Source organism: Nonomuraea sp. NPDC049309 (assembly GCF_043196965.1).
In the GTDB taxonomy this organism is placed as follows: domain Bacteria; phylum Actinomycetota; class Actinomycetes; order Streptosporangiales; family Streptosporangiaceae; genus Nonomuraea; species Nonomuraea fastidiosa.
Genome location: NZ_JBICSH010000002.1, coordinates 516,614 through 572,784 on the forward strand (window position 1 = coordinate 516,614; position 56,171 = coordinate 572,784).

At 67.7% G+C, this 56,171-nt stretch carries 57 protein-coding genes and 1 riboswitch (2 of these 58 running past the window's edge); of the genes, 29 read left to right on the plus strand and 28 right to left on the minus strand.

Annotation, left to right across the window (positions count from 1 at the left end; all coding sequences use genetic code 11):
• The 3 genes from ACGFIM_RS16335 to ACGFIM_RS16345 all read right to left on the minus strand — a co-directional run.
• Positions 1–1,202: the 5' portion of a S1C family serine protease gene (locus ACGFIM_RS16335; protein ID WP_393200755.1), read on the minus strand. It extends 19 nt beyond the left edge of the window; the window shows 1,202 of its 1,221 coding nt (coding positions 1–1,202); it begins with the start codon at positions 1,200–1,202; the stop codon falls past the left edge of the window.
• 157 nt (positions 1,203–1,359) lie between these two features.
• A complete protein-coding gene (locus ACGFIM_RS16340; RefSeq protein ID WP_393200757.1) occupies positions 1,360–1,794 on the minus strand; it encodes an ArsR/SmtB family transcription factor in 435 nt (144 codons plus the stop codon).
• A 5-nt stretch (positions 1,795–1,799) separates the two neighbouring features.
• Positions 1,800–2,798 carry a cation diffusion facilitator family transporter gene (locus tag ACGFIM_RS16345; RefSeq protein ID WP_393200759.1) on the minus strand — a complete coding sequence of 333 codons (999 nt, stop codon included), beginning with the start codon at positions 2,796–2,798 and terminating at the stop codon, positions 1,800–1,802.
• 641 nt (positions 2,799–3,439) lie between these two features.
• Between ACGFIM_RS16345 and ACGFIM_RS16350 the strand changes: the two genes are divergently transcribed.
• The 7 genes from ACGFIM_RS16350 to ACGFIM_RS16380 all read left to right on the plus strand — a co-directional run bounded on the left by ACGFIM_RS16350 (position 3,440) and on the right by ACGFIM_RS16380 (position 9,217).
• Positions 3,440–4,123 (plus strand): DivIVA domain-containing protein, encoded by a 684-nt coding sequence (locus ACGFIM_RS16350; protein WP_393200761.1) that lies wholly within the window; start codon positions 3,440–3,442, stop codon positions 4,121–4,123.
• Between the two features lie 68 nt (positions 4,124–4,191).
• Complete coding sequence (locus tag ACGFIM_RS16355; RefSeq protein ID WP_393200763.1) at positions 4,192–5,421, plus strand: hypothetical protein; 1,230 nt, start codon at positions 4,192–4,194, stop codon at positions 5,419–5,421.
• Positions 5,422–5,525: 104 nt separating this feature from the next.
• Complete coding sequence (locus tag ACGFIM_RS16360; protein ID WP_393200765.1) at positions 5,526–5,861, plus strand: ArsR/SmtB family transcription factor; 336 nt, start codon at positions 5,526–5,528, stop codon at positions 5,859–5,861.
• Positions 5,861–6,571 (plus strand): cation transporter, encoded by a 711-nt coding sequence (locus ACGFIM_RS16365; protein ID WP_393200767.1) that lies wholly within the window; start codon positions 5,861–5,863, stop codon positions 6,569–6,571. Before ACGFIM_RS16360 ends, ACGFIM_RS16365 begins: the two co-directional genes overlap by 1 nt.
• Positions 6,572–6,610: 39 nt before the next feature.
• A complete protein-coding gene (locus tag ACGFIM_RS16370) occupies positions 6,611–7,321 on the plus strand; it encodes a helix-turn-helix transcriptional regulator (RefSeq protein WP_393200769.1) in 711 nt (236 codons plus the stop codon).
• Positions 7,322–7,369: 48 nt separating this feature from the next.
• Positions 7,370–8,398 (plus strand): flavin-containing monooxygenase, encoded by a 1,029-nt coding sequence (locus tag ACGFIM_RS16375; protein ID WP_393200771.1) that lies wholly within the window; start codon positions 7,370–7,372, stop codon positions 8,396–8,398.
• Between the two features lie 264 nt (positions 8,399–8,662).
• Positions 8,663–9,217: a superoxide dismutase family protein gene (locus ACGFIM_RS16380; protein ID WP_393202570.1), complete on the plus strand. Its 555-nt coding sequence runs from the start codon at positions 8,663–8,665 to the stop codon at positions 9,215–9,217.
• A 246-nt stretch (positions 9,218–9,463) separates the two neighbouring features.
• Here ACGFIM_RS16380 and ACGFIM_RS16385 read toward each other — a convergent pair whose 3' ends face one another.
• The 3 genes from ACGFIM_RS16385 to ACGFIM_RS16395 all read right to left on the minus strand — a co-directional run bounded on the left by ACGFIM_RS16385 (position 9,464) and on the right by ACGFIM_RS16395 (position 11,369).
• Positions 9,464–10,060 carry a cation transporter gene (locus ACGFIM_RS16385; protein WP_393200773.1) on the minus strand — a complete coding sequence of 199 codons (597 nt, stop codon included), beginning with the start codon at positions 10,058–10,060 and terminating at the stop codon, positions 9,464–9,466.
• Positions 10,061–10,107: 47 nt separating this feature from the next.
• Positions 10,108–10,509, minus strand: coding sequence for an ArsR/SmtB family transcription factor (locus tag ACGFIM_RS16390; protein WP_393200775.1), 402 nt, complete (start codon positions 10,507–10,509; stop codon positions 10,108–10,110).
• A 404-nt stretch (positions 10,510–10,913) separates the two neighbouring features.
• Positions 10,914–11,369, minus strand: a complete 456-nt coding sequence (locus ACGFIM_RS16395; protein ID WP_393200777.1) for a hypothetical protein — start codon at positions 11,367–11,369, stop codon at positions 10,914–10,916.
• A 447-nt stretch (positions 11,370–11,816) separates the two neighbouring features.
• Here ACGFIM_RS16395 and ACGFIM_RS16400 point away from each other — a divergent pair, with 447 nt between their 5' ends.
• Together ACGFIM_RS16400 and ACGFIM_RS16405 are read left to right on the plus strand one after the other, a co-directional pair.
• Positions 11,817–13,244 carry a helix-turn-helix domain-containing protein gene (locus ACGFIM_RS16400; protein WP_393200779.1) on the plus strand — a complete coding sequence of 476 codons (1,428 nt, stop codon included), beginning with the start codon at positions 11,817–11,819 and terminating at the stop codon, positions 13,242–13,244.
• An 823-nt stretch (positions 13,245–14,067) separates the two neighbouring features.
• Positions 14,068–14,460, plus strand: coding sequence for a hypothetical protein (locus ACGFIM_RS16405; RefSeq protein WP_393200781.1), 393 nt, complete (start codon positions 14,068–14,070; stop codon positions 14,458–14,460).
• Here ACGFIM_RS16405 and ACGFIM_RS16410 read toward each other — a convergent pair.
• The gene (locus ACGFIM_RS16410) at positions 14,449–14,745 is read right to left on the minus strand and encodes a hypothetical protein (protein ID WP_393200783.1); all 297 of its coding nucleotides are present in this window, start codon (positions 14,743–14,745) and stop codon (positions 14,449–14,451) included. The two genes, ACGFIM_RS16405 and ACGFIM_RS16410, sit on opposite strands and share 12 nt — an antisense overlap.
• Before the next feature lie 635 nt (positions 14,746–15,380).
• Here ACGFIM_RS16410 and ACGFIM_RS16415 point away from each other — a divergent pair.
• From ACGFIM_RS16415 to ACGFIM_RS16425, 3 genes are all read left to right on the plus strand, one after another.
• Complete coding sequence (locus tag ACGFIM_RS16415) at positions 15,381–16,805, plus strand: MFS transporter (protein ID WP_393200785.1); 1,425 nt, start codon at positions 15,381–15,383, stop codon at positions 16,803–16,805.
• A gap of 549 nt (positions 16,806–17,354) precedes the next feature.
• Complete coding sequence (locus tag ACGFIM_RS16420) at positions 17,355–17,726, plus strand: BlaI/MecI/CopY family transcriptional regulator (protein WP_393202572.1); 372 nt, start codon at positions 17,355–17,357, stop codon at positions 17,724–17,726.
• Positions 17,723–18,673 carry a M56 family metallopeptidase gene (locus ACGFIM_RS16425; protein WP_393200787.1) on the plus strand — a complete coding sequence of 317 codons (951 nt, stop codon included), beginning with the start codon at positions 17,723–17,725 and terminating at the stop codon, positions 18,671–18,673. The genes ACGFIM_RS16420 and ACGFIM_RS16425 overlap by 4 nt, the downstream gene beginning before the upstream one ends.
• 119 nt (positions 18,674–18,792) lie before the next feature.
• Here the strand turns inward: ACGFIM_RS16425 and ACGFIM_RS16430 are convergent, their stop codons facing one another.
• Positions 18,793–19,554 (minus strand): methyltransferase domain-containing protein, encoded by a 762-nt coding sequence (locus tag ACGFIM_RS16430; protein WP_393200789.1) that lies wholly within the window; start codon positions 19,552–19,554, stop codon positions 18,793–18,795.
• 46 nt (positions 19,555–19,600) lie between these two features.
• On the opposite strand from ACGFIM_RS16430, the gene ACGFIM_RS16435 reads away from it, so the two are divergent.
• Positions 19,601–20,005: a MerR family transcriptional regulator gene (locus ACGFIM_RS16435; protein ID WP_393200791.1), complete on the plus strand. Its 405-nt coding sequence runs from the start codon at positions 19,601–19,603 to the stop codon at positions 20,003–20,005.
• An 87-nt stretch (positions 20,006–20,092) separates the two neighbouring features.
• Positions 20,093–22,486 (plus strand): heavy metal translocating P-type ATPase, encoded by a 2,394-nt coding sequence (locus tag ACGFIM_RS16440; protein WP_393200793.1) that lies wholly within the window; start codon positions 20,093–20,095, stop codon positions 22,484–22,486.
• 21 nt (positions 22,487–22,507) lie between these two features.
• Here ACGFIM_RS16440 and ACGFIM_RS16445 read toward each other — a convergent pair whose 3' ends face one another.
• Positions 22,508–23,554 carry a C40 family peptidase gene (locus ACGFIM_RS16445; protein ID WP_393200795.1) on the minus strand — a complete coding sequence of 349 codons (1,047 nt, stop codon included), beginning with the start codon at positions 23,552–23,554 and terminating at the stop codon, positions 22,508–22,510.
• A 309-nt stretch (positions 23,555–23,863) separates the two neighbouring features.
• On the opposite strand from ACGFIM_RS16445, the gene ACGFIM_RS16450 reads away from it, so the two are divergent.
• Positions 23,864–24,292 carry a DUF4396 domain-containing protein gene (locus tag ACGFIM_RS16450; protein ID WP_393200797.1) on the plus strand — a complete coding sequence of 143 codons (429 nt, stop codon included), beginning with the start codon at positions 23,864–23,866 and terminating at the stop codon, positions 24,290–24,292.
• Between the two features lie 9 nt (positions 24,293–24,301).
• Here the strand turns inward: ACGFIM_RS16450 and ACGFIM_RS16455 are convergent, their stop codons facing one another.
• Positions 24,302–24,835, minus strand: coding sequence for a hypothetical protein (locus ACGFIM_RS16455; protein ID WP_393200799.1), 534 nt, complete (start codon positions 24,833–24,835; stop codon positions 24,302–24,304).
• Positions 24,832–25,056 (minus strand): hypothetical protein, encoded by a 225-nt coding sequence (locus ACGFIM_RS16460; protein ID WP_393200801.1) that lies wholly within the window; start codon positions 25,054–25,056, stop codon positions 24,832–24,834. Before ACGFIM_RS16460 ends, ACGFIM_RS16455 begins: the two co-directional genes overlap by 4 nt.
• Positions 25,057–25,236: 180 nt before the next feature.
• Here ACGFIM_RS16460 and ACGFIM_RS16465 point away from each other — a divergent pair, with 180 nt between their 5' ends.
• Complete coding sequence (locus tag ACGFIM_RS16465) at positions 25,237–26,439, plus strand: sensor histidine kinase (protein WP_393200803.1); 1,203 nt, start codon at positions 25,237–25,239, stop codon at positions 26,437–26,439.
• Entirely contained in the window at positions 26,436–27,086 is a 651-nt protein-coding gene (locus tag ACGFIM_RS16470) for a response regulator (RefSeq protein WP_393200805.1), read from the plus strand. Before ACGFIM_RS16465 ends, ACGFIM_RS16470 begins: the two co-directional genes overlap by 4 nt.
• Before the next feature lie 13 nt (positions 27,087–27,099).
• Here the strand turns inward: ACGFIM_RS16470 and ACGFIM_RS16475 are convergent, their stop codons facing one another.
• From ACGFIM_RS16475 to ACGFIM_RS16515, 9 genes are all read right to left on the minus strand, one after another.
• Entirely contained in the window at positions 27,100–27,507 is a 408-nt protein-coding gene (locus ACGFIM_RS16475) for a four-helix bundle copper-binding protein (protein ID WP_393200807.1), read from the minus strand.
• Between the two features lie 262 nt (positions 27,508–27,769).
• Positions 27,770–28,294 carry a carboxymuconolactone decarboxylase family protein gene (locus ACGFIM_RS16480; protein WP_393200809.1) on the minus strand — a complete coding sequence of 175 codons (525 nt, stop codon included), beginning with the start codon at positions 28,292–28,294 and terminating at the stop codon, positions 27,770–27,772.
• A gap of 117 nt (positions 28,295–28,411) precedes the next feature.
• Entirely contained in the window at positions 28,412–29,413 is a 1,002-nt protein-coding gene (locus tag ACGFIM_RS16485; RefSeq protein WP_393200811.1) for a saccharopine dehydrogenase NADP-binding domain-containing protein, read from the minus strand.
• A 105-nt stretch (positions 29,414–29,518) separates the two neighbouring features.
• On the minus strand, positions 29,519–30,949 hold the full coding sequence (locus tag ACGFIM_RS16490; protein WP_393200813.1) for an MFS transporter: 1,431 nt from the start codon (positions 30,947–30,949) through the stop codon (positions 29,519–29,521).
• Between the two features lie 115 nt (positions 30,950–31,064).
• Entirely contained in the window at positions 31,065–31,676 is a 612-nt protein-coding gene (locus ACGFIM_RS16495; protein ID WP_393200815.1) for a TetR/AcrR family transcriptional regulator, read from the minus strand.
• Positions 31,677–31,875: 199 nt separating this feature from the next.
• The gene (locus ACGFIM_RS16500) at positions 31,876–34,092 is read right to left on the minus strand and encodes a heavy metal translocating P-type ATPase (protein WP_393200817.1); all 2,217 of its coding nucleotides are present in this window, start codon (positions 34,090–34,092) and stop codon (positions 31,876–31,878) included.
• 29 nt (positions 34,093–34,121) lie between these two features.
• Complete coding sequence (locus ACGFIM_RS16505) at positions 34,122–35,096, minus strand: hypothetical protein (RefSeq protein ID WP_393200819.1); 975 nt, start codon at positions 35,094–35,096, stop codon at positions 34,122–34,124.
• Complete coding sequence (locus ACGFIM_RS16510; protein WP_393200821.1) at positions 35,093–35,305, minus strand: heavy-metal-associated domain-containing protein; 213 nt, start codon at positions 35,303–35,305, stop codon at positions 35,093–35,095. Before ACGFIM_RS16510 ends, ACGFIM_RS16505 begins: the two co-directional genes overlap by 4 nt.
• Positions 35,306–35,333: 28 nt before the next feature.
• The gene (locus ACGFIM_RS16515) at positions 35,334–35,615 is read right to left on the minus strand and encodes a metal-sensitive transcriptional regulator (RefSeq protein ID WP_393200823.1); all 282 of its coding nucleotides are present in this window, start codon (positions 35,613–35,615) and stop codon (positions 35,334–35,336) included.
• 461 nt (positions 35,616–36,076) lie between these two features.
• Here ACGFIM_RS16515 and ACGFIM_RS16520 point away from each other — a divergent pair, with 461 nt between their 5' ends.
• From ACGFIM_RS16520 to ACGFIM_RS16560, 9 genes are all read left to right on the plus strand, one after another.
• The gene (locus tag ACGFIM_RS16520; protein WP_393200825.1) at positions 36,077–37,687 is read left to right on the plus strand and encodes an ABC transporter substrate-binding protein; all 1,611 of its coding nucleotides are present in this window, start codon (positions 36,077–36,079) and stop codon (positions 37,685–37,687) included.
• Positions 37,684–38,694, plus strand: coding sequence for an ABC transporter permease (locus ACGFIM_RS16525; protein ID WP_393200827.1), 1,011 nt, complete (start codon positions 37,684–37,686; stop codon positions 38,692–38,694). Before ACGFIM_RS16520 ends, ACGFIM_RS16525 begins: the two co-directional genes overlap by 4 nt.
• Positions 38,691–39,542, plus strand: a complete 852-nt coding sequence (locus ACGFIM_RS16530) for an ABC transporter permease (protein ID WP_393200829.1) — start codon at positions 38,691–38,693, stop codon at positions 39,540–39,542. The genes ACGFIM_RS16525 and ACGFIM_RS16530 overlap by 4 nt, the downstream gene beginning before the upstream one ends.
• On the plus strand, positions 39,539–41,248 hold the full coding sequence (locus ACGFIM_RS16535) for an ABC transporter ATP-binding protein (protein ID WP_393200831.1): 1,710 nt from the start codon (positions 39,539–39,541) through the stop codon (positions 41,246–41,248). The genes ACGFIM_RS16530 and ACGFIM_RS16535 overlap by 4 nt, the downstream gene beginning before the upstream one ends.
• A 90-nt stretch (positions 41,249–41,338) precedes the next feature.
• Positions 41,339–41,632, plus strand: a complete 294-nt coding sequence (locus tag ACGFIM_RS16540; protein ID WP_393200833.1) for a metal-sensitive transcriptional regulator — start codon at positions 41,339–41,341, stop codon at positions 41,630–41,632.
• A gap of 114 nt (positions 41,633–41,746) precedes the next feature.
• On the plus strand, positions 41,747–43,195 hold the full coding sequence (locus ACGFIM_RS16545; RefSeq protein ID WP_393200835.1) for a rhodanese-like domain-containing protein: 1,449 nt from the start codon (positions 41,747–41,749) through the stop codon (positions 43,193–43,195).
• A gap of 93 nt (positions 43,196–43,288) precedes the next feature.
• A complete protein-coding gene (locus tag ACGFIM_RS16550) occupies positions 43,289–43,873 on the plus strand; it encodes a rhodanese-like domain-containing protein (protein WP_393200837.1) in 585 nt (194 codons plus the stop codon).
• Positions 43,874–43,958: 85 nt separating this feature from the next.
• The gene (locus ACGFIM_RS16555; RefSeq protein WP_393200839.1) at positions 43,959–44,732 is read left to right on the plus strand and encodes a sulfite exporter TauE/SafE family protein; all 774 of its coding nucleotides are present in this window, start codon (positions 43,959–43,961) and stop codon (positions 44,730–44,732) included.
• Positions 44,733–44,821: 89 nt separating this feature from the next.
• A complete protein-coding gene (locus tag ACGFIM_RS16560) occupies positions 44,822–45,574 on the plus strand; it encodes a (2Fe-2S)-binding protein (RefSeq protein WP_393202574.1) in 753 nt (250 codons plus the stop codon).
• 19 nt (positions 45,575–45,593) lie between these two features.
• Here ACGFIM_RS16560 and ACGFIM_RS16565 read toward each other — a convergent pair whose 3' ends face one another.
• From ACGFIM_RS16565 to ACGFIM_RS16585, 5 genes are all read right to left on the minus strand, one after another.
• On the minus strand, positions 45,594–46,097 hold the full coding sequence (locus tag ACGFIM_RS16565; protein ID WP_393200841.1) for a DUF305 domain-containing protein: 504 nt from the start codon (positions 46,095–46,097) through the stop codon (positions 45,594–45,596).
• Between the two features lie 245 nt (positions 46,098–46,342).
• The gene (locus ACGFIM_RS16570; RefSeq protein WP_393200843.1) at positions 46,343–46,978 is read right to left on the minus strand and encodes a DUF305 domain-containing protein; all 636 of its coding nucleotides are present in this window, start codon (positions 46,976–46,978) and stop codon (positions 46,343–46,345) included.
• Between the two features lie 76 nt (positions 46,979–47,054).
• Complete coding sequence (locus tag ACGFIM_RS16575) at positions 47,055–47,525, minus strand: hypothetical protein (protein ID WP_393200845.1); 471 nt, start codon at positions 47,523–47,525, stop codon at positions 47,055–47,057.
• Positions 47,526–47,736: 211 nt separating this feature from the next.
• Complete coding sequence (locus tag ACGFIM_RS16580; RefSeq protein WP_393200847.1) at positions 47,737–48,351, minus strand: class I SAM-dependent methyltransferase; 615 nt, start codon at positions 48,349–48,351, stop codon at positions 47,737–47,739.
• A 175-nt stretch (positions 48,352–48,526) separates the two neighbouring features.
• Positions 48,527–49,198, minus strand: a complete 672-nt coding sequence (locus tag ACGFIM_RS16585; protein WP_393200849.1) for a CHAP domain-containing protein — start codon at positions 49,196–49,198, stop codon at positions 48,527–48,529.
• Between the two features lie 12 nt (positions 49,199–49,210).
• Positions 49,211–49,355, minus strand: a riboswitch (cyclic di-AMP (ydaO/yuaA leader).
• Positions 49,356–50,260: 905 nt separating this feature from the next.
• Here ACGFIM_RS16585 and ACGFIM_RS16590 point away from each other — a divergent pair.
• Entirely contained in the window at positions 50,261–50,635 is a 375-nt protein-coding gene (locus ACGFIM_RS16590) for a BlaI/MecI/CopY family transcriptional regulator (protein ID WP_393200851.1), read from the plus strand.
• Positions 50,632–51,585 carry a M56 family metallopeptidase gene (locus ACGFIM_RS16595; RefSeq protein ID WP_393200853.1) on the plus strand — a complete coding sequence of 318 codons (954 nt, stop codon included), beginning with the start codon at positions 50,632–50,634 and terminating at the stop codon, positions 51,583–51,585. The genes ACGFIM_RS16590 and ACGFIM_RS16595 overlap by 4 nt, the downstream gene beginning before the upstream one ends.
• 100 nt (positions 51,586–51,685) lie before the next feature.
• On the opposite strand, the gene ACGFIM_RS16600 is transcribed toward ACGFIM_RS16595, so the two are convergent.
• The 3 genes from ACGFIM_RS16600 to ACGFIM_RS16610 form a co-directional block, all read right to left on the minus strand.
• Positions 51,686–52,015 (minus strand): BlaI/MecI/CopY family transcriptional regulator, encoded by a 330-nt coding sequence (locus tag ACGFIM_RS16600; RefSeq protein ID WP_393200856.1) that lies wholly within the window; start codon positions 52,013–52,015, stop codon positions 51,686–51,688.
• A gap of 62 nt (positions 52,016–52,077) precedes the next feature.
• Entirely contained in the window at positions 52,078–53,238 is a 1,161-nt protein-coding gene (locus ACGFIM_RS16605; protein ID WP_393200858.1) for a DegT/DnrJ/EryC1/StrS family aminotransferase, read from the minus strand.
• A 3-nt stretch (positions 53,239–53,241) separates the two neighbouring features.
• Positions 53,242–54,366, minus strand: a complete 1,125-nt coding sequence (locus tag ACGFIM_RS16610; RefSeq protein WP_393200860.1) for a GNAT family N-acetyltransferase — start codon at positions 54,364–54,366, stop codon at positions 53,242–53,244.
• A 579-nt stretch (positions 54,367–54,945) separates the two neighbouring features.
• On the opposite strand from ACGFIM_RS16610, the gene ACGFIM_RS16615 reads away from it, so the two are divergent.
• On the plus strand, positions 54,946–56,171 hold the 5' portion of the coding sequence (locus tag ACGFIM_RS16615) for a VanW family protein (protein ID WP_393200862.1). 436 nt of this gene lie beyond the right edge of the window; 1,226 of the gene's 1,662 nt are visible here — the first part of the coding sequence; its start codon is at positions 54,946–54,948; its stop codon lies beyond the right edge, outside the window.

Sequence of the window (56,171 nt, forward strand, 5' to 3'; positions counted from 1 at the left end):
GTCACGGTGACTTCGCCGGCCTTGCCGTCCCTCAGATATGCGACCTTGACCTGCTGGCCCGGCTTGTAGCCTCTGACCTGTCCGACGACCGTCTCGCCCGCGTCCACCGCGGTGTCGCCGATCTTGGTGATCAGGTCGCCCTGCCGCAGCCCCGCCTTCTCCGCCGGGCTTCCCGCGGTGACCTGGCTGATCAGCGCGCCCGGTACGTCGCCGGTCGCGTCGGTGACGCTCACCCCGAGGAACGCGTGGCTGACCTTGCCACTGCTGATGAGTTGCTCGGACACCTGCTTGGCGGTGTTGACCGGGATCGCGAAGCCGACGCCGCCGCCGGCCGCGTCCGAGGCGATGGCGGTGTTGATGCCGATCAGCTCTCCGGCCGCGTTGACCAGGGCGCCGCCGGAGTTGCCCGGGTTGATCGCGGCGTCGGTCTGGATGGCGCCGCCGATCGTGGTCCCGGGGCTCTGCTGCTCCTGACCCCAGCCCGGCGGCAGCTGCTGCTGCTCAGGACCGGTGGTGAGAGTACGGTCGAGCGCGCTGACGATGCCCGCCGTGACGGATCCGTCCAGGCCGAGTGGGCTCCCGATGGCCAGCACGGGGTCGCCGACCTTGAGAGCGTCGCTGTCCCCAAGCGTGGCCTTGGTCAGCCCGGAGACGCCCTCGGCCTTGATGACGGCGAGGTCGGTGGCGGGATCGGTGCCGACAACGCGGGCGTCGGCCGTCTTCCCATCGCTGAACTTGACCTTCATCTGCCCGCCGCCCTGGCTCGCGCCATCGACGACGTGGTTGTTGGTGAGGATGAGGCCGTCCTCCGACAACACCACGCCGGATCCCTCGCCCGTCTGGCCCTGGATCATCACGACGCTCGGCTGCACAGTGGCGGCGACCTCGGCCACGGAGAGCTGGTCGGAGGCCCGCTTGAAGACGGGGCTCGGCGTGCTGACGGCGGCGACCTGCGCGGGCTGGAACGAGGTGGCGACGGCGGCCCCCACAACACCGCCGCCGATGGCCATGGCGGCCAGAGCCAGCCCGGCGACGACCTTCTGTCCGACGCTCAGGCGAGCCTTCACGGAGGGCGCGGGCGGTGGCGGCGGCTGCTCCATGATGATCGTGTCCCGCCGGGGGAAGCCCCCGGCGGTGGGCGGTGCGGCGCCGAACTGACTCCATCCACCGACGCCCTGCTCGTGAGGCTCGTTCGCGTTCATCTGTCATCTCCCTCGGATCCCGATGGCTCAACGGTGTCAAGAACCGCGTAAGAGCTGGTTAAGCGCGTGATCCGGAGAGAGGTCGGACCCTGACGACGGCCTTATCGATCGAGGTCGGACGGGTACGGACTTCGGGAGATCCCCTGCAGAATGACCCTCATTCGGGATCGAGCTCGGGGTCCGCGGCCTTGCCACGTTCGGGATGCACGGCCTCGGTGTGCTCGGTGTGGGCGATGGCCAGATCCAGCAACATGCGCACGTGGGCGTCGTCGAGCCGGTAGTACGCCATGCGCCCCGCCCGGCGGACCGACACCACCCGATGGGCACGCAGCAGGCGCAGGGCATGCGAAGCCGCTGATTCACTCAGCCCGCTCACGACGGCCAGGTCGCACACGCACAGCTCGCCCTCGGTCAGGGCCAGCAGCAGCCGCAGGCGGCCGGGATCGGCCAGCAGGCCGAAGACGTCGGCCGTGTCGATCAGGTCGGGCTCGGCCGGCATGCGGGAGGCCACCGTGGCGACGCGGTCGGCGTCGACCACGCGGGCCGTGCAGCCGTCGATGACGCCGGCGGCGTGAAGCATCGGACTGTCCATGTCGTTCACCTCGGGTCGTGACAAGAAGGCCTCGACGGAGCCGCAGCGGGATGACCGCCCGGCACCTGGCTGCTTGGGTGCCGGCTGATGGGCTCGGCGCCTCGGCCGCCGTGATGGGTGGGACCGTGCGGGTCAGCACAGTGCCGTACCCGGCGTGGCATGGGGTCATCAGGTACGGCGCTGCCGGGTTCGGCCGCGGTCACGCCGGGCAGGCCATCGGGCGGAATGTGGTCGACCTGGACGGTGGCGTGGTCGATGCCGTGCCGCTGATGCAGCAGGTGCTCGACGGCTACTCGTACTGCGTGGCAGTCGGCCGCCGGGGTGACCAGCACATGTGCGGACAGTGCGGGGTAACCGGAGGTGACCTGCCACAGGTGCAGGTCGTGGACCTCACTCACCTGCGGCAGGGCGGCGATCTGACGGCCGATGGCGGCAGGGTCCATGCCTTCCGGAGCGGCTTCGAGGAACACCCGTCCCGAGTCGCGGACCAGATTCCAGCCGGACTTCAGCATCAGGGCGGCCACCACAAGCGCCGCTATGGCATCCGCGCGGCTCCAGCCGCTCCACCACACCACCACGCCGGCGAGGGTGGTGGCGATGAAGGCGAACAGGTCGTTGAGGATGTGCTGGTAGGCGCCCTCGACGTTGAGGCTGGAGCGGTTGGCCTTGGACACCAGCCAGGTCGCCACCAGGTTGACGGCGATCCCCGCCAGGCCGGTGACCACCACGTACAGGCCTTCGACCTGCGGCGGATCGATGAGGCGGCGAACGCCTTCGAAGCCGAAGTAGGCCGCCAGCAGCAGCAAGGTGATGCCGTTGACCTGCGCGGAGATGATCTCGGCGCGTTTGAGACCGTACGTGAAGCCACCAGCCGCCGGGCGTGCGGCGATCCGCATCGCGGCGAGCGCGAGCACGAGCGCCAGCGCGTCGGTCAGCATGTGTCCCGCGTCCGAGATCAGCGCCAGCGAAGCGGCGAGCACGCCGATCACCACCTCGACCGCCATGAAGACGGTGATCAGCACTAAAGCTGCGCCGAGGTAGCGGCGATCGGCTTGCACGCTCATCCCGTGCCCGTGGTCATGATGGTCGTTCCGGGAGGTCGGGCCGTGCCCGGATGGCGGCTGGTGCTGCTCGTGGTGCTCAGACATATGCGAGCTCCTTGCGCCGAGTAAGGCGTGCGGGACAACGACGGCGCCCGCACCTGGCGTCGGTCAGTGCCGGACTTCGCCGGCACCTTGCCTTTACTCATGAACATGTGCTCAGGCGTTTAAACGCAAAGTAATGAGAGCACTACTTTGAGTAATAGCGCTGGTAGGAGTCCCAGACATCAAGTCCGGAGCCCGGCCCCCTACGAAAGGCAGCCGCTATGACGCCTCACCACCCAGGACCAGAAGCCCGCAGTGGCGATCGCCAGACGCCCGACACAGCACTCGATGCGAGGGCCGACACAAGTACTTGACGGGCTCGCCTGAGCACTCGTCCAGGCAGGCCACCTGCGCTGCCGATCAGCGCCACGATCGCTAGCAGCAGCAGTTCCCCACTCCGCCGGTGAGATCCACCGGCCACCCACCGAGGCGCACGGTCCCCCGCGCCCGAGGGGCCGCGTGCACTCTGGTCGACCGCACAGAGAAAGGTGACGGCAGCCATGCACGCTGATCTCGACTATGACGTCCAACCCGACCCCCGACCTCCGCAGCACACTCCCACCACACCTGGCCGACCCGCGCATGATCAGCACCTGCATGGCCGCGCGGACAGCGGGGATGGCCACCTGACCGACGCGACCCACACCATCGGAGCGGGTTCGGCAGAGGTGCTCACTCCGGCAGCGGTGCACCATCAGGTCTTCAGCGTGGTCCGGCTGCGGGAGGGATACAACCTCGCCGAGGTGGACGCCTTCCTGACCCGCGTCGAATCCAGCCTCGCCGCGCTGTGGCGTGACAACAAGGAGCTGGGCGAGCGCCTGGACAGCGCTCAACGCGCCGGCCAGGACGCGGTCGAGGCAGCCCGCCTCCAGGCCGAGCAGATCCTGGCCGAAGCGTACGCCCAGGCCGAACAGGTGCAGCGCGAGGCGCTGACAGCGGCAGAGACGCTGGTTCACCGTGCTTGTTCGGCCCACCGCCAGGCGCTGGAGGACCAGATCGACCAGCTGGAAACGACCGTGGCCGAGCACGGCAGGCAGCTGCAGCATGGCCTGACCGTCCAGGTGACGCAGCTGCGTGGCCTCCTCCAGCACACCCCCTTCCCCATCCCGATCACGACGACGGACCCCTGGCCGAGAACCGGAGAGTCCGGCATCACCGGCTCCGCCGAGCAGGCCCCGCTGTAGATGCCGCGTCCCCACCTCGCCCCCGCGCGGCGTCGTTCGACCACCCCTCGCAGAGAAAGGCCACCACCATGTCCCTGGCACTGGAGGGACCAGCACCGCAAACGCTGTGGGCCCTGGCACACCCGTCAATGAACGCCGACCTTCCCGCTTGGAGCTCCTGGGCAGCCGTAGCCCTGATCGTGGTGTCCACGCTGGCCGGCGCCTGGCTGGCCCGGCGGAACGCGCCCAAGATCGGTCTGTGGCTGGCCATCGCCTCCGCGTTGATGCTCATCACCGCGCTGACCGAGCTGCTGCCCGAGGCATGGCAGGAGGCCGTCGCCACCGGCGTACCGATCTGGGCGATCGCCCTGGCGGGACTGTTCGGCTTCGCCGTCATCACGTACTTCACCCGCAAAGGCTGCGGTCACCAGCACACCAGGGTTGGCAGGCCCCGCCGGCACGCACCCGGCCTGCACCGCCGGGTCAAGCACGCGGTCAGCGCCGCGGTGTTCGGCGGCGTGGGCACCGCCGGCGCGCTGACCCTGCACCGCATGATCGAAGGCACCACTCTGGCGCTGGCCCTGTCGGCTGTCGTCGTGGCCGCCCTCATGGTGCACTCCGCCAGCGAAGGCCTGGCCCTCACCGCGCTGCTGGACCTGGCGCGAAAGCCGCTCGCGCCATGGCTGGTAGCCGCCTGCCTCAGTCCCGCGGCGGGCGTCGTGCTGGCCGAGGTCATTACCCTGCCTCCCGAGAGCTTGCCCATCCTGCTCGCCATCCTTGCTGGGGTGCTCCTGCGCACCGCCGTCATCGGACTGCAGATAGCACGCGCCGACGGCCGCCTCCCACGGCGCCGCCTGGTCCCCGTCGCCGCCATCACGCTCGCCGTGGGCGGTCTGCTGGCCGCCGCGCAAGTCTTGCTGGCCGACCGAACGGCACCCTTCACCACCGCCAGCGCTCACACGGACGCCCCTCGCACCACCGCGCCTCCGCCCACCCGCACGCCGGTCGCCGCCCCGCTCCCGACCTCATCGACCAGCAGGAGCCAACTGCGCGAGGCCGTCGCGGCCGGACGGCTCAGCCTGCACGCCCTGCTGTCGCGTACCGATCCCACCACCATCGACGCACCCATCGGATGGGTGCTGCGGGCCCTGCCCGGCCGAAGCGCCGACACCATCACCCAGACACTCGAGAAGGCCGGGGTCGACGCCGACACCGATATCGGCGATCTGACCCTTCGCCAGCGGAACCACCTGCTCAGCACCTTGGCCGGCGCTCCGTCCGCCCCCACCGCCAGCGCCCCGACCGACCAGCGTCCCTGACCGTCCCTCTCCCCCTCCTTCGTCGCCGGCGACGTACCGGGCCAGAGGTCCACGGTCATGAGTCCACGACTTTCTGAATTCAGAAATCCATGTACTATGGCAGCATGTTGACGATCGCCCCCGAGATCGAGGTGCTGGCTCGCTTCGGTCGCGCCCTGGCCGACCCGATCCGCTGCCGCATCCTCATCACGCTGCGCGACGCTCCCGCCTACCCGGCCGACCTCGCCGAACTGCTGGGCGTCTCCCGTACAAGGCTGTCCAACCACCTGGCCTGCCTGCGCGACTGCGGCCTCGTCGTCGCCGTCCCCGAGGGCCGCCGCACCAGGTACGAGCTGGCCGATCCGCGACTTGGCCATGCCCTGGACGACCTGCGCACCGCTGTGGTCACCATCGCCGCCGACGCCACCTGCCCCGACGCAGCCACCAAGGACTGCTGCTGATGACCGACATCACCTTGGGCCTCAGCCCCGCCCGCCGCACCGCCCTGACGCGTAAGATCCGGCTGTTGGTCGCCGCCACCATCACCTACAACGTCATCGAGGCGGCCGTCGCCATCACCGCAGGGACCATCGCCTCTTCCGCCGCGTTGATCGGCTTCGGCCTGGACTCCGTCGTCGAGGTCGCCTCAGCCGCCGCGGTCGCCTGGCAGTTCTCAGCTACCGACCACGAGAAGCGCGAGAAGACCGCACTGCGCATCATCGCCATCTCGTTCTTCGCGCTCGCCGCCTACGTCACCTTCGATGCCGTCCGTGCTCTGCTCGGCGTCGGCGAGGCCGAGCACTCCACTCCCGGCTTGATCCTGGCCGCACTCTCGCTGATGATCATGCCGTTCCTGTCGTACGCCCAGCGCCGTGCCGGTCGCGAGCTCGGCTCCGCCTCCGCTGTCGCGGACTCCAAGCAGACCCTGCTGTGCACGTACCTCTCGGCGGTCCTGCTGGTGGGTCTGGCACTCAACAGCCTGTTCGGCTGGTCCTGGGCGGACCCGATCGCCGCGTTGATCATCGCCGCCGTCGCGATCAAGGAAGGCCGCGAAGCCTGGCGTGGCGACGCCTGTTGCGCGCCCAACCCGCTGGCCGCCGCCAACGCGGGATCCACCGCGCAGGGCTGCGCCGACGGCTGCTGCACCACCGACCAGCGGGCAGGGTCGTGATGCGGCCGACACCGACCTGGTGAACCGCTGATGCACCCCGTGACAGCGAGATGGCGCGGGTGGGCGGCGATCCGGCCGGGACGGCTTTACTACGGCGGCCAGATCGGCGCCGCCGACCTGCACGCCCACCACGCCGTACAGCTCCTGATCGGTGAGGAGTTGATCCTGCGCGGCGCCGATGGCGAAGCACACGCCATGCCGGCCGCGCTCATCCCGGCCAACACTCCGCATGCCATCGTCCGGGGTACGAGTGACGGGCTGCTGGCCCTGATCGACCCGGCGCAGACCGATCAGTCGGCCGGCTTCCCGCCACCGGGCTCGGCCGCAGCCTGGCGCGTCGAGGTGGAGGTTCCCTCCGACCGGGGCCTGCCCTCACTGACGGCGCTGGTCGACCACGTGTTGGGAGCGACCACCCCGCCTCCGCGACATCCCGCGCTCAACGACGCCGTGCGGATCGTCGCGGCCATGCTGCCCGGACAGGCGCGTCTCGCGGACGTAGCACGCACCGTGCACATGTCGGAAAGCCGCCTGTCCCACTTGTTCAAGGAGGAGTTCGGGCTGCCGTTCCGGCCGTATGTACTGTGGGTACGGCTGGGCGCGGCGCTGTCGTCGCTGTCGGACGGCGCCACGCTGACCGAGGCTGCGCACACGGCGGGCTTCTCCGATGCCGCCCACCTGACCAGGGCGGTCCGCAGGATGATGGGAGCCGCGCCGTCGTTCCTGGCCGCCGAAGTCCGGTGGCTTTCCTAGCAGGTTCGTTCAAGCCCCGCTGCCTTACGTCCAGGCAGGCTTGACCTCGTGATTATCGTGATCGGCGCTGGTCAGGCGGGGCTCGCGGCCGGCCGCGCGCTCCGCATTGCCGGACAGGACGTAGTCCTGTTGGAGACGCACTCACGGATCGGAGAGTCGTGGCGGTGCCGGTGGGATTCCCTTCGCCTGTTCACTCCCGCCCGCCTGAGCTCACTGCCCGGCATGCCGCTCCCCGGCGGAGATGGATACCCCAGCAAAGACGAGGTGGCCGACTACCTGGAGGCGTACGCGGGCCGCTTCGACCTGCCCGTCCGCCTCGGCACCACCGTGACCGAGCTGCGCCTGGCCCCGGACGGAAAATTCGAAGCCACCACCAACCACGGCACTCTCACCGCTGACGGAGTCGTGGTCGCGACCGGTCCCTTCCAGCAACCCCACATCCCTGCCCTTCCACTCTCGGACGAAATCATCAGCCTGCACAGCGCCGACTACCGCAACCCGCGACAACTGCCCGACGGTCCCGTACTGGTGGTCGGCGGCGGCAACTCCGGCGTGCAGATCGCCGCCGAACTGGCCGCCGCCCGACCCGTCACGATCTCGCTCGGCAAACGCCAACCGGTGCTGCCCCAGCGCATCCTCGGCGCCGACGTCTTCACCTGGCTCCAAGCCCTCGGCCTGGTACGCGCGCCCGTCACCGGCCGGCTGGGCCGCCTCGTCCGCGACCGAGACCCCCTGATCGGCGCCGGGCCGCGACACCTGAGACGGTTGGGAGTAAGCATCATCGACCGGATCGTCTCGGCAGACGGCCCTGCGCTGCGAACGGCGAACGGGCACACGGCAAAGCCTTCTGCCGTCATCTGGGCCACCGGCTATCGACCCGACTACAGCTGGATCCGCGTCCCCGGCGCCTTGGCCGATGGGCTCCCTCGGCACACCGGAGGCCTCAGCCCGGTGCCCCGCCTGGCCTACCTCGGGCTGCCCTACCAGCGAAGCCGCGGATCGGCTCTGCTGGGCTGGGTCGGCGAGGACGCCGCTCTGATCGCGAGGACGTTCACGACACAATCCAGCGCTACATGAGTGGACCCCCGCAGGGCCCGATGATCACCGAGCGGATCGAAGCCCGGACCGATGGCATCGGTTGCCGCCCGGCCTCCGCACCGTGACCGACGGATGAAGGTGCCGACCTCAGAGAGACCGCGCTCGTCTCGGAGGGCGGTGTGAATGGGACTCGACCTGAGGGGTAACAGGTCCAGGACCTTAGCTGGGACATGGAGGGACAACCAGGTACGGGGGGTTGTCATGCCTGGGAAAGTTCATCTGGCTCTAGCTGCCACGTTGGGCGTGGGAACGGCCGGCATCGCCGTCACCGGGACGGCCGAGAGGATGCAGGAGCAGCCGGCGGCCGAGGCCCTCATCAAGAGCACAGAAGGCGAGAACGTCGGCCGGCTCCGCGTTGAGGCACTGAATTCCACTACATCGAAAGTGACCGTCAGCGTGAGCAACATCCCGGCCGGTTATCACGGCTTTCACATCCACACCAAAGGTGTGTGCGATCCCAGATCCACCGATCCATCCACCGGGAGCCCGTTCTTCAGCGCGGGCGGCCACTTCGACCTCGGCTCCGGCTCCCATCCTGACCACACCGGCGACTTGCCGGCCCTCCTGGTGAGCGCGGACGGTACAGGCGTCGCATCCGCTGCCACTGATCGATTCCGCGTGAAGCAGCTGTTCGATCGCGATGGCAGCGCCGTCATCATTCATGCCGGGCCGGACAACCAGGCCCATATCCCGGATCGCTACCGCCAAGCGGATGGGAAGACAGGTCCCGACGCCGACACCCTCAAGACAGGTGACTCCGGCGGCCGTATCGCCTGCGGTGTGCTCCAACAGCGCTAACTCCGATGGCGGATCACCGACGAGCTCCGTCGGCGGCTACTCGCACCGCCGCGGGGCCGAAGGCCGTCACGGGCGTAGGCGTGGCAACCAGCGCGGCACAGCCGCGCGGGACTCGGCGTAGTCGGCGCCGAACCTGGCGAGCCGGACGGGGCTCCCCTCGCGGGATGACAATTCCAGAAAAGCCCCGAACGGGTCGAGCGGGTGACGGCCACTATGCCGGTTCGTCGCGGCGAACCTCAGCCGAGGTCAGTCATCATCGTCATCGTCGTCTTCTACGAGTTCGCCTTCCCACGCTTCCTTGCCCTCCATGACGGCGAACGCGGCGATGACGAACCCGGCTACCGGGTCCAGCCACGTCCAGCCGAACGTGGCGTAGGCGACCAGGCCGGCGAAGGTGGACACGCTCAGCCAGGCGCACAGCTTCGTCTCTGCCGCGTCAGCGATCACGAGGCGGGAGTTCATCTCCTGTCCGGCCTTGCGCTTGAGCCGCGCGAGCCACGGCATGATGACGATGGAGGCACCGGTCAGCACGATGCCGACGATGGAGGTGTCCGGTGCCTCGCCGCCGAGCAGGTCACGGACGCCCTCGAAGACGACATAGGCGGCCAGCGCGAAGAACGTGATCGCGATGAACTTCAGCGCCCGCCGCTCCTTCACCGGGTCCGGCTCGCCCCCGCGGATCTCGGCCAGCAGCCGGGTCAGCACCACCGCGGCGGCCGCCACCTCGATCCCTGAGTCGATGCCGAAACCGATGAGCGAGATGGCCGAGGCCGCCGCGCCGGCGGCGATCGCGATGACGCCTTCGACGATGTTGTAGCCGATGGTGAATCGCGCGTATCCCACTGCCCGCCGAGCGGCAGGGCCGGTCACGTCGGGGAGCTGTCGGCTCGTCACTGGCCGGCCCCCGCCTGTCCGATCACGGCGGAACCATGGTCGTCTGGCGGGACGGGGCGCAGCTCGACCGCGTGCCCGGTGGCGGCCAGCAGTTGCTCGGCGGAGGAGAGCAGGTCCATCAGCTCGGGGCGGGTCAGGCTGTAGAAGGACTGCCGGCCCACGGCGCGGTAGTCGACCAGGCCGCAGTCGCGCAGGCAGGCCAGGTGCTTTGACACGGTGGACTGGGCCAACCCCAGTTGAGTGGTGAGATCTACCACCCGAGCCTCGCCACGGGCCAAGCGGGCAACAATACGCAGCCGAGTCTCATCTGCCAGGGAGTGGAACAGGGCCGCCGCCGGAGCGATGCCAGCGGCGATCTCGGCATTGAGACACCGGCCACCCTCAGGATCAATCGCCATAATGCGATGATAGTCGCAGATTGCCATGTATTGGCAAGAGCTAGGCGACTCACGCGCAGTCCGGACTCTGCCGCGCGTATCCCCGAACCTCCGGAAACCCTGCTTCCGAGGCCGGCGATGACCCGCGGCGGCTGCCCCGCCAGATCGCTATGACCGTTCACGTGGGCACTGGCCACCCTGGTCGCGAAGCGATTCACGATTTCGACTTGCTCCACGCCGCCACCCCGCCTGGCTATGAACCCTCGCGACCACCTCTTCCGACAGCGTGCGCCCACTAGTACTCCAGCATCACTTTGTGATCTTTGGCTGTCTTCGGCGGTAGTGGCTGATCTGGGCGGTGTATTGGTGGCGCCGACGCCAATGCGACCACGCCCGGATTTGATCAAGGTCTGGTGGGCGTGTGATCATGTGTGCCAGTAGACGCCGGACCTCTCCCATCGAGAGGGGGACGAGGCCGTCCTGATTCGTTCCGGTCGGCTGTTTGCCGCAGTCACGGCGAGATAGGCGTGGGCGATCATGGCCAAGGTGATGTGCCGATACCAGGCGTCATAGCGGCGGACTTGGTACTGATCCAGGCCGACCTCGGTCTTGGCGCTCTGGAAACACTCCTCAACAGCCCAGCGACTCCCGGCAACCTTCACCAGCTCATCGATGGTGGTGTCGGCCGGGCCGAAGCCGAGATAGAAGGCCACCTGCTCAGGGTGGGCGATGCTGCGGCGGATGAGGATCCACCGCTCATACCCCTCCTCCGGTTCGCGGATGATGGGCAAGGTGGCCATCGCCCAGTCATATAGGCACGGCCCTTTGGCGCCCTGGCCGGCCGAGATGCGCTTCCAGCCGGCTGCGGGCACCTCGGCCACCAAGCTTTCGGCACGTGCTCGTGGACCGAGGCCCCCGCCGATTGCTCAGTGAGGTGATCGAGGCGGCCGACCGCCTCGGCGTCCTCGCGCCGTGAGGATCAGCGTGCAGCGGGCGCTGGCGCCCACCGGGCCGGAGCCCCGGACCTCCTGTGTATCACCTGAACACCGGCACGACTGGGTCAGGACTGCCCGTCTGACCGTCCTCCCAGCCATTGCCCCCCGAGCACCTGCCCGGCTGATGTCCGATGCGCTGGTGGCTTCGCAGCCCCAGGTCCCGCGGGGTGGGCGCACCGCTCGCGTGCCCTCCGTAACGCACGTTCCCACGCTGCCCCTTAGCAGGCGAAGGGGTCGACCTTCCCTGCGCGCCGTCACCACGACGCCCCAAAGAGGCGGCCCTTCTCCCGGACACCTCCCCAGACCCAAGGTCGGCTTCGCTAGCGTGGCGACATGTTTCGGTCTGCGCGTCTTGAAGCGCTGTTCGGTAAGCGGTTTGATCAGGTGGTCTTCGCGGACGTCATCGCGCTGATCGGGCGTGAGGAAGCAGCCGAAGCGGCCGACCTGGACTACAAGGAACGGGTTCACGCCAAGAACGACGAGCAGAAGGTCGAATTCTGCAAGGACGTCGTGGCCATGGCCAACGACCGCGGCGGACTCCTGGTTATCGGCATGAAGGAAGACGGCCAGCGAGCTCTCCCTCAAGAAGTGACCAAGGTCGAAGTGAGCGACGGTGAGCTGCGCCGGCTGTATGACGTGCTGTTGAACGTGTCCCCTCACCCCTTGCGGGTCGACATCCTTGCCGTTGAGGACCCCGACGACCCGGGTCACGGCGTCCTGCTGGTTCTGGTGGAGCGCAGTGGCCTGGCCCCCCACGCGCTCCTGGACACCCGGGACAAGACCCACCACCGCGACGGCTGGTTGCGTTTCCCCATCCGCAACGGCGCCGCCACCCGCTGGATGCTCGAACCCGAAGTCGCTACCCGCTACCGTGACCGCTTCATCACCGGACGATCCGTCCACGACCGGCTGAACGCCGTGGAAATCGAATGCGTCGAGGCCTACGCAGAACGTGACGGCTCAACCCTCCCAGACCCGCCGCAGGAACCTCACCACGGGTTGGGGCCGCGGACTCCGGAGTATGGCTTTTACCGGAAGGAGCCGGCGCGGCCCAACCTGGTCGTGACCGTCGTTCCAGAGACCGCTGGAAGGCTCGTGATCAATCAGGCGGCCCTGCAGGAGCTCCGGCGCGCCCAGGCTGCCGAACCGGTGCTGATCGGACTCGACAGAACCTTCCAACAGGTGGGCGTCGCCCCCGGCCGACTCACCGCGATCCTCGGAGATCCCATCATCGCCGTGTACAGCGAACTGCACACCGACGGGTCGGGATCGTTCCTCATCTCGCTGCTACGCGAGGACCAGACCGGTGAAACGATCCAAGTTCTCGTCCAGGAGCTGGTCTGGTACCTGCTGTCGGGCCTGCGGCACCTCGGCCGCCACGCACGCGATCGCACAGCTGCCGGCGGCGTCACTGCGATCAGACTGAGCCTGCTGGCAGACACCGACGAGGTCGGCGACTCCGGTATCGATCTCCCTCGCCGTGACCCTCTCCGCGAGATCCAGCTGACGTCCAACACAAGCTACGGCGACTACGCGCGTCTGTCACCGACCCACCGTGCCGTCGGTGACGTCTTCGCCCCGCTCGACGATCTCGCCACCGATGGACCGGGCCTGATCTCGGCGGCCGCGCTGGTCGCCAACGAGGCATGTCACGCCTTCGGCCTGGCCGAAGTGCCCCTGCTCGACACCAACGGCACCATCAACCGCCACCACTGGGACGGACCACTACAGGCCATCATCACCAACTGGGCGTCCTGGTAACTCAGCAAGGCTCACGACCCAACCGGCGATCCTGCATGACCGGCAGGGACGTACGGCGGGCGACCGCTATGGACCGCACCCGATCGGCTCGCCTTGGTGGCGCCGGCCACGCCTCGACGACGGGCAACACGTCCAGGAGCAGCGGTACGGCAGCGACACCGGAGGCAAGCCATGGTCGGATCCGTCACCATCGAACTCGACCAGCCTCCTGCAGGAGATCACTGCGCGTAAGCCCCACTGCCATCAACTTGACGCGAGTCACCGTCACCGACTTGTCGTTCCCACTGTCACGAACCTGGCGCTCAACTCTTGGCATGACGACCTGACGGACACGAGCAAGATCAAAAACACGGAATGGACCAAGGTATCTGCGATTCCGCAGGCCGCTTGGTGAGTGGCTGAGGCCTCACGATCGCCCCCACTTCGGTGCCGGCCGTACGGGCTGGGGGCGCTCGTGATCCGGCATGCTGGCGTGTCGGCACGCGGGCGTGCTGACGTGGTAGCACCTACCAATACGCGGTCGCTCGGCCGGGCTGCGGCCTGGGGCCGGTCCCGTCAGCCGCCGCCAGGCGGCACCCATTGAGCGAACATGCGAACCCACAAGACATGCGAACATCACGCCCCATACCAGGGTGCGCTTTACGTCGGTCCTCAGGCCTCCTGCTGTCGGCACGACACCACGCCCAATGGGACCCCGCATGATCGGACTGGTCAGCACAACATCGCCCAGACGCCAGCCAGCCGTGCCTAGCCGTCTCAGCGAGCGGCTTCATATTGTCCGGTTCGATGGCACATGTCTCGTACCCGACGGCGAGGGGCACAGATGGGCGGGATTTGGGCACGGTTCAAGACAAAGACCAGCAGCCGCGGCATCAACGGTGACTCCCCCGACCCGCCACCTGAGATCTCCGCCCCGGAACGCCGTATGGCTACGGACCTCGGCGACGCGCTGACGGCCTACTGGCGCAACGGCAACTGGTTCGGCACCGACGAACTCATCTACTGGATGATCGACCACGGTCATCTCTCTGAGGCCGCGTATGTGCTCGATCAAGTGATGGACGCGCCAGGTCTTTCCGCGAAAGCACAGGAACGGCTGGGCAAGTGCGTCAGACGCCTGGAGAAGGCCAAGCGTGCGGGCGCGGCCGCTGCGCAGACAGAGCGGAGCCCTGACGCTTCCCGGATGGAGGCGCCAGGGCATCCTTCAGCGTGGTGAACGGTCAATCCTGCTCTCGGACTCGGCCGTCGCCTTCTCGATGTCGTCCAGCAGCGCACGGAGCTCAACGACCACAGCACGGGCCCGGTCAGGATGAGCCCGGGCGTACGACAGGAATGCCGGCCGCTGGATCGTGCGGGCGAAGGTCTTCCGAAGACGTTCGGTCTCTACCGCGAACTGCTCATCCGCGTCCGCCGTCGGCGGGTCGGTGTGGAGTTTACCGGCAAGGTAGGCCCGAATCTGGGCGGCCGCCGCGACCGGATCGAACTGAGGAGCTGCTACCACGATCTGAGCCGCCGACTTGAGGACCGCGGCTGTGACTCGTGTCCCATCGGCCTCGACGACCGTCTCGTAGACCAGGACGGCAGCGCCCTAGCCGTGGCGGTCCGCTACGGGAAGAAGCTCGCGTACCTGGCTCTCGTTCAGCGTGCTGAGACCAATTGGTCTCAGTCTCTCGGCGAGTGTCATTGGGTAACCGTAGGTAAGCCCGCACATGACGATTGGCCGCCACAGCAGGAGGCGACCGTGCTGGCCCAAGCGCGGCTACGGCTGCGGGGATTCCTCGAGGCTGGAGAGCAGCGACAGCATCATCAGCACGGGCGCGGCCTCTTCCGGCACAGGCCGATTCGCCCCGCATCCCTGAGCGCACTGTGGACATCGAATGAACGTGCTTGTCAGCCAGACGAGGAGCAGGTTGTTGCGGAAGTCCCCGTCACGCTGCCCCCTCGCTGAGCCGCTGGACCCGCTGCAGTCGCCTGCCGTTGCGCACTCGGACACACCTGCGCGTCACGCCGCTTGACATACCCCCGGGGTGTATATACCTTCCCTGGACATACCCCCTACGGGTATTGGCGCCGCTGACATCAACGGCTTCTTGTCGGCGCTATATACCCTCCCCCCGTACTGTTTAGGAGAAGCTCATGTCCGGACCATCCCCCCGGCGCTGGGCCGCATTGGCCCTGATCGCCACCGCCCAGTTCATCGTCATCATGGACACGTCGATCATCGGCGTGGCCCTCCCCCGCATGCAGGAGGACCTCGGCTTCTCCCAGGAGAACCTGTCCTGGGTCTTCAACGCCTACGTCGTCGCCTTCGGCGGCCTTCTCCTGCTCGGCGGCCGTCTGTCCGACCTGTTCGGCGCCCGTCGGCTGTTCGGCACCGGCTGGCTCGTCCTGCTCGCCGGCTCACTGGTCGCCGGCATCGCGCCCGAGGTGTGGGTCGAGCTGACCGGGCGCGCCGTGCAGGGCATCGGCGCCGCGCTCATCGCGCCGTCCGCGCTCACCCTGCTCATGATGCTCTTCGGCCACGATCCCAAAGAGCTCACCAAGGCCCTGGCCCTGTACGGCGCCGCCGCGCCCGCGGGCGGCACCGCGGGAGTGTTCCTCGGCGGTGTCATCACCGAGTACCTGAGCTGGCCCTGGGTCTTCTACATCAACATCCCCATCGCCCTCGTCGCGCTCCTGGCCACCGGTCCGCTGATGCCCGCCGCGCAGTCCCAGCGCGGCTCCATCGACGTGTTCGGCACGCTGACCGTCACTCTCGGCCTCGGCGCCGCCGTCTACGCCATCGTCCGGGCACCCGAGGTCGGCTGGGGCTCCGCCGAGACGTGGATCGTCCTGGCCGTTGCCGTGGCGCTGCTGGCCGCGTTCGTCGCCATCCAGGCCCGCCGCCGGGAACCGCTGATGCGACTGTCCATCTTCCGCACCCCCGACCTCGCCGCGGCAAACCTGACCCAGCTGCTGCTGGGCGGGGCGTGGATCCCGATGTGGTTCTTCCTCAACCTCTATCTGCAGCAGGTCCTCGGCTACAGCGCCTTCCCCAGCGGCGCCGCGCTGCTGCCCATGACCGTCCTCATCATGATCGGCATGATCGTCCTGGCGCCCCGGGCCATCGGCCGCTTCGGCCCCAAGGCCGTCACCGTCACCGGCCTGCTCCTGCTCGCCGGAGGCATGGCCTGGCTGTCATTGATCAGCCCGAACGGCAGCTTCGCGATGGACGTCCTGCCCGCCAGCCTCGTCTCCGCGCTCGGCATGTCGCTGGCCTTCATCCCGTCCCTGGGCACCGCCATCTCCTCCGCCCGTCCCGAGGAGGGCGGACTGGCCTCGGGCATCGTCAACACCAGCTACCAGGTCGGCTCCGCACTCGGCCTCGCGGCCATGACCGCCGTCGCCGTCGCCAACGGCTCCGGGCAGCTCGGCAACCTGCCCGCCCTGACCGACGGCTTCTCCGCGGCGTTCATCGGAGCCGCGGCCATCGCCCTCGCGGGCGCCCTGCTCGCCTCGGCCACTCTGCGCAGCCAGCGCACGGCCGTGCCCGCTGACGATGTCACCGCCTCCCACAGATGACGCTCCACACACGAAAGGGGAATCCCATGTCCCTCCACCCACATCGCCTACGACGGCTCGCCCCACGCTCGGCACCCCATAGAGGAGACCGTAGGTCTCTCTCCCACCGCACCCGCGGTGGTGCTCTACGCCCGCCCGTCGCTGGAGAGCTGCGCCATGCATCTCGAAGGCCATCCGGCTCCGGAGGACCTCCGCGACATTGACGCCAAGACCTTCGACGCTTCGCTGATAATCCCGTGCTCCCGTGGCCGGCGCCGAATGCAGGCGGTGCTGTCCGGCAGCCCCTCTAACCGCGTCACGAACAGCAGTGCCCCGGCTCCGTTACTTTGGGGTCGGGGCACGCCGCTGCATGGTGGCACGGCTGTTACGGCATGCGTCTTCGCCATTTCTCTGAACAAAGACCCAGTCGGAAGCGAGCCAGCCGATTGACGGCTTCGCGGAGAACGGGATCCGCGTTGGCTCTGTCGCGGTCAACCTCCCCGGGCTCAGGTGCGCGATCAAACCCTCGCCCGACATCCTGACTACGATCGCCGGTAGCATGACGGCATGATGCGCGGCCTCGGTGAGCTCGAATCGACGATCATGGATCGCATGTGGGCCCGACGGCGACCGGCCACCGTCCGGGACGTGCTCGAAGATCTCCGGCAGGACAGGACGATCGCCTACACCACCGTGATGACCGTGATGGACAACCTCCACACCAAGGGCCTGCTCAAGCGGCAGTCCGCCGGCCGGGCCTACGTCTACGAGCCGGTGGCCTCGAAGGAGGCCTACACCGCCGACCTCATGCGCAGCGCGTTGGCGGGCAGCGGCAACCATGCCGCCACTCTCGTGCACTTCCTGGAGCGGCTCACGCCGGAGGAGGCCGCGGCGCTGGAAGCGGCGCTCCAGGTGATCCCACCCAGGGGCGGATCGGCATGATCGCGGCTGCGGTCCTGCTGCTCTACACGGTCGTCGCCGCCCTCTGGCTGCCCAAGCTTGGGCGGCGGGCCGCAGGCTGGGCCGAGCGGGCGCCGCGGCTGGCGATCACCGTCTGGCAGGCGGCGATCGCCTCCGTGGTCGCCTCCACGGTGCTGGCTGCTCTGGCCTTTGCCGTGCCCGCCGATGTCGTGGGACACGGCCTGGCCGGTCTGTTCGAGGCGTGTGCCGACATGCTCAGCGCCGGCGAGGGGCTGACTTTCGCGGGTGTGGCGGCCCTGGTGGCGGCGGGCTCGGTGCTGGGACGGGTCGCCTACTGCGGCGCTGCCGTCCTGTACAGGGCGGCTGTGGAACGGCGGGAGCACGCGGCGCTGCTCGGTCTGCTGGGCCGGCGCGACACCGATCTCGGTGCCGTCGTGATCGACCATGACGAGCGACTCGCCTACTGCGTCCCGGGCCGGCACGGCCAGATGGTGATCACCACGGGAGCCCTGCGTAGCCTGGCCCCTGAGCAGGTGGCCGCGGTGCTGGAGCACGAGCAGGCACATCTGCGCGGGCGGCATCACCTCGTGCTGGCCGGTGCCGAGACCATGGCCAGGGCGTTCCCGGGAGTCCCGCTGTTCGAGCGGGCCAGGACGGAGATCGCGCGGCTGGTCGAACTGCTCGCCGACGACGTCGCCGCCCGTCGCCACCCGCGCACGCAGATCGCCGCGGCGCTGGTCCGGCTGGCCACCGGCCGCGCGCCGGCGTTCACGCTGGGCGCGGGTGGGGAGACGGCGCTCACCCGCGTGCGCCGCATGCTCCATCCCGAAGCGCCGCTCGGCCGGCGAGAGCGTCTGACGGGTCTGCTCACCGTCGCCGCACTACTTGCAGGGCCCGCTGTTGTCGCGCTGGTGCCAGGCATCGGCTCCTTCCTGGCCCATCACTGCCACTCGTTCCTGTTCCTCTGACCTGATGGCAAACGCGTCTCACTCGCCCAGATCGGTCGGCCGGGTGGCTCGACCTGCCCCAGTCCAGCCCTGACAACAGCGAAGTCCGCTACGTGCGCAGGCCATCTCCGTGCCTGGTCTTACTCCCGCGATCGCCGTGCTGTGGCAACGAAGATCGGTAGGGCCAAGAACATACGACCGGCACGCGCTCGCTCCTCCTGTTCGGTCACCCACACCGCTTCCTGTTCGGGCGTGATGGCTCCGGCGGTGCGGGCGCCTTCCGCGACACCCGTGAGCATGGGCAACATCGTGGCATCGGTGAAGACGCCCACATGCGCCTCCACTTCGACGTCCTTGAAGCCGGCCTCCAGGAGCAGGTTCCGGTAACGACGGGCCGCCCGCGGATGGGGAGTCATGTCAGCACGTGCGTGCACGATCGTCCGGGTGAGCGCCGGGTGGTCGGAGTCGATGATGAAGGCGTCCCAGTCCTGCCCGATGAGCACGATCCGCCCGTCGGGCGCGAGCACCCGCTTCGCCTCCTGCAGTGCCCCGGCGGCGTCGGCGAATTCGTGGTAGACCTTTTCGGCCCGATATCCGGCGACTTCCCCATCGTCAAGCGGCAGGTCGAACACGTCACCGATCCTGAAGTCGGCGCCGGGCCAGCGGTGCCGGGCCACTGCGATCATCTTCTCACTGACGTCCACGCCGACGGCTCGCCTCCCTCGCTCCGCGAGTTCGGCGACCGCGCGCCCGGCGCCACAGCCGACGTCGACCACGGCTGCTCCGTCCGGGAGGTCGAGCAACTCGTACGACCGCGCACGCAACGCGACGGCCTCGGGCATCGCGTCGACGACATCCAGCAGCTGGATGAGTGAATCCATGTGTTCCGTCGTTTTGAACATGCGAGCCAGCATGCGACTTAATGTCTACATGAAGTCAACCGCGACCATGAGCATCGGTGACATCGCACAGCGATTCGGGCTGGCGACTCATGTCCTGCGCCATTGGGAGGCGATGGGCCTGCTCGCCCCGGCCAGAGTAGAAGGCGAGCGCCGCCGGTACGGGCCCGACGACCTCTATCGGATAGCCGTGATCCTCCGTGCGAAGGAAGCCGGATTCAGCCTGGACGAGATCCGCGAGATGATGGCCACCTCTGACGCGGCGGAACGGCGCGCTGTCCTGCTGCGGCGCAGGGCGGAGCTCGCCCGGCACATCGCCGAAGCGCAGGCGTCGCTCGAACTGATCGACTGCGCGCTCGAGTGCGATCACGAGGACTTCAGCAGTTGTCCCCATTTCCAGTCCAAGGTGGCCGAGCGGATCTCCCTGGCACCCCCGCCACACGTACGCGTGTGAGCCAGGCTGCAGTTCTCGCCACCTCACAATCTACGATAGATCTTAGTACCCGACCCAACGGTCGCTATGGGAGTTGCCGGGGCGGGTATGGAGGACATCATGACCGCCGGGGCCAGCAAGGATCGCAGTACGGCAATTCTCGACGTGAGCGGGCTGCAGTGGGCTACGGAGCAGAACGTGGTCCGCGCCGTACTGAGCCGACGCCCCGGGGTCGTCGAGGTCGAGGTCAATCCGGTCGGCCAAGCCGCCACTGTGGTGTTCGATCCCCGCGTCACGTCCATGGCCGAGCTGCGACGCTGGGTGGAGGAATGCGGCTACCACTGCGCGGGGCAGTCTGTCCCATCGCACGTCTGTGATCCCATGGCAGAGCCCGACCCCTCAGGTGAGCACGCCGACCACCACACCGCGCAGGCGGTGCGCGAGCCACCCCGTGCGGAGCCTGAAGCCGGCCCGGCACCCCACGAGATGATGGGGCACGGTGGCCACGGCGCCATGTCCATGGAGGCCATGGTCGCCGACATGCGCAACCGGTTCCTGGTGGCGGCCGTGCTGTCCATCCCAATCCTGATCTGGTCGCCGATCGGTCGGGAAGTGTTCGGCCTTGAGGTGCCGGTGCCATTCGGGCTACGCGAGGACGTGTGGGCGTTGATCCTCAGCCTGCCGGTGATCTTCTACTCCTCATGGATCTTCTTCGACGGCGCGGTACGGGCGTTGCGCGCACGCACGCTGGACATGATGGTGCTGGTCGCCGTGGCGATCGGCGCAGGTTGGCTGTATTCGCTCTACATCACGCTAACCGGTGGCGGCGAGGTGTTCTACGAGGCGGCCACCGTACTCGCGGCGTTCGTACTGCTGGGGCACTGGTTCGAGATGCGGGCCAGGGGCGGCGCCAACGACGCCATCCGGGCGCTGCTCGACCTGGCACCGCCCAAGGCGGTGGTGATCCGCGACGGCGAACAGGTGGAGATTCCCACCGCCGAGGTCGTGGTCGGTGATGTGCTGCTGGTCCGGCCCGGCTCGAAGATCGCCGTCGACGGCGAGGTCATCGAGGGCGAGAGCGAAGTCGACGAGTCGATGGTCACCGGCGAGAGCCTGCCGGCGCACAAGGCCCCGGGCACCGAAGTCGTCGGCGCGACCATCAACAAAAATGGCACGCTGCGGGTGCGCGCCACCAAGGTCGGCGCCGACACCGCGCTGGCCCAGATCGTCAAGCTCGTCCAGCAGGCCCAGAACTCCAAAGCCCCGGGACAACGTCTGGCCGATCGGGCGGCGTTCTGGTTGGTCTTCGTCGCGCTCATCGGCGGCGCGCTCACGCTGGCGGCCTGGCTGCTCGCGGGTGCGACCGCCGCTACGGCGATGCTGTTCGCCATCACCGTCGTCGTGATCACCTGCCCGGACGCGCTCGGGCTGGCAACACCCACTGCGATCATGGTCGGCACGGGTCTGGGCGCCAAACGTGGCGTGCTGTTCAAGAACGCCATGGCACTGGAGACATCGGCTCGCATCCAGGCCGTCGTCATGGACAAGACCGGCACGCTGACCAAGGGCGAGCCAGAGGTCACGGACGTGATCGTCGAGGGGATGGCGGAATCCGAACTGCTGCGACTGGTGGCCGCTGTAGAGCGCGAGTCCGAGCACCCCCTGGCCGAAGCTGTGGTCCGGTATGCCGACATACATGCTCCGGACGGCGGGCAGGCGCGCGATTTCGAGAACGTCCCCGGCCATGGCGCCAAGGCCCAGGTGGACGGGCATCGGGTCGTGGTGGGCAACACGAAGTTGATGCTGGCCGAGGGGTTGGATCTGGGCGAGCTTGCCGCTCGACGCGAGGAACTGGCCGCAGGCGGGCGTACCGCGGTGATCGCCGCCGTGGACGGGCGCGCGGCCGCGTTGATCGGCATCGCCGATGCGCCCCGCGACACTTCGGCTGCCGCGGTGGCCGCTCTCCACGAGGCCGGCGTCGAGGTCATCATGCTGACCGGTGACAATGAAGCCACCGCCCGGCGCATCGCCGATCAACTGGGCATCGACACGGTCATCGCCGAGGTGCTACCCGGCGACAAGGCAGCCAAGATCGCCGAACTACAGCGTGGCGGGCGTAAGATCGCGATGGTCGGCGACGGCGTCAACGACGCCCCGGCACTTGCCCAAGCTGACTTGGGCATCGCCATCGGCGCAGGGACCGATGTCGCCATCGAGACCGCTGATGTGGTGCTCATGCGTTCGGATCCGCTCGACGTCCCCACCGCGCTGGCCATCGGTCGCGGGACGCTGCGCAAGATGCGCCAGAATCTCGGCTGGGCGATCGGCTACAACGCGATCGCGCTGCCGATCGCTGCCGGCGTCTTCGAGCCAGCCTTCGGCTTGGTTCTGCGGCCCGAGATCGCCGCCCTCTCGATGTCCGGATCGAGCTTCATCGTCGCTGTCAACGCACTCACCCTCAAGGGCCTTCGCCTGCCACGATCCGTCGCCTCGGGAGATTGAGCCCGCCTCGCACCGTTGTGATCAGTTGCTCACCCTCACCACCCCCGCGAGATTGCGCGTGTGAACGGGAACGATCCTGACGACGTCCCCTGTCCTCGGCGCTTGGATCATCTTTCCGTCACCCCAGTAGATCGCCGCATGCGAAATGTAGCCAGGATTGGTCGGGTCGAGGCGCCAGAAGATCAGATCACCCGGACGCATCTCGGAGAAGGGAACAAGGGATCCGCTGGCGAACTGCTGATGCGTCACGCGCGGCAGCCGTACACCTGCCTGGGCGAAGGCCCATTGGATCAGTCCTGAGCAGTCGAAGGCATCGGGACCCTCAGCACCCCATACATACGGGGCTCCGAGCTTGCTGGCGGCTGCCGTCAGGGCGACGTTCACCCGGCCGGCCGGGACCTGCTGGCGATGGGACGGAGAGAAAGCGGGCTTGAGCACGACCACCTGGGTGCCGCGAGGCAGCACTTTTCGCAGCGCGTCCCGCATCTTGGCCGAATCCACCTTCGGGGCGCTGACCAAGAGCGCGTTGTTCTGAGGAAAGCCCAGCGCGCGGGCCATGCTCCGCGACACGACCGCATCCACGGCGTCCAGTCCCATGGTGGCGTGAGCGCCGACACGTATGGCTTGCCCGTGGCTTTCCACCCTCTTCCCGAGCGCCAGGCCACCGTCGGTCCCAAGACTGAACGAAACAGCCATCTCTCCGCCGGCCACACGTCGCCAAAGATCATCCGAGGCAGCCGTCGGCTTGGGCGTGTAGGCACGAAAAGTGGAGGGGTTCACCCCGATGGTGCCTACTTTCCGGCCATCGAAGGCAGCCTGAGCCGCATCGACGATCTCGGCAGAATCTACGTCCTTCCACCGCCGAACTCGCTCGATGACCGCCATCGGTAGCGAACGGTCGGCGACCACGAGCAGGTGCGGTTCCCGTAACCGCTTCAGCGCAGCCACCTGCGGCGGGGCCGAGGTCGCGGCAACTGGTGAATTCCGAGGAGCCCACGCACGAAGCGGACGCGCCTCGGTCGGTCGGCCGGGCTCACCAAGCACCAGCACGCCGGCGACCAACGTCACAACCACGAACCCCGTGAGCAGAAGTACCGTCCACTGAAGATCCCTACTATGCCCCATAGTCACTGCGCCATGATGCCAGCTCTGGTTCAGCCCTCAAGAGGTGCCGACGGAACATATAGGACTCGTCACCCCGGCAGATTTCCCTTATACCCCCTACCCGTATAATGTAGGGCTCCACGACTAAGGAGGATCATCTTGGACCACACCGGTCACCACCACGCGAGCTCAGAACCAACTGAGTCCAGCGAGCACGAGCACGTGGAACACGTCGGTCATCACCCTGCCGCCCCGTCCTTAGCCACATGGGGCATGGCCGCGCAGGCGACGCTGCACTGCCTGATCGGCTGCGCCATCGGCGAAGTGCTGGGCATGGTCATCGGCACCGCCACCGGCATGTCCAACATGGCCACAGTGGTGCTCGCCGTGGCGTTGGCCTTCGTGTTCGGCTACGCCCTGACGATGCGCGGCGTGCTCCGCACCGGAGTCGACTTCCGCACCGCGTTGAAGGTCGCGCTGGCCGCGGACACCATCTCCATCGCGGTCATGGAGATCGTGGACAACGCGGTCATGCTGACCGTGCCCGGCGCCATGGACGCCGGCCTGAACAGTTGGCTGTTCTGGGTGGCCCTCGCTGGAGCGTTCGTGGTGGCCTTCATCGTGACGACCCCGGTGAACAAGTGGCTGATCTCCCGAGGCAAGGGCCACGCGGTGATGCACCAGTACCACCACGGCCACTGAGTACGTCGGTCATCGCGTGGTCGCCATGCGCTTCCCGGCCTTTGCGCGTCTCTGCTCCTGCTGCTTGCGCCAGCCGTACCGGGTCAGGCCCTGTGGCTTGACCACGGAAAGCATCGTGATCAGGAGCAGAACCACGAGACCGCCGATGGAGTGCGGTAGCGTGCCGGGCATTCCGCGGGGATCGCCGCTGGAGGCGGCATGCTGTGCCATGGCCGCGACCGTCTGCGCTTCCACCAGGAGGACGAGGGTAGCGACCGTGGTCAGGAGAAGCTTCGCCAGCACCCAATAATGGCGCAGCAATCCCCAGGGGGTGCCCAGCGCCTGAATCACACCGGTGACCAGCGCGGCGAACGCCAGCGGCACGATCACGTACGAAACGATCAGCTCCATCGCGAGATGCGCTGCCCGCACGGTGGCAATGGTCTGGCTGTTCACCGCCGCGACGTCAAGCGCCGTGTAGGCGGCGACCGCGCCGAACCAGCCCACCGAAGTGCTGACGTGGGTGATGAGCAGGACCTTGCGCAGGCCGGGCGCCATCGTCATCCGGCGCCACCGCCTTGCGGCACCGGTTGACCAGTGACGCCGGAGCCCGTCGGCATGTGTCGTCCCGGACCGTGCTCGCCGCCGAGGCCGGTGAGCCGCATGACGGCGAAGGCAAGGATCAGGATGCCGACGACGATCGCGGCGGCCTTCACCCAACGAGGCACACCCGGGGGCGATCCGCGGTCGGCCATCGGGCCGGTGTCGGGGGGCGAGTCCGGCATGAGTGTGTCCTCTCTCTGGTCTGATCGGCCACCTCCCGTGGCCCTCCGAGGTCCAGTCCACACGTGGCAGACCGGGCGGTGCGTCACCCCAAGAGGAGAACTTCGATGTCCCCGCTGCGTGGACACGGCTCCCCCCACGGGGGGATTCCCCTGCGTTCGCGCGAAGGTAGCCTCTCTTGCGTGTCCTCGACGACCACGCACCGGATCTTCGCAACCCGGCAGGTCTGGGGACGACTGTTCGACGTCGCGATCATGATCACAGCGTTGGCCTGTTCGCTGGTGCTGCTGGCGCACGGGCTGGCTCTGATCCCGCATCGTGGCCTTCCCGCAGAGCTCGAACCTGGGAACGTCGACGCGAAGGTCCTGGCGCTCGTGGCGTGTTCGGCGGTGCCCCTGCTGGTGTGGCGGCGCTTTCCGCTGGGCGTCTTCGCGGTGACCTCCGGGGCGAGCGTGCTGGTCAGCGGCCTTGAACCCCGATCTGCTCTGACGCTTGGCCCTGCCGTCGCTCTCTACCTGCTCACCGCGACCCGCGAGTCGTGGACCTGGCGCACCACCGCCGTGGTCGTCGGCCTGGGCACTGCCCACATGGGCGCCACCACAGTGGCAGCCGGGGGCGATCCGGGGATCACGGTGCTGGTCCTGACGCCTGTCGCCTGGGCCGTGGCGTGGTTCGCCGGCGAACGTACGCGGCTGCGGCGCGAGCAACTGGCCGAGCTCCGGGAACGCGCCGTACGCGCCGAACGGGAAGCGGAACGGGAACGCTTGCTCGCCACCGTCGAGGAACGCGCTCGCATCGCCCGCGACCTGCACGACTCGGCCGGTCACGCCATCAGCGTGATTGCTGTCCGCGCCGGCGCGGCCCGACTACGACACAACCAAGATCCGGACCGCTCGCTGCGGGCCCTGGAGGCGATCGAGGAACTGGCACGTCAGACTGTCGGAGAGATCGACCAGATCGTCAGCACCCTGCGTACGGAGAGCCCAGGCGACGAGGCTCCGCCCGGACTCGCGTCCGTGGACGGCTTGATCGCCCGCCACACTGCAGCCGGACTGCAGGTCACTCTGGATGCCTCAGGCTCGGCGCGAACCCTCAGCGGCCCCGCCGACCAGGCCGTCTACCGAATTCTCCAGGAGGCACTCACGAACGCGGCCCGCCACGGCAATGGCGACGTCCACATTGAGCTGACCTTCGGCGACAGCGACGTCGACCTCAAAGTCACCAACCCCGTATGTCCCAACGGCACGCGACGCCGCAACGGCGGCCACGGCTTGATCGGCATGCGCGAACGCGCGACGCTGCTCGGCGGTAGCCTCGACGTCGAGCACGCCGACGACGCCTTCCACGTGCATGCCCGCATCCCCTACGGAGGCCACCGCCCATGACGCGCGTCCTGATCAGCGACGACGATCACCTGATGCGCGCCGGGCTCGCCGAGCTGCTCTCCAACGACTCCACGATCGACATCGTCGGGGAGGCGGCGACCGGCCGGGAGGCGGTCGAGCAGGCGTGCCGGCTTCTCCCCGACGTCGTGCTCATGGACGTGCGCATGCCCGACCTCGACGGCATCATGGCCACCCGTGAGCTGTCACGGGCGGCGCCCGGTGTGCGGGTCCTGATCCTGACCACCTTCGAGCAGGACGACTACATCTTCGGCTCGCTACGCGCCGGCGCCTCCGGGTTCCTGCTCAAACGCACGCGTCCCGAAGAGCTCATCGCCGCCGTGCACACCATCGCGGCCGGCGACTCGCTGCTGTCGCCGTCAGTCACTCGGCGCGTGATCGATCGCATGGCCAAACAGCCCACCCCTGACCTCGCCGACCAGTCAAGTCTGGCCGGGCTGACCCCGCGCGAGCGAGAGGTACTCGCCCTCATCGCGCGGGGCTTGTCCAACCGCGAGATCGCCGCCGCCCTCGTGGTGGAGGAGTCGACGATCAGGACCCATGTGAAGCGGCTGCTCATGAAGCTGGGCCTGCGCGACCGCGTCCAGGCGGTGATCTTCGCGTACGAGAACGGCCTGAACGCGCCGTAGGGTCGTCTTCGCGTCAGCCGAGAGCGCCGAGCAGCTCCCGGCAGGCGCGTTCGCAGTCGCGGCACGCCTCGGCGCAGACGGCGCAGTGGGAGTGCTGGGTGTGCCGCGCGCACTCATCGCCGCACGCCTTGCACACCTGAGCGCAGGCTTCGAGGATCGCTCGCGTGATGTTGGCGTCGTAACCGGTGTGCCGGGAGAGAACCTGTCCCGTGGTCTCGCAGATGTCGGCGCAGTCGAGGTTGGTGCGGATGCACTTGGTCAGCTCGCCGACCGTGTCCTCGCTGAGGCAGGCGTCGGCACATGCCGTACAGGCCTGGGCGCAGCGCATGCATGCCTCGATGCAGGCCGTGAGGCGAGCCTGGTCGACGTCGCCCAGATCTTTCGGGTAGGTGGAGAGCATCTCGGACACTTGCAGGGTCATGTCGATTCCCCGTCTCCTGGACCTGCTGGTGAACGGAGCGAGAGCTACCCGGCGCATGGGACGGCTAACGGCACGAAAAGGGCAAATCCGTAGATTCACGACTGTGGCCGAAGGCGGGGATCGCCTCCGGCCACACGGATGACTGCTACTGGAAACGGCGCAGCCTGAGGTGGAACTCGACGCCTTCGCCGGTCGTCGTTGGCTCCCGTGGTGTCCCCGGCCTCGGTAGGAAGTCAGGAGCACTGCGGGTTCCTAGATATGCCTAGGAGGTCTCCTCAGGCTCAAGGCCTATGAGGAGATTGAAGGCACCCGTCAACAGGTTCAGCGAGACCAGACCGACGATCTCGGCCATCACCCGGTCGCTCCATCCAAGAGCACGCAACTCCGCCACGTCATCGTCAGTGATGGACGAGGGTTCAGCCAGCACACGAACGGCCAGGGCGATCAAGGCTGCCTCGCGTGCGTCGGTGGACGTGCCCTGCCGCGCCATCACGATATCGGCTTCACTCAGGCCTGCCGCCTGCGCTGCTTCAGTGTGCGCCGACAGGCACATCGCGCAACCGATCCACTCCTGCACGGCCAGGGAGATCTTCTCGCTCAGCGGGCGCGGGATCTTCACCCGCTTCATCGCTCGGGAGAAGTCCAAATAGCCCTGGAGCAGAGCGGGCGAGTGAGCCATCGTGGCCACCATGTCACCCACTCCACCATGCCGGTCGACGATGTCGCTCAGTAGCTCGCGGGACTTCCCAGGCGCGTCGGCCGGATCGAGTGCTTGAAGACGTCTCATGAATCCTCCTCGTTCCCCGCAAACAATATACCCCCAAGGGGTATTTCAACAGACCCCTGAAGGCCTTCTTGAGGAGGCACCATGGGACGTCGGCGGTAGGCCGCGAACCGTCGAAGGTCAGCGGCGAGCGCTTTGCTCATGGTCGTCGTCGAGGTGGAGTTCGAACTCGTCGGCAGCGAGTTCGGTCAGAAAGGCCACCGGGTCCACCAGTTGCTCGATGTGCCGGACGCCCGGCGGCAGCGCGGGCAGGTCGCGGACGAGCAGCGCGGCGGCGCGCCCGGTGGCCCGGCTCTGCAGCCGCCCGCTGAAGGACGCCCCGGCCGTGGCAGAACTGACCGTCACGGCGAACCCGTCGCTTCCGAGGTGGATCTTCTCCAGCGCGGCGAGCAGCAGGCCGCGTACCGTCCGGCGGCGCAGCAGCCGGGCAACGGCAGGCCGCCCGGCCGCGGCCAGCAGACCGGTCATGAGGCGGGAGTCCAGGCACAGCCCGGTGCGCGCGGCGGGCACGCCGAGGGTGCCGGGCACGGTGTGCTGGTCGGAGAACGGGAAGCGGTGAACGGTACGCCGGCCGTACGGCGCGGGGAAGCCCATCGTCCACGAGTCGCCGAGCTCGCCCAGCCCGTCCAGGGTCCAGGCGATCGCCGCGGGGCCGTGTCGCTCACCGGAGCCGAGCAGCACGCCGATGCGCAGCTCGCCGGCGGGCGAGCGTTCGGCGCAGATCCGGGCGAGCAGGTTGGTGACGCCGGGGACGAGGCCGACGCTGAGGGCGGCTGTCGCGCCGCGGGCCAGGGCCAGGTCGTCGAGGGCCTGGATCTCGGCGAGCAGGTCGTGGGAGGCCGAGACGTCCACGTATCCGATGCCGCGTTCCAGGCAGGCGCGGGCGACCTGCGCGTCGCCGGTCTCGGCGCACATGAGGACGGTGGTGACGCCCTCCAACAGGCGGGCCACCTCGCCGGAGTCGGCGGCGTCGACGCGGATGGCCGTGGCCCCGGCGACGGGGCGCGCCCGGGCAGGGTCGCGACCGGCCACGATCACACGGGTGCCGGGAGATCCGGTCAAGGCGGCCGCAGCCTCGCGACCGACCGCGCCGTACCCGCCGAAGATGAGGACAGTGGTCATCACCTGGTCGCTCCTTGATGGGACACAGGGAAGATCTGATTTCGCCGGCTGCCGGTGAGCCCGACCAGAGGACAGACGGCCCAGGCCGCGAGTACGGCTGCCATGTCAGTGGCCGTGCCCATGACCCACGAACGACGTCGTCGGCCTGCCTGGCGGAACCAGGACCAGCGCGACGATCGCCGCGACGCCCGCGACGACGGCGCACAGCATGAGACCCGCCACGAAGCCGCCGATTCCCGCCGCCGCACCGGGCACGAGGCTCGACGCGGCGACCGTAGAGACGACTGCCACACCGATCGAGCCGCCGAGCTCGTGGAAGGTGTTGATGACGCCGGAGGCGACGCCGGTCTCACCGGGCGGGATGTTCGCCATGGTCGTGGTGGTCGCCGTCACGAACGCCGGCCCGATGCCCAGCGCGGCCAGCACGAACCCCGGCAGCAACGTGGTGTACGCGCTCGCGTCGGGCGAGATGCGCGTCATCAGGGCTGCCCCCGCCGCGGTGACCAGGAAGGACGCGACCGCCACCGGCCGTCCGCCGATCCGGCCGATGAGATGCCCGCCGAGCTGCGCCCCGACCGTGATCGCGATGGCCACCGGGAGGAACAGCAGCCCCGTCTCCAGCGCGCCGAACCCCAGCGCGTGCTGGAGGTAGAGCGAGCTGACGAAGAACAGGCCCAGCATCAGCCCCGTCGCCACCAGCATGACGAACGTCCCCGAGATCACGGGCCGCCTGGCCAGCGTCTCGGAGCGCATGAGCGGGGCCCGTACCGACCGCTGGACCACCACGAACAGCGCGTACAGCAGCACGGCGCCGAGGAGCGGCAGCACCGTGCCGGCCGCTGCCCAGCCGGCGTCGCCCGCGGTCACCAACCCGTAGATCAGCAGCGCCGTCGCCAGCGTGACCAGCAGCGCGCCGGGCACGTCGAGCCGCTCGCGCCGTCCGGCCGTGCCCTCCGTGGGCGCCACCACGGCGGGCACGGCCGCGAGCACCAGCAGGCCGATCGGGACGTTGACGAAGAACACCCATGCCCACCCGGGCCCCGCCGTCAGCACGCCGCCGAGCAGTACACCAAAGGCCGCTCCCGTGCCACCGACGGCCGCCCAGACACCGAGCGCACGACCACGACGTTCGCCGTGGAAGGTGGCGGCGATGACGGCCAACGCCGCGGGAGACAGCAACGCCGCGCCGACCCCCTGCAGCGCGCGCCCGGCGATGAGCACGCCGCCGTCGCCGGCCAGCCCGCACATCAGCGAGGCCGCCGTGAACAGCCCCAGCCCCGCCAGCAGCGTGCGCCGGGCGCCGAACACGTCGGCGAGCCGCCCGCCGAGGACCATGAGGCCGCCGAAGCAGAGCGTGTACGTGGTGACCACCCAGGTCAGCGCCTCGCGGCCGAGCGCAAGATCCGCGCCGATCGTCGGCAACGCCACCTGCACCACCGTGATGTCCACGATCAGCATGAACTGCGCCAGGCACAGCAGCACCAGCACATTCCACCCGCCGGTGCGCACCTGAACGGGAGCCGTGTCATGACTCATCCCCACTCCTCCTTAACTCGAACACTGATGTTCAAGTTAGCACGCGCGAGGGTACCCGGGTAGGGTTCATCGGACATGATCGATCGGCCCGTACAGCAGCGCTGTCCAGACGCGGCTACGGCTGTGGGAACTCCGCAGGCACCGTGAGCAGCGAGAGCATCGTCTTGATCAGCACGGACTCGGCCTCTTCCGGCTCGAGCCGGCCCGCTTCACATTCCTGAGCAGCGCTGTGGAGGATCGAGAAGAACGTGGTCACCAGCCAGGAGAGAGGCAGGTCGGCGCGGAAGTCACCGTCGCGCCGCCCCCGCTCGATGAGCCGCCGGACGCGTTGCAGTGGCCGGTCGTGATGCTGCCTGATGCGTTCGGTGGGCAGCGTCCGATCAGCGGCCAGGAACAGCCGGCGGTGCCGGTCGAGCACCTCCCAGGACGAGCGCAGCAGCCGGGCCATGGCCTCCGGCGCGGGGGCGGTCTCGATGAACTCGTCCGCCAGCATGATGTCGGCCACGTTGACCGCGTGGTCGAGCACCGCGTCCACCAGCGCCTCCCGCGAGGGGAAATGCCCGTACAGCGTCACCCTGCCCACCCCGGCGGCCTTGGCGATGTCCGCCACGCTCACGGTGGGATCGGCGCTGATCAGCCTGGTCCCTGCGTCGAGGATCGCCGCGATGTTGCGTTCGGCGTCGGCACGCCGTCCAGACACAGGCTGGCCCGTCCCGGTCTTCGCCATGCGAACCAGCCTACGACGTGGCCGCATCCCCTCGATGATCTCGATGAGCAACTGGGGAACGGCGCCCCTCCGCCGGCGGCTTCTCCTTCACGGGCAGATGCGCCTCGATCTTGCGTCAGCCGGCCAGGAAAGCCTGTTTCCCCTTCTTCCATGCGGATGGCTCCGGGCTGATGTTTGCCCGGAGCCATCGCGAGTGGTTCTACTTGAAACGGCGCAGCCGCAGGCTGTTGCTCACCACGAAGACGCTGGAGAACGCCATAGCGGCTCCCGCGATCATCGGGTTGAGCATGCCGAGCGCGGCCAGCGGCAGCGCGGCCACGTTGTAGGCGAACGCCCAGAACAGGTTGCCCTTGATCGTGGACAGCGTACGACGCGACAACCGCAGCGCGTCCGCGGCCACCCGCAGGTCGCCCCGCACCAACGTCAGGTCGGAGGCCTCGATGGCGGCGTCGGTGCCGGTGCCCATCGCGAGGCCGAGGTCGGCCTGGGCCAGCGCCGCGGCGTCGTTGACGCCGTCGCCGACCATGGCCACGACCTTCCCCTCCGTCTGCAGGCGCTTGACCACGTCGACCTTGTCGGCGGGCAGCACCTCGGCGATCACCTCGTCGATGCCCACCTCGGCCGCCACGCTCCTGGCCACGGCCTCGTTGTCGCCGGTCAGCAGCACCGGGGTCAGACCGAGCGCCCTGAGCTGCCCGATCGCCTCCTTGCTGGTCGGCTTGACCACGTCGGCCACGACCAGCACCGCGCGGGCCTTGCCGTCCCAGCCGACCGCGACCGCCGTACGGCCCTCGGCCTGCTCCGCCTGCAGCGCGTCGGCGAGCTGAGGCGGGAGGTGCTGCGACCACTCCTCCAGCAGCCGGGGCCGGCCGACCAGGACCGCGTGGCCGTCCACGATGCCCTGCACGCCGAGGCCCTCGACGTTGGCGAAGTCCTCGACCGTGGCGTCCGACTGGGCCGCTCGGGCGATGGCCTGGGCGATGGGATGTTCGGAGGCGTGCTCCAGCGCGCCGGCCAGCCGCAGGACCTCTTCGCGGGTCTCGCCCTCGGCCAGGTGTACGGCGGTGAGGGTCATCTTGCCCGCGGTGACCGTTCCGGTCTTGTCGAGCACGATGGTGTCGACGCGACGGGTGGACTCCAGCACCTCCGGGCCCTTGATCAGGATACCCATCTGCGCGCCCCGGCCGGTGCCGACCAGCAGCGCCGTCGGGGTGGCCAGGCCGAGCGCGCACGGGCAGGCGATGATCAGCACCGCCACCGCGGCGGTGAACGCCGCCGCCACGCCGTTGCCGGTGCCGAGCCAGAAGCCCAGCGTGCCGACGGCCAGCGCGATCACGATCGGGACGAAGATCCCGGAGATGCGGTCGGCCAGGCGCTGCACGGCGGCCTTGCCCGTCTGGGCCTCTTCGACCAGCTTGGCCATCTGGGCGAGCTGGGTGTCGGCCCCGACCCGGGTGGCCTTGACGACCAGCCGGCCGCCCGCGTTCACCGTCGCGCCCGTCACCGCGTCACCGGGCCTGACCTCGACGGGGACGGACTCGCCCGTCAGCATCGAGGCGTCCACCGCCGAGGAGCCCTCGACGATCACGCCGTCGGTGGCGATCTTCTCGCCCGGCCGCACCACGAAGGTGTCGCCGACCTTCAGCCGGTCGGTCGGGATGCGACGGCCGTCGACCAGCTCCACATCCTTGGCGCCCAGCTCCAGCAGAGCCCGCAACGCCGCGCCGGCCCGCCGCTTGGAGCGGGACTCGAAGTAGCGCCCGGCCAGGATGAACGCCGTCACCCCGGCCGCGGCCTCCAGGTAGATGTTGCCGGAGCCGTCACTGCGCGCGATGGTGAACTCGAACGGATGCGTCATCCCGGGCGTGCCCGCCGTGCCGAAGAACAGCGCCCACACCGACCAGCCGAGCGCCGCCAGCGTACCCATCGAGATCAGCGTGTCCATCGTCGCGGCGCCGTGCCGCAGATTCGTCCACGCCGCCTTGTGGAACGGCCAGCCCGCGTACACCACCACCGGCGCGGCCAGTACCAGCGACAACCACTGCCAGTTGGTGAACTGCAACGGCGGGATCATCGCCATCGCGATCACGGGAACGCTCAGCACGACCGACGTGATCAGCCGCTGGCGCAACGGCCGCAGCTCGTCCTCAGGCTCGTGCTCGGGCGCCGTGCCGCCCTCGGCGGCGGGCGGAGCCGGAAGTGCGGCGGTGTAGCCGGCCTTCTCGACTTCGGCGATCAACTGCTGCGGGTCGATGTCCGCGGCGAAGGTGACCTTCGCCTTCTCCGTGGCGTAGTTGACCGACGCGGTCACACCGTCCAGCTTGTTGAGCTTGCGCTCGATGCGGTTGGCGCAGGACGCGCAGGTCATGCCGCCGATCGTGAGTTCGACAGCCCTGCCTTCGGTTACGGAAGACATTCCACCTCTCCTTTCTCTGCGTCCTGCGATCAGTGCGTGTGGTCGTCGTCGTGGGAGGCGCCGGCGCTCGGCTCCGCCGTGGGTCTGGGCTGTCCGGCCCCGGCCTGGACGGTGAAGTCCGCGGTACGGACCTTGCCGTCGTGCTGGAAGTCGAGGAACAGCCGGTAGTCGCCGGCGCTCGGCACCTCGGCGTAGAACACGATCTCCGGGCCCGCCGCCGTCTTGCCGTCGTCGGGCGTGCCGTCCGGGTGAACGTGCAGGTAGGCCAGGTCACCGGCCCGCAGAGCCACCAGATGTCCGTACGCCTCCAGGTACGGCTGCAGGTCCGTCACCGGCTTGCCGTCCTTGCTGACGCTCAGCGTGAGTTTGCTCGACCGCCCCGGCACCAGGTCGCCATCCAGAGTGACGGTGTAGCCGTCCACCTCGGCGGTGCGGCTGACCTCGGCCGGCGGCTCGGGCTCGTAGTCACCGGCGACGAGCAGGTCCGCACCGAGGGTGAGGCCGCTCCCGCCCGCGGGGACGAAGTCGGCGAACGCCCGGTACGCGCCCGGCTCGTCCAGCGTCAGCTTCGTGGACCACACGCCGTCGGCGTCCCTGCCGGGGTGCAGGTGCTGGAACGTCGCCAGATCCCGCGAGACCACGATGAAGTGCAGCTCTTTCTCGTGCTCGACCTCGTAGCGGGTCAGCGGCTTGCCGTCCGGGCCCGTCACGGTGAAACGGAAATCGGTGGGCTCGCCGGCCCTGATGGTGGTCAGGGGGTTGAGGGCGTAACCCTTGTCGGACACTTGGAGCCCCCCGGGGGTATCACTGGCGGCCTGTCGCGTGGTGCCGCCATGATCGTCACCGTGACCTTCCGCCGTCTGCTTGGCGGGGGCCATGGCGCTGTGGTCCTCCGCCGGTAACGGAGCGCCGGCCGGGCCGATCGCTCGCCCCGCGCCCAGGGCGCCGCCGAAGACGACGGCCAGCCCCAGGACGTAGACGCCAAGTCTGGTCGCGGTGTTCATGCCGGATTCACCACCTCGTAGCCGGCTTCCTCGACGGCCGCGACGATCTTCGCCGAGTCGACCGGGCTGTCGCTGCCGACGGTCAGCAGGCCGCCGGCCAGGTCGACCTCCACGAAGGTGACCCCCGCGACCTCGCCGACCTCCTCCTTGACCGAGCTCACGCAGTGTCCGCAGGTCATGCCCTTGACGGTGTAGGTGGCGGTGGCCATGTCAATCAACCCTTTCCCATGAATTTCGTCAGGAACGAACAAGTCGCGCGATGGCCTCGGAGGCCTCTTTGACCTTGGCCTCGGCCTCAGGACCGCCCTTGACGGTGGCCTCGGCGACGCAGTGTGCCAGGTGGTCTTCGAGCAGGGAGATGGCGACGGACTGCAGGGCGCTCGTGGCCGCCGACACCTGGGTGAGGATGTCGATGCAGTACTTGTCGTCATCGACCATCCGCTGCAGCCCGCGCACCTGACCCTCGATCCGGCGCAACCGACGCAGCTGGTCCTCTTTGTTGTGGCTGTATCCGACCATGTCTGCCCCCTTCCATCCTCTTCAACGTACCATACCCCCCTACCGTATTCCAACTGTCGATTCCGACCCCTGACGCCGGGCCATATGAGCTGGCTCGCCGCCCACCAGCCCACGGGCGCTCTCGCATCAGGTCTCGCATTGGTGCACCGGTTCATCACCATCGCCGTGGCCGCCGTCAGCCAACCCGTCGCCGGCAAGCGGAGCTGCTTGCTACTAGGAAAAGTAGTTTGAAGTGTTTGCTCCGCGCACGAAAGCAGCTGGATCTACGGCTGTAGCCATGTGATCCCAGCGAAGTCAGCGCAGCTCAACGCTCTGATGCCTCACGTGAAGGCCAGAGTTGAGGGAATTACGGTGTTTACATAATTGACACTTGCATCTACGAAACGGACCTATAGAGTCGCGGGAAACGTGCTCCCTCCTCGATGGGTGGCCTGAACCTCTCATACCCCCCGGAGGTTTTCTTGTACCACCGAACCACGGCCACGGCACTCACCGTCATACTCCTCACGGCCTGCGGATCCAACACCAGCACGACTCCCACGGCCCCCGGCGCTCGGTCGGCGAAGAGCGTCACCGTCGCCATCTCCTCCGATGAGGGCACGCTCACGCCCTTCACCAACCAGACCGGCTACCCAGGCAACAACCTGGTGAAGTTACTTTTCGACACGCTGGTCATCGTGCGGGGCGACGACGTCACGCCGCTCCTGGCCAAGGAGATCGAGACCTCCGACAACAAGACGTTCACGATGCCGCTGCGAGCGGGCGTCACCTGGCACGACGGCAGGCCGCTCACCACCGACGACGTGATCTTCAGCGTCGAGTTCTACCGCAAGAACATGGAGGGCGACTCTGCGATCGACGTCCGGCCGATCGAGCGCGTCAGCGCCAGCGGCGACACCGTCACCATGACGCTCGAGGCGCCGGATCCCGAGTTCCCCCGCCGCATCCTGGCCGACATGGCGATCCTGCCCAAGCACCTGTGGGAGTCGGTGGACAAGGTCAGCACGGCCGGAGTGCAGAAGGCCGTGGGCAGCGGCCCGTACAAGCTGACCCAGTACGACAACGCCCGCGGCTACACCCTGACCGCCAACCCCGCCTACGCCATGGGCAAGGCCAAGGTGGAGTCGGTCAAGGTGGTGGTGATTCCTGAGGAGTCCACGCAGTTCGCCGCCCTGCGTACCGGCGAAGTACACATGTCCACCCGCATCGTGCCTCCGCAGCAGCTCCCGGCGTTGGAGAAGCAGCCGAACATCGGCGTGGTCAAGGGCACCGAGTTCGCCTCCACGCTGCTGGCGTTCAATACCACCCGGCCACCGTTCGACCGGCCCGAAGTGCGACGGGCGCTGGCCAAGGCCATCGACACGAACGACATCGTGAAGACCGCTCTACTCGGCCAGGGCACTCCAGGGAACCCCGGGTTCATCCATGCGCAGTCGCCGATCAAGGGTGACCAGCTTCCGACCGTCTTCGACGCCGAGGCGGCCAAGCGGGAGCTCGACGCGCTGGGTGCCAAGCCGGGACCGGACGGGATCCGGGTGCTGGACGGCAAACCCATGTCGTACGAGCTGCTGGTGCAGAGCACGTCGGCGGACCGGCTGCGCAGCGCCGAGCTCATCCGCGACATGTTGAAGTCCGTCGGCGTCGCGGTGAAGGTCGCCTCGCTCGACCCAGATTCGCTCGACGCCAAGGTGTGGCCCGACTACGACGTCCGCAAGGGACGCAATTACGACATGTCCATGTGGGGCTGGTCCGCTCCCGTCATGCTCAGCAGCGGCAGCATCGCCCAACTGCTGGCCTCCGACCCGGAGGACGGCAGCCTGAACATCGTCGGTTTCAAGGACCCGGCCGTCGATGAGACGATCGCCACGATGACCGCCGCGCCGACCATGGAGGCCAGGACGGAGGCGGCGAGGAAGCTCCAAGCTCAGATCGTGGAACACATGCCGTTCCTCACCTTGTACTACCGCAACGGCGCCTATGCCTTCCGCAAGGACGTCTACAGCGGCTGGACCTGGCAGAACGGCGCCGCCGCTCTGAACAAGTTCTCACTCATCGATTTCCAGCTCGGATGACGGCCATCCAGGCCGCGGCGGCGCCCGGCCGCCGCGGTTACAGCCGCTACATTGCCGGCCGGTTCGCCGAATACCTGGTGGTGCTCCTCGTCGCGCTCACGCTCAACTTCGCCCTTCCCCGTGCGCTGCCGGGTGGCCCACTGAAGCTGTTCGGCAGCCCAGAGGCGCTTGCCAGACTGACGGCCGACGAGCGCGCGCAGATCGCCACCGAGTACGGCTTCGGCCGGCCCCTCCCCCAGCAATTCCTCGACTACCTGGCCGGTGTGTTCACCCTTGACCTCGGCACCTCACTCTCGGACGGCCGCCCAGTCACCCAGGCGCTGGCCGAGGCGCTGCCATGGACGCTGCTCCTGGTAGGCACCAGCACCGTGGTCACCGCCGTCCTGGGGGTGACATTGGGTGTGGTCGGCGCTTTACGCCGACGCAGGGGCAAGGGATCCGGCCTGCTCGGTGCGGCCGTCGTAGCCGACTCGATCCCCCAGTTCTGGCTCGGCATGCTGCTGATCGTCCTGTTCGGGGTGAAGCTGCAGCTGCTGCCCACCTTTGGCGTCTCCGGCACGGACGGCGTGACAGTAGGCGGCGTACTCCAGCATCTCGTCCTGCCGGTGACGACGCTCACCGTGACCGGTCTCGGCTACCTGTTCCTCTACACGCGCTCGTCCCTGCTGACCGTCCTGACGAGCGAGCCGGTGCAGCACGCGCACGCACGTGGGGTGCCGTACGGAAGGCTGGTGCGTCGGCACGCCCTGCGTCCCGCGCTGCTACCGGTGCACACGATCCTCATGCTGGAAATCGGTTTTCTGGCCGCCGGAGCGATCGTGGTGGAGACGGTCTTCGCCTATCCCGGGCTCGGACGGCTGACGTTCGACGCGATCACCGCACGCGACTACCCGCTCATGCAAGGAGCGTTTCTGGTGCTCACCGTCATGGTGGTGATGATGAACGCGCTGGCCGACGCGACCTATCCCCTTCTGGACCCCCGCGCCAGGGCAGGAGGCGCGAGATGATGTTCCTCAAGGCTCCACGCCGGAACCTCCTCGGCACGCAAGGCCTGATCGGCGCAGCCATCCTCGTATCCATCGTGGCCGTCGCCCTTTACGGACTCACGCTGCCCGAGGAGGCCGGACGGGAGCGAGTCGCCGAGCCATACGCCACACCCCGGGCCGGGCTCCCGCTCGGCTCCGACGACCTCGGCCGCGACCTGCTGGACCAGCTGGTCGTGGGTGCGGGCACCTCGCTCGGGCTCGCGTTCATCGTCGCGGCCTGCACCACGCTGCTGGCCGCGATCATCGGCGGCGCCGCCGGCATCGGGCCGCGCTGGCTGTCGGCCACGCTGATGCGCGGCGCGGACGTGTTGCTGATCCTCCCCGAGCTGATCCTCTACATTTTGGCGGCCGCGTTCCTCGGCCAGTCCTTCGGCGTTCGGGCGGCGATCCTGGCGCTCATCCTGTGGCCGGTGCCGGCCCGCGTGCTGCGGGCGGGCGTGCTCACCGCCTGGTCGCGGGGTCACCTGGAGGTGTCGCGAGCCCTTGGCGCACCGGCCTGGTGGCTGCTGGCCCGGCACGGCACCTACCTCATCGGGCCGCTGCTCATCCCGGTCTTCGTCCGTACCGCGAAGGTCGCCATCATCTACGACGCCACCCTGTCGTTCCTCGGTCTGGGCGACCCCACCTCTCCGAGCTGGGGCACCACGCTCTACTGGGTGCAGACCAACGGCGTCTTCCTCTCCGACGCCTGGCTGTGGTGGGCGTTGCCGCCAGGTGCCGCGATCACGCTCACGGTGCTCTCGCTCGCCCTGATCGGCGTCGCGGTGGAAGAACGGCTCAATCCAGCCTTGCGGGAGGCTGCTCGATGACCCTCGAAGTGCGCGACCTGACCGTCCGCTACAACGGCCTGCCGGCCGTCGATCGGATATGCCTCGACGTTGCCGACGGCGAGATCCTGGCGCTGGTCGGCGAGAGCGGCTGCGGCAAGACCTCTGTGGCTCGCACACTGCTCGGCCTGCTTCCCGCCACGGCACAGGCGACCGGATCGGCGCTGCTGGGCGACCATGAACTGGTCGGGCGTACCGACTGGACCGGCATACGCGGCAGGCGTATCGCCACCGTGCCGCAGGGCGCGATGTCCGGGCTCAGCCCTGTGCACCGGATAGGCGCCCAGCTCACCGAGATGCTGGCTCTGCACGGCGGCAGCGCCGAACCCGCCGACCTGCTCGACCGGGTCGGACTCGACCGATCGATGGCCAGGTGCTATCCACACGAGCTGTCCGGCGGCCAGCGCCAGCGGGTCGCCATCGCGCTCGCCCTGGCCGGCGAGCCGAAGCTCCTCGTCGCGGACGAACCCACCACCGGGCTCGACGCCATCACCCAACGGCAGATCCTCACCCTGCTGGCCGGGCTGGGGACCAGCATGCTGATCGTCTCGCACGACCTGGGCGGGCTGCTGCCGTACGCCGACCGGGTCGCCATCATGTACGCCGGTCGCCTCGCCGAGGTCCGCCCCGCCCGTGTCCTCTCCCCCGACACCGCGCACCCTTACACTGCGGGCCTGCTCGCCGCCACACCGGTCGCCGACCGCAAAATCTCATGGGGCAGCATCCCCGGATCCGCCCCAGCGCTCGGGCACACCCTGCCCGGTTGCGCCTTTGCGACTCGCTGCCCGCTCGCCGTCAACCATTGCCACGAGGAAGCACCATCGCTGGTCGACCACGGGCAGGGACAGATGGCCTGCCACCGGCGCGCCGAGCCGGACCGCCCCTCCTATCCGCGCGTGCCCAGAGCCGGCGGTACGCCAGAAACCGCCGTCGTCACCGCCACGGGAATCCGGCACACGTATCGAACCCGTTCCCGCGTGGTGGAGGCGCTGCGCGGCGTCGACCTCGAGATCGGCGCGGGCGAGATCGTCGGCCTCGTGGGCGAGAGCGGCTCGGGCAAGAGCACACTCGCCCGGATCCTGCTCGGGCTCATCAAGCCGGCCGCCGGCCGCGTCACTCTCGAAGATCTGGAGCTGACGACGCGCCGCGGGAGAGCTCTGCGACGCCTGCGACAGCGGATCGGCTTCGTCCACCAAGACCCTTACGACTCGCTCCATCCGGGAATGCGCGTCTCTGCCCTGGTCGCCGAGCCGATGGCAGTAGCTGGAGTACCGCGTCGAGACCGGCTCACTCGCGTACGGGAATCTCTGACGGCAGCCGGGCTGCCGGACGACTCCGAGTTCCTCGGACGGTTCCCCGGCCAGCTCTCCGGCGGACAGCGGCAGCGCGTGTCCATCGCCCGCGCCCTCGCCGGCACCCCTGTGCTGCTCATCGCCGACGAAGCCACGTCCATGCTGGACGTCTCGACCCGGGCTGGGATCGCCACCACTCTCCGGTCGCTCGCCACCGACCGCGGTCTCGCCGTTCTGTTCGTCACCCACGACCTGGGCGAAGCCGTTCAGTCATGCGACCGCATCCTGGTGCTTCAGGCAGGTGAGATCGTCGAGCACGGCCGGACCGACGACGTGGCCGGCGCCCCCTCCCACGCCTACACCTCCCAGCTACTTCGAGCGTCCATGCCGCTATGACGCAATCGACATGGTGCTCAAGTGCTTACCGAAGGCGGCGTGAGCGGCGAGTGAGAACCTTCACATCCCGTTCACCATACCCCTGGGGGTATGGTGAAGCTGGAGGTGGAGAGCATGGAGATGAATGCTGATGTCCTGGCCGACGCGCTCACCCGGCTGAAGCGAGCCCACGGTCAATTGGGTGGCGTGATCACAATGATCGAGAACGGCGAGGATTGCGAGAAGGTACTGACTCAGCTGGCGGCGGTCTCCAAGGCGCTGGACAGGGCTGGATTCAAAATCATTGCGACCGGGTTGCGGCACTGTCAGGCGGCTCGTGAGCGCGGCGAGGAGCCGGCAATTTCTCCCGAGCGTTTGGAGAAGTTGTTTCTAGCCCTGTCATGAGGTCGCCCCGCGAGGCGTTTCTGCTCATGAGCTCCTGAGGAGCAGTCGCCCGAAAACAGGGTGTTCACATGTTCTCATGATACCCCCCGGGGTATTTGGAGGAGTTGAGTGTTGATGACGAATCCGGAAAGGACAGTCGGTGACCTGCCGCACGACAATGGGGGCCGGCCGATGATCCATATCGAGGTGGTGGAGACCTCCTCCCTGGGCGATCGCAGCTACCTCGCCCACGACGGGCGTACCGCGCTGGTCGTCGACCCGCAGCGCGACATCGACCGCATCCTGGTCCTGGCTGGACGCCTCGGGGTGCGCATCACACACGTGGCCGAAACCCATCTGCACAATGACTACGTCTCCGGCGGCCTGGCCTTGGCACGAGTGACCGGTGCCACGTACCTGGTCGCCGGGGCCGACGCCGTCGACTTCGATCGGCGGCCTGTGGCCGACGGCGATGAGATCACCCTGTCCGAGGTGATGCGACTCCGCGTGGTCGCTACTCCAGGGCACACCTTTCACCACCTTTCTTACGTTTTGTCTGGCCCGAGCGAAGCCAAGGGGGTGTTCACCGGCGGATCGTTGCTGTTCGGCACCACCGGCCGCTCCGACCTTCTCGGCAAGGAGCACGCGCACACCCTGGCCCGCCACCAGTACGCCTCCGTGCGCCGCCTGGCCGACCTGCTGCCCGACGGCGCGGACATCTGGCCCACACACGGTTTCGGCAGTTTCTGCTCCGCGGCCCAGTCCGACGCTCCGGCTTCGACCATCGGCCGCGAGAAGCAGGTCAACCCCGCACTGCGGCTTGAGGCCGACGACTTCGTCACCGAGACGCTGGCGGGGCTGGACGCCTATCCCGCCTACTACGCTCACATGGGCGCCCGCAACAGCGTGGGAGCCGACCTGGTGGACCTGATGCCAGTGCAAGAGGCCGACGCCCGTCGATTGCAGGAGCGGATCGCCGCCGGTGAGTGGGTGGTGGACCTACGCTCGCGCAAGGCATTCGCCCAGCGCCATCTGACGGGCACTCTCAGCTTCGGCCTGGACGGCCCGATGGCGACCTGGCTGGCCTGGATGGCCCCGTGGGGAGCGCAAATCACCTTGCTGGGCAATAGTCCGGAGCAGGTGGCCGCCGCGCAGCGTGAGCTGGCACGTATCGGCATCGATCGCCCAGCCGCCGCCGCGACCGGTACACCCGAGGAGTGGGCAGATGGAGAGCAGGCCCGGCTGGGTGAGTTGAGCGTCGCCACGTTCATCGATCTGGCCGCTACCCAGCGCGGCACGGCTGCTCACGGGCTCTCCTCACCGGACGTCGTACTGGACGTGCGTCTACTGAATGAGTGGAGAGCCGGGCACATAAACGGCGCCATCCACATCCCGCTGTTCGACCTTCCCGAGCGTCTGTCAGATGTGCCGGACGGAACGGTGTGGGTGCACTGCGGCTCCGGATATCGGGCTGCCATCGCCGCCAGCCTCCTCCAGCGTGCCGGACGCCAGGTGGTCCACATCGACGACGCCTACGCCGACGCCGCAGCAGCCGGCCTGACCATCACCCCGCCCGAGGACTGACCGCCGTCCATAGGGCACCCAGATGCCTTCTCCCGACGCTGGTGAGATGACCGCTGTCGAGGAGAGCGTGTCCTGTTCCGAAAAGGAGAACACATGACCGCCGCTGACACCCCGGCGACCCCTGCCACCCTGGACACCATCGCTCTGCGTCAGATGCTGGAGTCCGGTGACGCTCCACAGCTGATCGACGTGCGAACCCCTGGCGAGTTCGAGACCGTTCATATTCCCGGCTCTTCCAACGTGCCGCTGGACCTGTTGCGCGCGCACCGCGCCGAGCTGACGTCTCACCTGGACGAGCAGGCGGTGCTCATCTGCCAATCCGGCCAGCGTGCCGCCCAGGCCTTCGCCGAAGCGGGGCTGCCCAGCCTCCGGATCCTGACCGGCGGGATCAACGCCTGGCAGGCCGCCCGAGCGCCGGTGGCCACTGGACAAGCGCGCTGGGGCCTGGAGCGACAGGTCCGCCTGGTAGCCGGCTCCATCGTGCTCGGATCGGTCATGACCAGCACGGTGTTCCCGCGGGCCAAATGGATCGCTGCGGCGATCGGTGGTGGTCTGACCTTCGCGGCCCTGTCCAACACCTGCGCCATGGGCATGCTGCTGGCCAAGCTCCCCTACAACCGCGGACCGCGCACCGATATCACCACCGTCCTGCGTTCGCTCGCTGAGGAGCGTCGGTGACGCCTCGCCAGGAATGTCACCAGCTGCCCCCTTCGACTCGCTTCCCGCCTGCTCCGCAGACCGAGGCGATGGACCGGAGGCGGCGATGCTGACCGTTCTCGGCCTCGGCACCGTGATCGGCGTCCTGCTCGGATTGCTGGGCGGCGGTGGATCCATCCTCGCCGTACCCGCATTGGTTTACGGAGTGGGCCTGCCAGTGTCCTCTGCGATGCCGGCCTCTCTCCTGGTGGTGGGCATCTCCTCCGCAACGGCCGTCCTGCCCCGCATACGCGCCCGCCAGGTGCGCTGGCGCATCGCCGCCGTCTTCGGCGGCACGGGCGCGGCTGCCGCTTACGGCGGCGCCGCCCTCAACCGGCTGTTGCCCGAGCAGGCGGTCCTCATCGGATTCGCCGCACTCATGATGGTGGCGGGATGGCGGATGCTCGCCGAACGGGTATCGGCTAGCGGGGTCTGTGCCCTACCCGGCGGTGGAGTGAACTGGCGCAGTTGCCTGCCCAAAGCCGTTGTCTCCGGTGCCGCCGTCGGCGTGCTGACCGGCTTGTTCGGCGTCGGCGGTGGCTTCCTCGTCATCCCGGCGTTGGTCCTCGGGCTGGGCCTGCCGATGACGGCCGCGATCGGCACGTCGCTGCTCATCGTCGTGGTCAACTCGACCGCCGGGTTCGCCGCCCACACCGGGAGTGCACCCCTGGACTACGGTGTCATCGCCGCCTTCGCCACAGCCGCCGTGGTCGGGTCACTCGCCGCAGGGCGGTGGGGTAGCAGGCTGGATCCGGGGCGGCTGCGCCGTTGGTTCGCCTACCTCGTCTTCGTCGTGGCCTCCTTCGTCGCCGTCCAGGCCGTTCTCCACCTGGCCGCTTGAGCTCCTTCAGCAGGTCCGACTCTTCCTGCCTCATACCGGTTATGGGTATGCTCAACAACTATGGCGATACGTAGTGCGGTCCGCCCGTGATGGATGTCTTCTCTAAGCTGGAGTCATTCGGGGATCGGTTCCGACTCGAGCGCGGGCTGACACCGCACAGCGACTGGATCGCCTGTCACCGGCTGCTGGATCCCTCCTCCAAGGAACTGTCGCGGGTTTTAGAAGCAGAGCGTGTGGCCAGTGGCCAGAAGTCGGATCACGCCACGGCGCTGACCGTCATGGCCGTGTACGCAGGCACGGTGACCGCAGCCGCGCTGCTGGCGTGGGCGCTCGAAAGAGTGGTCGTGGACATGCGCCCGCAGAACGTGGCCATTCGGTTGTCCGATCACCACGGCTTCGAAGCGGTCGCCTTACGCGAACCGACTGTCGTCGAGGCTCCCGTCGAGACGCTCGTCTCGTGGGTGCTCGACGAACACCTCCTGCCCCTGGCGAGTGCCATGCGTACACGCACCCGGGCGGGACTGCGCCAGCTGAACGGCGGAGTGGCACACGGATGCGCGGCGGCGTTCTGCATCGCGAGCCGGCGCGGCGGTGACGTCGACCTGTTGGAACGCGCTTACAAGGAGTTCCTTGCGGCGTCCACGGGTGGGCTGGATCGGCTCGGCCGGGTGATCAAATTGCGCCAAGGCGATCGCGAAGGCCTGTTCTACCTGCGCAACACATGCTGCCTCTACTACACCTCGGACGAGGCGGTGAAGTGCTCCAGCTGCTGCCTGGACAGCGTCGATGACCGCGTCACCGCCTACCGCCGCGTTCTGGCGGACGGAGTGATCCCTCACTGAGTCCGGGTGCCGCCGTGTGCTACTGCAGCCGATCGAGCGTCTTCTGCATCTGCTCCACTTCGGCCTGCTGATCCTTCATGATCGTGTCGGCCAACTGCTTGGCCTCCGGGTTCTCTCCTCGCCGCTTCTCTGTGCGAGCCATGGCGATCGCGCCCTTGTGATGCGCGATCATCATCTGCAGGAATTCCTTGTCGAAGGCGGCGCCCTTGGCCGACTCCAGCCTTTGCATGTCCTCTCCGGACATCGCTCCCGGCATCCCGTGCATCATGCCGTCGGTGGGCATCGGCTTGCCCCATGCTTTCAGCCACCCCTGCATGGTTGCCTTCTCTGTCTGGTTACTGGTCTTGATCCGCTCCGCCAGCTCCTTGACCTCGGTGTCGGAGGCCCGTGTCTCGGCCAGATCGGCCATCTCGATCGCCTGCCGATGGTGCTGGCTCATCATCTGCGCGAACATCACGTCCGCATCGTTGAAGTCGCCACTGGGCTGAGGACTCGTCGCGGTAGGGCTGGCGTTGGTCAGCACAGACGCGTACTGGGCCGTCGGCGCGCTACCGCAGGAGACGAGGACTAGCGCTCCCGCCGCCAATGACGTACCGCGAGTGAACGTTGGTTTGAAGGACATGACACCGACCCCCGATCGCAGGAGACGAACCTGCGACTAGACCTAGGCTGACCAGCCCATACGTTCCCCAGAACGGCTCTCACTATCGTCTCGGCCGGACGACAGGTCGGGTCGGCTGCCCGGCGGCCGGGCAGCCGACCTCTCTTCTAAAGCCTTTCGAGAATCTTCTGCATCTGCTCCACCTCAGCCTGCTGAGCGGTCTCGATGGTCTTCGCCAGCTCCTTCGCCTCAGGGTTCGAACCCTGCGACTGCTCGGTGCGCGCCATCTCGATCGCCCCGTTGTGGTGAGCGATCATCATGTCGACGAACTGCCGGTCGAACGCGGCCCCCTTGGCCTCTTCCAGCTTCGTCATGTCCTCTTCGGACATCATTCCGGCCATGTCATGGCCCATCCCGTGGTCCATGCCTTCGGACGGCATCGGCTTGCCCCAGGCGGTGAGCCAGCCCTGCATGGTCTGGATCTCCGGATCCTGCGCGGCCTTGATCTTCGCCGCCAGCTCCTTGATCTCTTTGTCCGATGCCCGGGTCTCCGCCAGCTCGGCCATCTCGACCGCCTGCTGGTGGTGCGGGATCATCATCTGTGCGAACATCACGTCGGCGTCGTTGAAGTCGGCGCTCGGCTGGGCGCTGGCCGTCGTGGCGGCAGGCGCGCTGCTGGACATGGTGGACATGTCGTGTCCAGCCGTGGAGCCGCTGTCCGTGCCGCCGCACGCGCTCACAAGGGTAAGCGCGGCGCCCGACAGGACGACGGCAGCAGCGAATTTCCTGGTCTTCGTGAACATTTGATGGTCTTCTCTGTGATCGAGGTACATGAGCCGGCATCTCGGACGATCAGGAGTCGTCCGCTGATGGGTCGGCCTATGTACGCATCACCGAGAGTTCGACGAGGGCGGGAGCGAAGCGACGCGGTGGCGACCTTGCCACCCCACCCACCCACAGCGCGGAGGCGGCCCTTCCTCCAGGCCGCGGTCGCGACTCGACCCACATCGCCGCGATCAACATGATGAGAAGTGAGGGCAACACGGCCAGGCACACATCGGTCGGGTCAAACCAGAGCGAGGCCCCAGAGACGAGCGAGGATCCGCTGAACACGCCAGCAGACATCAGCTGCTCGGGGAACTCGCTCCGCCGCTCCGGCACCATGCCATCATGTGCCGCCTTTGTAGGTCCCGTCTCGTGCACCGGATCGTACGCGGCCATCCCGGTGATGCCACCATGGTGCGAGGCGAGATGACCGAGCGTGTGCATCCCCCAGACACCAAGGACGAGCATCAGCGGCAACAACCATCGCAGCCGAGGAAGGCGCAATCGTCGGGCTTGTCTGCCCATTGCCCCTCCTCTCAGCTGTCTCTCATGCCCTCACGACCGAGGCGTGAGGATCACTTGTGATCCACGCGACTAAGACCGATAGTACTGCGCTCGCTGCAGGGGACGCGTAAGCCCCGAAAGGGGAATGCCAGAGCTTTGTGCACCCTGTGCTGGATGGCGCGCGGCTCCTCTCCGCCATCGTCAGGACGGGCGCCCGCGGTTGGCAGGAGGCCTACTTCTGGCACAGTGCGACGCCGATCACAAAATCGCCGCCGATGCGGGTGACCCAGCGGTCGTCCACATCCAAATGGTGGCGGACGCATTCAGCCAGAAACTCTCCTGCGGTGAATCGGTCTTCCTTGGGGTGGTCGAGCAGACGCTGATATGAGGGACGCGCCAGAGCGGCTGCGGTGACCTCCTCGAAGAACAGGCGTCCGCCGGGCTTCAGTACGCGAGCGATCTCGGTGAGAGTCGCCCGCCAGTCGGGGATGTGATGAATGATGCCGAAGTCGAACACCGCGTCGTAGCTGGAGTCAGCGGTGCCGAACGTCCCGCGAAGGTCATTGGCATCGCCTTGGGCCAACCGGACGCGGCCGGTGTAGCGGGAAAGCCGGGCGCGCGCACGACGCACCATCGCAGGATCCAAGTCGACGGCATCGACGGAGGCGGCGCCGAACTGGTCAAGAATGAGTTTGGTGCCGTACCCACTACCGCAGCCGATCTCCGCGACATGAGCTCCCGGCGTCCGGCCGCCGAGCTTGATGAGCAGTGGGGTCTCGTAGAAGCGCTGCAGGGCACGCCGAGCTGAGTTGTTCACCAGGAGAGTCTCGATGCGGTTCATCAGCATGGTCGGCTATGCCCTTCCTCCAGCGATCTCGTTGTCCCCCAGCTCACACTGCTAAACCCACGGGTCCAACCGCGTGGCGAGCGAGCCTCTCTCGGAAGGGGAAGGCCGCCAGAAGGAAACAAAGCACCGCGGTGCCGACGATAAGGGCGGGGCCTTGGTGGCCCCGCCCCGGCGATCAGACTTGCACGTCCCGGTACTCCGGGTAGCCGTAGCCGACGACGTCGGACTTGGGCCGAATCCGTTCTTCCACCTTGCCGTTGCCGGTGTTGCCTTCGATGGTGGTGATCGTCCCGTTCCGATTGTCCTGCTTGACCAGGCCCATGTGGTCGATGCTGTTGACGGTCTTGCCGTCCCAGGAGAAGTAGACGACTGCGCCAGGCTTGGGCTTGGTGCCCCAACGCCCGTTGTCCTGGAACCACTTGGCCCAGGTGACGGTGTAGGCGTCCCAGCCGACGGTGAGGCGGGCGCCGGCTTTCTCACCGACCCAGGAGACGAACATGGCGCACCATGGGGCGTTCGCGTAAGCCCGGACGTTTCCACCGTCGCGGGCCACGGTCTCCTGAGCGCGCTGGGAGGACATGTACCACTCGTGGAACGGCGTTCCGCCGCCCGCCGCGTTCTCGGTCACGCCCACCTGAGATTCCGCGATTTGGAGGACTGCGTCGGCCGTCACCTGCCCAGGCCGCTGCTGGGTGGAGGACTGAACGCCTTCGCTGCGGTCGCTCTCGTGGTCGGCGGCGAAGGCCGGCATTCCCGTCAGCAGCGCTCCGGCGGCCACGGTTGCTCCCATGACGAGTCGCAGACTGTTCGCAGGCGTGAGGGCACGAAGAATTACGGTCTTGGTCATGCTGGGGTAAGCTCCTTGCTTCCATGCCGCCTACCGGGTTAGCTGACGGGTTCGGGCGTGGAAGTGCCCTACGGAAAGCCCTGCGGGCGATCCGATTCACCCCAAGGAACATGGGTCCCCGGTTCCGCACTCTTGGCGGATTCGGCGGCCGCGCCTACCTGCGGACATGATGGGGTGCAGGTAGGACACGGTCTCGGCTATCTCGGACGCACACCCCTGTACGGGGCCCTAGCCGTGCGCCTCAGGCCTACTAAGGTAAGTAGTTTGTATGGTGCAGTGCAAGTGCGGTTCGAGCGTTAGCTGCGCAGGTCACCGCAAACCCTTACCAGGCCGGGGTTTTTGCCTCGATTCTTTACCTTCTTCCCAAATGAGCCCATCGGCTGACGAGGGCCCCACCGGCCGCTGTTCTCCCCTGAAGAAACCAATGAGTGCATGCGTGCCCGCCACCCCGCGCTACGTGATACTCCCCCGCTTACCGATCGACAGCAGCGCCGAGAACATGCACGACGCCGTGGTGGAGACCATGACAGCCTGCCCTCCCATCTCCGGCGCTCCCTCACCTGGAGCCTGGGTGCCGTCAAGGAAGCTCTCCATCCGCGAGGCATCAGAGCATGTTTGTGACCGTAGGACTTATTGATCTTGTTCGGGCACTACGTCCACAGGCGGCACATCCCATGGACGTGCACCTCAACCCAGCTCATGGTCGAGAGGAAGCCGACAACGGACTCGCCGATCAAGGGCGCGGCGTCGAAGACGCCGCTGCCGTGGGCGACGCCCGGGAATCTCGACTTGGGACACTCCCGGCCGCTCCTGGGCGGCTTCCTTGACCCGGCTCAGCCGAAACTGAATGTCGTGCCCAAAAGGCACGAACTGAACCGCCGCCGGCTTTGCCAAAGAGACTTTACTAATTAACGTAGTATTTATCCGCAAGAAGGGTGACACGCAAGCGTGGCATTATGGATGCTTGCGCAGGTAACAGACCCCGTCACAAGCCTCTCCACGATCCAGGAGGACTACGATCTCAGGTAACATCAAGGAAGTCATGGCTAGGAGGGCGGGCGCGTGGCGCGTGCTTTGGGCGACCTGGAATCCGCGATCATGGATCGCTTGTGGTCCTACCGTCGGCCCACGTCAGTCCGGGACGTGCTGGAGGATCTCCGCCGTGACCGGGAGATCGCTTACACGACCGTGATGACCGTCATGGACAAGCTGTTCAAGAAGGGCCTGCTGAAGCGGCATCCGCAGGGCAAGGCCTACATATACGAGCCCGTCATCACCAAAGAGGCCTACACAGCCCAGCAGATGCGTGAGACGTTGGCCCGGAGCGGCAACCAGGCCGCTACGTTGGTGCACTTTCTCGAGCGACTCAATCCCGAAGAGTCGAAGGCGTTGGAGACAGCGCTCCAGGTGTTCTCGCCGCGAACCCCTCGCTCATGATCGCTGCCATCCTCACGGTGTATGCGGCAGTGTCGACGACGCTGCTGCCCCAGCTCTTGATCCGTGCGTCGTGGTCGGATCGTGCACCCCAGCTCGCGATCTGTCTGTGGTTGGCCGCCTGCGGATCCGCAATCGCGTCCTCGATTCTGGCGGCCGTGGCCACCGCAGTGCCTGCCGACACAATCGGGCATGGGCTGGCCAGCGTCATCGAGGCCTGTTTCGCCATGCTCCACAGCGGATTCGATCCTGCGACGATGTCCCTCGGAGGCTGGCTTGCCCTCGCCGCGGGGGGTCTCATCGTGGCCTGGGCAGCTTCCGGCGTGGGGGCTGTGCTGTTGGCCGCGTCCCGAGAACGTAGACGGCACGCCGAGATGCTGCGCCTCCTGGGCCGCCGCGACAGTGAACTGGACGCGATCGTGCTCGAGTACGACGAACCGCTGGTCTACTGCCTGCCCGGCCGCCAAGGCGAGACGGTGATCACGACGGCCGCGCTGAGGTCTCTGACCCCTGAATACGTGGCCGCCGTCCTCGCCCACGAGCGGGCTCACCTGCGTGGAAGGCACCACCTCGTCTTGGCCTTGGCCGAGGGCCTGAAGCGTGCCTTCCCTGTCCTACCGCTGTTCGTCAAGGCCAATACCGAGGTAGCCCGCCTGGTCGAACTGCGCGCGGACGATGTGGCGGCCCGTCATCACCCGCGCCTGCACATCGCCGCCGCTCTGGTGAGCCTTGCCACTGGTCGAACACCCGCTTTCACGCTCGGCGCCGGTGGGGATACGGCACTGGCCCGGATCCGCCGGATGCTCCATCCGGCCGTCCCCTTGTGCCAGCGCGAAAAACTCGCCGGCATGATCGCCGTTGGAGTGCTGCTGGCCGGCCCCGCGGCCGTTGCCCTCATTCCCGGAGTGACCGCCCTCGTGGCACACCACTGCCACAATCTCTTCCTCCTCTGACGGAGGGGCTGGCCCGCGCCACAATCCTTGTCCCCGTAAGTCCGGCTCTCAGCACCACGAGATACGGACGCCCGCGCGCCGACACTACGAATGCGCTGTTTCAAGGTGGCACGGATTCTGTCGGGGCGATGTGCTTCACGCATGTCACCGCATATCCCACGGGACTTCGAGCCGTACCCAGTACCTGGGACATGAGCAAGTCCTTCAGCGCTACCTGGCTGACAGTCGGCGAGAACACGTCCCTGCCGTCAACACGCTCCCGGTCCAGCAGCCCTGCGCGATGAAGGGTGTCGAGCGCCTGGTTGAGGACGGCACGGGTAGCGGAACTGTCGCGGCGCACAGTCTCCAGCAGCTCCTGGGCATCGGCCGGGCGGCCCCACTCCCACAGACGATTGAGGACCGCCTCTTCCACGCCACTGAATCGACTCACGAGACCGTCCTCTCCATGAAACAGTGCGCCGTTATGTGATCCAGTCCTTGTGTGGGAGATGCTCATCGCACTGGCTCTAGAGCAGACGGCAGGGAGGCCAGGATCGGCCACGCCCGATCGACCAGCAAGGGGTCCACGGGCAGCACGTGCCTGGCCCACCATCGAGCGACTTCGGGCGTCGGCGACGGCTCGGTCAGACCGGGCGCGTAGTCGTCGAACGGCGGGTCGTAGATGTGTCCGGTGATGATCCCCAGACGGCGTAGCCTCTCGGCAGCACCGTCACGGTCCCGGACCAGGAGGGGCACGCGGAACAGCGGCTGATCGAGATGATCGTGCACGACCGGTGCCGCAGTCTTGAGTTCGGCCAGGCGGCGCACACCGCGCAGACGCTGCTTCCGCTGGGTCTCGGCCACCCTCAACCGCCGTAAGGCGTACCGTTCGGAGAGGCCGCCCTGTCTCATGCGGTAGTTGTGGTTGTCGGCGCGGATCCAGGGGTCCAGGACCACCATCCCCGAATACGGCACCCCGGCCAGGCGAGAGGCGAGCACATTACGGCGCAGCGGGATTCTGAATCCATCGCGCCGCTCGTTCAGCCCCAGGGCTTCGGCCAGCCACCACGCCGGCCGGGCGAGCCCGGTCCCGGCCACGGCATTGCGTGCCACCGCCTTCAGCAGGCCGGCGAGTTCGGCGGCCGCGTATCGTCGACCGAGCCACCGCTCGCGCAGTTCCTCCAGGAAAGCGCGGTCATCCGGTGAGGTCACGGCGATCACTCCTCCCTGAGCCGCCCCCGCGTGCTTGGACAGGCTGAACACCCCTGCCGTGCCGTACGCGCCCACCGGCACCCCGCCGACGGTGGTCTGCAGTGCATGGGCTGCGTCCTCTATGAGCGGGATTCCGCGCTCTGCACAGAGGTCGGCCAGCGCGACGACATCATCCGGCAGGCCGAACAAGTTGGTGGTCATCACCCCGTCGAAGCGGAGATCCGTCACCGCCGCAGCGTCGATGTTGCCGCTGCGCGTGGATACTGGCGCGATGACCGGCCGCAAACCCGCGGCCAGGACCAGGAACAGGATCTCGTCAGCCGATATCGGCGACATCAACAGCCGCTGGCCGGGCTTCATCCAGCGGCGCAGGGCGATGAAAAGGCCGAATCTGTTCGAGGGTACATACAGGCATTCCCGCCCGAGCCGGGACCTCAGCTCTGCCTCCAGACGCGCGAACACCGATCACCTCGAGGTCTCTGTAACCGATGCGGATCGGTCGTCGTGGGCGGTGCGGAGCATCGAGGTGCGCACTCTGCCGTAGGTTTTGAGGAGCCGATCGGCGGGTTCGCGCAGTCTGGGTTGAGCGAGCACGGTGTTGCGTGCGGCGCGAACGGGCGTGCGAACGAGCCAGTGCAGCCCGGCTGCCGGCGTGCGCCGGGCCAGACGCCCCTCGGCGACCTCGAACTCCCCCGTCTTCAGCTTGTCCTTGTACTCCTTGTCGCCGCGGCCCATGTCGACCACTTGGATCCCCTGCTTGGGCGCCTCGCGCGCCATCGACAGATGGTGAATGAGCCCGGGCGAGTAACGGGCGAATTCCGGATCGTAGGAAGGAAACCACCCAGCCAGTACCGTGTCACTGCGCAGGCCGAAATGCCCGGCGACCGGCCGGTCCCCGGCGTAGATCATGTCCAGCACCCCTGCGAAGGCAGGTCTGTCCACGTGTAGGAGGTCCTCCACCAGCTGGACGATCCACGGCCACGCGAACCTGTCCGTCCGCCCGGTCCGGCGGTACTGCTCACTCTTCCAACCCATCAAAGTGCGCAGCGCGGCCCGGTCGGTGACGCCGTACCTGTGGCGCAGTTCGCCGACGTCCCGGCCCAGCTTGCGCTCCTTGTACATCGTTGACTTGTAGGTCTTGCCGGACTGGAGCTTGATCACATTCACGTAGGCCTCGTATCCGCCGCGCAAGTCCATGAACGGGGACGGGTGGCGACTGGCCTGGTGCGCGGGAAACTGATCGCCGATCAGGTGGTCGAACTCCCACACACTCAGCCCACACTTTTTGAGAAGCCACGACGAATCGAGTTCCAGGCCCGGAGACAAGATCGCACCCTGAGCGTCGGTGAGCCCGGCGCCCACCGGCTTGCCGATGCCGAGCGCGTGTCGTTCGAAGGGAAAGAACCCAACGACATCTCCGGCTTCCTCGATGATCGCGACCCGCACGTCACGCCGGAGCCGCCCGACCGCGAGAGTGAACTCCGGGCACAGGAACGGGTTGATCAGCTCGCGTCCGGAACGCAGCAGAGCACGCCACCTGCGCAGCTCAGAAGGCCCCAGATTGCCTGGATGAACAACAGTGATCTTCATGAGCGGCTTGGGATCCTCCCACCAACAGAGCCATGTCTACTATCTTCCATAGTTGATTTTCTATCACGATGCGACGTTGGCCGCCCATGAACCCGAGGGACCACCGCTACGACATTTCCCGAAGTTGCCGGCTCCCCGCTACATCAGCGCCCAGCCAGGGACATCCTCGCCCGCTAGCCAATCCTGGGATCACCTATTGGAGGCATGCCTCGGTCCACCGTCGAGCGAGACATGGGAAGCTCGCTTACTATATGGACTAGTAGACTTCCACGCGACAGCTCGCAGATGGCAGGCTCTACGTCTATGGCCACCGGCCACGGGAAGTGAGAACGACGGCCAGACCTGGACAGCCGACGGCAAGGAGGATGCCATCGACCTGGCTGCGAACGCCGCCGAGCGGGACCGCCTCTACGCCACCATCCCGGGCGGCCCCCAGGCCAGTATGAACGGCGGTACGAGCTTCGCCATCGTCAGAGATGCGCCGCTGCTCACCCGCGTCGAGGCCCTCACCATCGTTTTCCGTCCGGCTGTGTCGTGAGCGCGAAGCGGCCTGATCGTCGTCTCCGGTCTCGTGGTGCCGTGGGAGTCGTGCGCTCGCGGCGCATGCTCATCCCGGCGGCTGTCGCTCTCGTCGCGCTGCTGGCCTATGCCGTGCCCGCCATCGTGCTGGCCGGGAAAGTCCCGCCGAGCACGCAGGTGGACGGCGTGGACATCGGTGGCCTGTCGCCAGGGGCGGCCCGTTCCCGCCTAGAAGCCGAGCTCAGCGGGCGACTCCATCGGCCTATGACGTTGATCGCGGCGAGTAAGCGGAAGCAGGTCACGCCCGCCGCGTTGGGTCTCGGCTTCGACACCCACGCGACGGTCGAGGCCGCCATGGAGGACGCCGCCACTCCGGCGGGCGTCGTTCGCTCGTTGTTCGGTAGTCGGCACATCCGGCCCGAGGTCACCGTGAACGAGCAGCGGCTCGCCACCGGACTCGCCGGTCTGGCCAAGAGCGTGGCCACCAAGCCGGTGGAGGGCACGGTCCGCTACGAGGGCCTGCAGCCGCGAGGCGTACTTCCCAAGAACGGACGCGCTCTGGACGTCAGCGGAGCGACGGAAGCTGTGCGAACGGCCTTCGCGGACGGCCGCCCCACCGTCGAACTGCAGGTCAAGGTCATGCCTCCCGCGCTCACCGCGGCGGAGGTCCGGCGGGTCGCCGCGACGACCGCGCGTACGGCGGTCGCATCTCCCCTCACTGTTCGGAGCGGCAGTAAGGAAGCCACCGTGTCCAGGGAGCAACTGGCGGCCGGTCTCCGCTTCGTCTCCGATGGCAGAGGCAGCCTCCGCCCGTCCTTCAGAGCTTCCGAGGTCGCTCCGGCCTTGGCCAAGGCACTGGTGAGCATCCCGCCAAGAGACGCCTCCTTCAAAATCGTCGATGGCAGACCGCAGGTCATCCCTTCCAAGCCGGGCCGCGGCGTCGATGTGAAGGCGCTCGGGCCGGCCATCTCCCAAGCCCTGGCGGCGGGCAACCGCCGCGTCGAGCTGCCCGCCACGGTCCTGCAGCCCCGGGTGACCACGACAGAGGCCAAGAAGCTGGGTGTCAGCGAGAAGGTGAGCTCGTACACCACCCGATACCCGTGCTGCGCCCCCCGTGTGACCAACATTCACCGCATCGCCGACATCGTCGACGGCTATGTCGTGCAGCCAGGCGAGACATTCTCCCTGAACGGCGTGGTCGGCAAAAGGGACAAAGCGCGGGGCTTCGTCGAGGCGCCGATGATCCTCAACAACCGCTTCGTCAACGACGTCGGCGGCGGGGTGTC

Coding starts and splice junctions, on each gene's coding strand:
- ACGFIM_RS16340 (WP_393200757.1), bottom strand. CDS start 1,794: ATGGACAGTCCGATGCTTCACGCCGCCGGCGTCATCGACGGCTGCACG.
- ACGFIM_RS16345 (WP_393200759.1), bottom strand. CDS start 2,798: ATGGCGGTCGAGGTGGTGATCGGCGTGCTCGCCGCTTCGCTGGCGCTG.
- ACGFIM_RS16350 (WP_393200761.1), top strand. CDS start 3,440: ATGCACGCTGATCTCGACTATGACGTCCAACCCGACCCCCGACCTCCG.
- ACGFIM_RS16355 (WP_393200763.1), top strand. CDS start 4,192: ATGTCCCTGGCACTGGAGGGACCAGCACCGCAAACGCTGTGGGCCCTG.
- ACGFIM_RS16360 (WP_393200765.1), top strand. CDS start 5,526: ATGTTGACGATCGCCCCCGAGATCGAGGTGCTGGCTCGCTTCGGTCGC.
- ACGFIM_RS16365 (WP_393200767.1), top strand. CDS start 5,861: ATGACCGACATCACCTTGGGCCTCAGCCCCGCCCGCCGCACCGCCCTG.
- ACGFIM_RS16390 (WP_393200775.1), bottom strand. CDS start 10,509: ATGGCGATTGATCCTGAGGGTGGCCGGTGTCTCAATGCCGAGATCGCC.
- ACGFIM_RS16400 (WP_393200779.1), top strand. CDS start 11,817: ATGTTTCGGTCTGCGCGTCTTGAAGCGCTGTTCGGTAAGCGGTTTGAT.
- ACGFIM_RS16405 (WP_393200781.1), top strand. CDS start 14,068: ATGGGCGGGATTTGGGCACGGTTCAAGACAAAGACCAGCAGCCGCGGC.
- ACGFIM_RS16415 (WP_393200785.1), top strand. CDS start 15,381: ATGTCCGGACCATCCCCCCGGCGCTGGGCCGCATTGGCCCTGATCGCC.
- ACGFIM_RS16420 (WP_393202572.1), top strand. CDS start 17,355: ATGCGCGGCCTCGGTGAGCTCGAATCGACGATCATGGATCGCATGTGG.
- ACGFIM_RS16425 (WP_393200787.1), top strand. CDS start 17,723: ATGATCGCGGCTGCGGTCCTGCTGCTCTACACGGTCGTCGCCGCCCTC.
- ACGFIM_RS16430 (WP_393200789.1), bottom strand. CDS start 19,554: ATGTTCAAAACGACGGAACACATGGATTCACTCATCCAGCTGCTGGAT.
- ACGFIM_RS16435 (WP_393200791.1), top strand. CDS start 19,601: ATGAGCATCGGTGACATCGCACAGCGATTCGGGCTGGCGACTCATGTC.
- ACGFIM_RS16440 (WP_393200793.1), top strand. CDS start 20,093: ATGGAGGACATCATGACCGCCGGGGCCAGCAAGGATCGCAGTACGGCA.
- ACGFIM_RS16450 (WP_393200797.1), top strand. CDS start 23,864: ATGGCCGCGCAGGCGACGCTGCACTGCCTGATCGGCTGCGCCATCGGC.
- ACGFIM_RS16455 (WP_393200799.1), bottom strand. CDS start 24,835: ATGACGATGGCGCCCGGCCTGCGCAAGGTCCTGCTCATCACCCACGTC.
- ACGFIM_RS16460 (WP_393200801.1), bottom strand. CDS start 25,056: ATGCCGGACTCGCCCCCCGACACCGGCCCGATGGCCGACCGCGGATCG.
- ACGFIM_RS16470 (WP_393200805.1), top strand. CDS start 26,436: ATGACGCGCGTCCTGATCAGCGACGACGATCACCTGATGCGCGCCGGG.
- ACGFIM_RS16475 (WP_393200807.1), bottom strand. CDS start 27,507: ATGACCCTGCAAGTGTCCGAGATGCTCTCCACCTACCCGAAAGATCTG.
- ACGFIM_RS16480 (WP_393200809.1), bottom strand. CDS start 28,294: ATGAGACGTCTTCAAGCACTCGATCCGGCCGACGCGCCTGGGAAGTCC.
- ACGFIM_RS16485 (WP_393200811.1), bottom strand. CDS start 29,413: ATGACCACTGTCCTCATCTTCGGCGGGTACGGCGCGGTCGGTCGCGAG.
- ACGFIM_RS16490 (WP_393200813.1), bottom strand. CDS start 30,949: ATGAGTCATGACACGGCTCCCGTTCAGGTGCGCACCGGCGGGTGGAAT.
- ACGFIM_RS16495 (WP_393200815.1), bottom strand. CDS start 31,676: ATGGCGAAGACCGGGACGGGCCAGCCTGTGTCTGGACGGCGTGCCGAC.
- ACGFIM_RS16500 (WP_393200817.1), bottom strand. CDS start 34,092: ATGTCTTCCGTAACCGAAGGCAGGGCTGTCGAACTCACGATCGGCGGC.
- ACGFIM_RS16505 (WP_393200819.1), bottom strand. CDS start 35,096: ATGAACACCGCGACCAGACTTGGCGTCTACGTCCTGGGGCTGGCCGTC.
- ACGFIM_RS16510 (WP_393200821.1), bottom strand. CDS start 35,305: ATGGCCACCGCCACCTACACCGTCAAGGGCATGACCTGCGGACACTGC.
- ACGFIM_RS16515 (WP_393200823.1), bottom strand. CDS start 35,615: ATGGTCGGATACAGCCACAACAAAGAGGACCAGCTGCGTCGGTTGCGC.
- ACGFIM_RS16525 (WP_393200827.1), top strand. CDS start 37,684: ATGACGGCCATCCAGGCCGCGGCGGCGCCCGGCCGCCGCGGTTACAGC.
- ACGFIM_RS16530 (WP_393200829.1), top strand. CDS start 38,691: ATGATGTTCCTCAAGGCTCCACGCCGGAACCTCCTCGGCACGCAAGGC.
- ACGFIM_RS16535 (WP_393200831.1), top strand. CDS start 39,539: ATGACCCTCGAAGTGCGCGACCTGACCGTCCGCTACAACGGCCTGCCG.
- ACGFIM_RS16540 (WP_393200833.1), top strand. CDS start 41,339: ATGGTGAAGCTGGAGGTGGAGAGCATGGAGATGAATGCTGATGTCCTG.
- ACGFIM_RS16545 (WP_393200835.1), top strand. CDS start 41,747: ATGACGAATCCGGAAAGGACAGTCGGTGACCTGCCGCACGACAATGGG.
- ACGFIM_RS16550 (WP_393200837.1), top strand. CDS start 43,289: ATGACCGCCGCTGACACCCCGGCGACCCCTGCCACCCTGGACACCATC.
- ACGFIM_RS16555 (WP_393200839.1), top strand. CDS start 43,959: ATGCTGACCGTTCTCGGCCTCGGCACCGTGATCGGCGTCCTGCTCGGA.
- ACGFIM_RS16560 (WP_393202574.1), top strand. CDS start 44,822: ATGGATGTCTTCTCTAAGCTGGAGTCATTCGGGGATCGGTTCCGACTC.
- ACGFIM_RS16570 (WP_393200843.1), bottom strand. CDS start 46,978: ATGTTCACGAAGACCAGGAAATTCGCTGCTGCCGTCGTCCTGTCGGGC.
- ACGFIM_RS16575 (WP_393200845.1), bottom strand. CDS start 47,525: ATGGGCAGACAAGCCCGACGATTGCGCCTTCCTCGGCTGCGATGGTTG.
- ACGFIM_RS16580 (WP_393200847.1), bottom strand. CDS start 48,351: ATGCTGATGAACCGCATCGAGACTCTCCTGGTGAACAACTCAGCTCGG.
- ACGFIM_RS16585 (WP_393200849.1), bottom strand. CDS start 49,198: ATGACCAAGACCGTAATTCTTCGTGCCCTCACGCCTGCGAACAGTCTG.
- ACGFIM_RS16595 (WP_393200853.1), top strand. CDS start 50,632: ATGATCGCTGCCATCCTCACGGTGTATGCGGCAGTGTCGACGACGCTG.
- ACGFIM_RS16610 (WP_393200860.1), bottom strand. CDS start 54,366: ATGAAGATCACTGTTGTTCATCCAGGCAATCTGGGGCCTTCTGAGCTG.